This is a genomic window from Stenotrophomonas sp. AS012628 (assembly GCF_010608305.1).
Taxonomy (GTDB): domain Bacteria; phylum Pseudomonadota; class Gammaproteobacteria; order Xanthomonadales; family Xanthomonadaceae; genus Stenotrophomonas; species Stenotrophomonas geniculata.
Window position 1 is genome coordinate 1 of sequence record NZ_VMBJ01000019.1, and the last position, 55,650, is coordinate 55,650.

At 67.5% G+C, this 55,650-nt stretch carries 52 protein-coding genes, 1 pseudogene and 1 riboswitch (1 of these 54 only partly in view); of the genes and pseudogenes, 25 read left to right on the top strand and 28 right to left on the bottom strand.

What is annotated here, in order from left to right; all coding sequences use genetic code 11:
* Positions 1-48 precede the first annotated feature (48 nt).
* The 5 genes from G5A07_RS10385 to G5A07_RS10405 are packed head-to-tail and all read left to right on the top strand — an operon-like array spanning position 49 to position 3,338.
* Positions 49-543 (top strand): TPM domain-containing protein, encoded by a 495-nt coding sequence (locus tag G5A07_RS10385; RefSeq protein ID WP_191863288.1) that lies wholly within the window; start codon positions 49-51, stop codon positions 541-543.
* A 51-nt stretch (positions 544-594) separates the two neighbouring features.
* Complete coding sequence (gene lgt, locus G5A07_RS10390; RefSeq protein ID WP_109815236.1) at positions 595-1,482, top strand: prolipoprotein diacylglyceryl transferase; 888 nt, start codon at positions 595-597, stop codon at positions 1,480-1,482.
* Positions 1,479-2,273 carry a thymidylate synthase gene (locus G5A07_RS10395; RefSeq protein WP_019336331.1) on the top strand — a complete coding sequence of 265 codons (795 nt, stop codon included), beginning with the start codon at positions 1,479-1,481 and terminating at the stop codon, positions 2,271-2,273. Before lgt ends, G5A07_RS10395 begins: the two co-directional genes overlap by 4 nt.
* Positions 2,270-2,833, top strand: coding sequence for a hypothetical protein (locus G5A07_RS10400; RefSeq protein WP_237706978.1), 564 nt, complete (start codon positions 2,270-2,272; stop codon positions 2,831-2,833). The genes G5A07_RS10395 and G5A07_RS10400 overlap by 4 nt, the downstream gene beginning before the upstream one ends.
* Positions 2,834-2,846: 13 nt before the next feature.
* Positions 2,847-3,338: a dihydrofolate reductase gene (locus tag G5A07_RS10405; RefSeq protein WP_010481838.1), complete on the top strand. Its 492-nt coding sequence runs from the start codon at positions 2,847-2,849 to the stop codon at positions 3,336-3,338.
* Positions 3,339-3,426: 88 nt separating this feature from the next.
* Here G5A07_RS10405 and G5A07_RS10410 read toward each other — a convergent pair whose 3' ends face one another.
* The 10 genes and pseudogenes from G5A07_RS10410 to G5A07_RS10455 all read right to left on the bottom strand — a co-directional run bounded on the left by G5A07_RS10410 (position 3,427) and on the right by G5A07_RS10455 (position 13,316).
* Positions 3,427-4,071 (bottom strand): DUF1287 domain-containing protein, encoded by a 645-nt coding sequence (locus G5A07_RS10410; RefSeq protein WP_191863289.1) that lies wholly within the window; start codon positions 4,069-4,071, stop codon positions 3,427-3,429.
* On the bottom strand, positions 4,068-5,090 hold the full coding sequence (locus G5A07_RS10415; protein WP_191863290.1) for a symmetrical bis(5'-nucleosyl)-tetraphosphatase: 1,023 nt from the start codon (positions 5,088-5,090) through the stop codon (positions 4,068-4,070). The genes G5A07_RS10410 and G5A07_RS10415 overlap by 4 nt, the downstream gene beginning before the upstream one ends.
* 15 nt (positions 5,091-5,105) lie before the next feature.
* Positions 5,106-5,489 (bottom strand): Co2+/Mg2+ efflux protein ApaG, encoded by a 384-nt coding sequence (gene apaG, locus G5A07_RS10420; protein WP_005412297.1) that lies wholly within the window; start codon positions 5,487-5,489, stop codon positions 5,106-5,108.
* Positions 5,490-5,502: 13 nt separating this feature from the next.
* Positions 5,503-6,306 carry a 16S rRNA (adenine(1518)-N(6)/adenine(1519)-N(6))-dimethyltransferase RsmA gene (gene rsmA, locus G5A07_RS10425; RefSeq protein WP_191863291.1) on the bottom strand — a complete coding sequence of 268 codons (804 nt, stop codon included), beginning with the start codon at positions 6,304-6,306 and terminating at the stop codon, positions 5,503-5,505.
* Positions 6,303-7,283 (bottom strand): 4-hydroxythreonine-4-phosphate dehydrogenase PdxA, encoded by a 981-nt coding sequence (pdxA, locus tag G5A07_RS10430; protein WP_049453800.1) that lies wholly within the window; start codon positions 7,281-7,283, stop codon positions 6,303-6,305. Before pdxA ends, rsmA begins: the two co-directional genes overlap by 4 nt.
* Before the next feature lie 18 nt (positions 7,284-7,301).
* Positions 7,302-8,633 (bottom strand): annotated as a pseudogene (locus G5A07_RS10435) (peptidylprolyl isomerase); the annotation flags it as partial.
* Positions 8,630-11,224: an LPS-assembly protein LptD gene (gene lptD, locus G5A07_RS10440; protein ID WP_029379781.1), complete on the bottom strand. Its 2,595-nt coding sequence runs from the start codon at positions 11,222-11,224 to the stop codon at positions 8,630-8,632. The gene lptD and the pseudogene G5A07_RS10435, both read right to left, overlap by 4 nt.
* A complete protein-coding gene (locus G5A07_RS10445) occupies positions 11,221-12,159 on the bottom strand; it encodes a histone deacetylase family protein (RefSeq protein WP_010481827.1) in 939 nt (312 codons plus the stop codon). The genes lptD and G5A07_RS10445 overlap by 4 nt, the downstream gene beginning before the upstream one ends.
* A 9-nt stretch (positions 12,160-12,168) precedes the next feature.
* Positions 12,169-12,723, bottom strand: a complete 555-nt coding sequence (locus tag G5A07_RS10450; RefSeq protein WP_049411657.1) for a cob(I)yrinic acid a,c-diamide adenosyltransferase — start codon at positions 12,721-12,723, stop codon at positions 12,169-12,171.
* Between the two features lie 8 nt (positions 12,724-12,731).
* Positions 12,732-13,316 carry a hypothetical protein gene (locus tag G5A07_RS10455; protein WP_191863293.1) on the bottom strand — a complete coding sequence of 195 codons (585 nt, stop codon included), beginning with the start codon at positions 13,314-13,316 and terminating at the stop codon, positions 12,732-12,734.
* Positions 13,317-13,422: 106 nt separating this feature from the next.
* Here G5A07_RS10455 and ubiH point away from each other — a divergent pair, with 106 nt between their 5' ends.
* Positions 13,423-14,631: a 2-octaprenyl-6-methoxyphenyl hydroxylase gene (ubiH, locus tag G5A07_RS10460; protein ID WP_043398102.1), complete on the top strand. Its 1,209-nt coding sequence runs from the start codon at positions 13,423-13,425 to the stop codon at positions 14,629-14,631.
* On the top strand, positions 14,628-15,809 hold the full coding sequence (locus tag G5A07_RS10465) for a UbiH/UbiF family hydroxylase (RefSeq protein ID WP_043398105.1): 1,182 nt from the start codon (positions 14,628-14,630) through the stop codon (positions 15,807-15,809). Before ubiH ends, G5A07_RS10465 begins: the two co-directional genes overlap by 4 nt.
* 108 nt (positions 15,810-15,917) lie before the next feature.
* Here G5A07_RS10465 and G5A07_RS10470 read toward each other — a convergent pair whose 3' ends face one another.
* The 7 genes from G5A07_RS10470 to G5A07_RS10500 form a co-directional block, all read right to left on the bottom strand.
* The gene (locus G5A07_RS10470; RefSeq protein WP_019337027.1) at positions 15,918-16,313 is read right to left on the bottom strand and encodes a hypothetical protein; all 396 of its coding nucleotides are present in this window, start codon (positions 16,311-16,313) and stop codon (positions 15,918-15,920) included.
* Positions 16,314-16,362: 49 nt separating this feature from the next.
* Complete coding sequence (gene rlmM, locus G5A07_RS10475; RefSeq protein ID WP_191863294.1) at positions 16,363-17,430, bottom strand: 23S rRNA (cytidine(2498)-2'-O)-methyltransferase RlmM; 1,068 nt, start codon at positions 17,428-17,430, stop codon at positions 16,363-16,365.
* Positions 17,414-17,974: a nucleoside deaminase gene (locus G5A07_RS10480; protein ID WP_004154307.1), complete on the bottom strand. Its 561-nt coding sequence runs from the start codon at positions 17,972-17,974 to the stop codon at positions 17,414-17,416. The genes rlmM and G5A07_RS10480 overlap by 17 nt, the downstream gene beginning before the upstream one ends.
* 98 nt (positions 17,975-18,072) lie before the next feature.
* Positions 18,073-18,795, bottom strand: a complete 723-nt coding sequence (locus tag G5A07_RS10485; protein ID WP_191863295.1) for a DUF6348 family protein — start codon at positions 18,793-18,795, stop codon at positions 18,073-18,075.
* A gap of 82 nt (positions 18,796-18,877) precedes the next feature.
* Positions 18,878-19,342: a hypothetical protein gene (locus G5A07_RS10490; RefSeq protein WP_191863296.1), complete on the bottom strand. Its 465-nt coding sequence runs from the start codon at positions 19,340-19,342 to the stop codon at positions 18,878-18,880.
* Positions 19,343-19,404: 62 nt separating this feature from the next.
* Positions 19,405-20,052 carry a hypothetical protein gene (locus G5A07_RS10495; RefSeq protein ID WP_191863297.1) on the bottom strand — a complete coding sequence of 216 codons (648 nt, stop codon included), beginning with the start codon at positions 20,050-20,052 and terminating at the stop codon, positions 19,405-19,407.
* A gap of 43 nt (positions 20,053-20,095) precedes the next feature.
* On the bottom strand, positions 20,096-21,844 hold the full coding sequence (locus G5A07_RS10500; protein WP_191863298.1) for a glutamine--tRNA ligase/YqeY domain fusion protein: 1,749 nt from the start codon (positions 21,842-21,844) through the stop codon (positions 20,096-20,098).
* A 153-nt stretch (positions 21,845-21,997) separates the two neighbouring features.
* Between G5A07_RS10500 and G5A07_RS10505 the strand changes: the two genes are divergently transcribed.
* The 3 genes from G5A07_RS10505 (at position 21,998) to G5A07_RS10515 (ending at position 25,216) form a co-directional block, all read left to right on the top strand.
* Positions 21,998-22,261, top strand: coding sequence for a DUF2007 domain-containing protein (locus G5A07_RS10505; protein WP_010481810.1), 264 nt, complete (start codon positions 21,998-22,000; stop codon positions 22,259-22,261).
* Positions 22,262-22,291: 30 nt separating this feature from the next.
* Positions 22,292-22,957 carry a peptide-methionine (S)-S-oxide reductase MsrA gene (msrA, locus tag G5A07_RS10510; RefSeq protein ID WP_191863303.1) on the top strand — a complete coding sequence of 222 codons (666 nt, stop codon included), beginning with the start codon at positions 22,292-22,294 and terminating at the stop codon, positions 22,955-22,957.
* Positions 22,958-23,794: 837 nt separating this feature from the next.
* Positions 23,795-25,216, top strand: a complete 1,422-nt coding sequence (locus tag G5A07_RS10515; RefSeq protein ID WP_043398815.1) for a DEAD/DEAH box helicase — start codon at positions 23,795-23,797, stop codon at positions 25,214-25,216.
* Positions 25,217-25,771: 555 nt separating this feature from the next.
* On the opposite strand, the gene G5A07_RS10520 is transcribed toward G5A07_RS10515, so the two are convergent.
* Both G5A07_RS10520 and G5A07_RS10525 read right to left on the bottom strand, forming a co-directional pair.
* Positions 25,772-28,366, bottom strand: coding sequence for a M14 family zinc carboxypeptidase (locus tag G5A07_RS10520; protein ID WP_191863299.1), 2,595 nt, complete (start codon positions 28,364-28,366; stop codon positions 25,772-25,774).
* 74 nt (positions 28,367-28,440) lie between these two features.
* Positions 28,441-31,080: a TonB-dependent receptor gene (locus G5A07_RS10525; RefSeq protein ID WP_099560182.1), complete on the bottom strand. Its 2,640-nt coding sequence runs from the start codon at positions 31,078-31,080 to the stop codon at positions 28,441-28,443.
* A gap of 191 nt (positions 31,081-31,271) precedes the next feature.
* Between G5A07_RS10525 and queD the strand changes: the two genes are divergently transcribed.
* Both queD and G5A07_RS10535 read left to right on the top strand, forming a co-directional pair.
* Complete coding sequence (queD, locus tag G5A07_RS10530) at positions 31,272-31,634, top strand: 6-carboxytetrahydropterin synthase QueD (protein WP_010484089.1); 363 nt, start codon at positions 31,272-31,274, stop codon at positions 31,632-31,634.
* A gap of 116 nt (positions 31,635-31,750) precedes the next feature.
* A complete protein-coding gene (locus tag G5A07_RS10535) occupies positions 31,751-32,098 on the top strand; it encodes a phasin family protein (protein ID WP_099560183.1) in 348 nt (115 codons plus the stop codon).
* A gap of 460 nt (positions 32,099-32,558) precedes the next feature.
* Here the strand turns inward: G5A07_RS10535 and asnB are convergent, their stop codons facing one another.
* Positions 32,559-34,460 carry an asparagine synthase (glutamine-hydrolyzing) gene (gene asnB, locus G5A07_RS10540; RefSeq protein WP_191863300.1) on the bottom strand — a complete coding sequence of 634 codons (1,902 nt, stop codon included), beginning with the start codon at positions 34,458-34,460 and terminating at the stop codon, positions 32,559-32,561.
* 349 nt (positions 34,461-34,809) lie between these two features.
* Here asnB and G5A07_RS10545 point away from each other — a divergent pair, with 349 nt between their 5' ends.
* Both G5A07_RS10545 and G5A07_RS10550 read left to right on the top strand, forming a co-directional pair.
* Positions 34,810-35,499, top strand: a complete 690-nt coding sequence (locus G5A07_RS10545) for a winged helix-turn-helix domain-containing protein (protein ID WP_010484092.1) — start codon at positions 34,810-34,812, stop codon at positions 35,497-35,499.
* Complete coding sequence (locus G5A07_RS10550) at positions 35,496-36,842, top strand: ATP-binding protein (protein WP_191863301.1); 1,347 nt, start codon at positions 35,496-35,498, stop codon at positions 36,840-36,842. Before G5A07_RS10545 ends, G5A07_RS10550 begins: the two co-directional genes overlap by 4 nt.
* On the opposite strand, the gene G5A07_RS10555 is transcribed toward G5A07_RS10550, so the two are convergent.
* Positions 36,839-38,308, bottom strand: a complete 1,470-nt coding sequence (locus G5A07_RS10555) for a HAMP domain-containing sensor histidine kinase (protein WP_019338004.1) — start codon at positions 38,306-38,308, stop codon at positions 36,839-36,841. The genes G5A07_RS10550 and G5A07_RS10555 overlap by 4 nt on opposite strands.
* On the bottom strand, positions 38,305-39,024 hold the full coding sequence (locus tag G5A07_RS10560; protein WP_014645826.1) for a response regulator transcription factor: 720 nt from the start codon (positions 39,022-39,024) through the stop codon (positions 38,305-38,307). The genes G5A07_RS10555 and G5A07_RS10560 overlap by 4 nt, the downstream gene beginning before the upstream one ends.
* Positions 39,025-39,168: 144 nt before the next feature.
* On the opposite strand from G5A07_RS10560, the gene msrB reads away from it, so the two are divergent.
* The 4 genes from msrB (at position 39,169) to G5A07_RS10580 (ending at position 43,885) form a co-directional block, all read left to right on the top strand.
* A complete protein-coding gene (gene msrB, locus G5A07_RS10565) occupies positions 39,169-39,741 on the top strand; it encodes a peptide-methionine (R)-S-oxide reductase MsrB (protein ID WP_043398832.1) in 573 nt (190 codons plus the stop codon).
* A 2-nt stretch (positions 39,742-39,743) separates the two neighbouring features.
* Positions 39,744-41,513 (top strand): cytochrome c biogenesis protein DipZ, encoded by a 1,770-nt coding sequence (locus G5A07_RS10570; RefSeq protein ID WP_191863302.1) that lies wholly within the window; start codon positions 39,744-39,746, stop codon positions 41,511-41,513.
* 14 nt (positions 41,514-41,527) lie between these two features.
* On the top strand, positions 41,528-42,265 hold the full coding sequence (gene msrA, locus G5A07_RS10575; RefSeq protein WP_043398837.1) for a peptide-methionine (S)-S-oxide reductase MsrA: 738 nt from the start codon (positions 41,528-41,530) through the stop codon (positions 42,263-42,265).
* A gap of 174 nt (positions 42,266-42,439) precedes the next feature.
* Positions 42,440-43,885 carry a PLP-dependent aminotransferase family protein gene (locus G5A07_RS10580; protein ID WP_171953787.1) on the top strand — a complete coding sequence of 482 codons (1,446 nt, stop codon included), beginning with the start codon at positions 42,440-42,442 and terminating at the stop codon, positions 43,883-43,885.
* Positions 43,886-44,007: 122 nt separating this feature from the next.
* Here G5A07_RS10580 and bioD read toward each other — a convergent pair whose 3' ends face one another.
* Positions 44,008-44,694 (bottom strand): dethiobiotin synthase, encoded by a 687-nt coding sequence (gene bioD, locus G5A07_RS10585; protein WP_053442476.1) that lies wholly within the window; start codon positions 44,692-44,694, stop codon positions 44,008-44,010.
* Between the two features lie 68 nt (positions 44,695-44,762).
* Here bioD and G5A07_RS10590 point away from each other — a divergent pair, with 68 nt between their 5' ends.
* Positions 44,763-45,245, top strand: coding sequence for a GAF domain-containing protein (locus G5A07_RS10590; protein ID WP_004140850.1), 483 nt, complete (start codon positions 44,763-44,765; stop codon positions 45,243-45,245).
* Positions 45,242-45,604 (top strand): TfoX/Sxy family protein, encoded by a 363-nt coding sequence (locus tag G5A07_RS10595; RefSeq protein WP_049453288.1) that lies wholly within the window; start codon positions 45,242-45,244, stop codon positions 45,602-45,604. The genes G5A07_RS10590 and G5A07_RS10595 overlap by 4 nt, the downstream gene beginning before the upstream one ends.
* 89 nt (positions 45,605-45,693) lie before the next feature.
* Here G5A07_RS10595 and G5A07_RS10600 read toward each other — a convergent pair whose 3' ends face one another.
* Entirely contained in the window at positions 45,694-46,272 is a 579-nt protein-coding gene (locus G5A07_RS10600; protein WP_010484101.1) for a histidine phosphatase family protein, read from the bottom strand.
* 142 nt (positions 46,273-46,414) lie between these two features.
* Positions 46,415-46,638, top strand: a riboswitch (cobalamin riboswitch).
* 114 nt (positions 46,639-46,752) lie between these two features.
* Here G5A07_RS10600 and btuB point away from each other — a divergent pair.
* Positions 46,753-48,597, top strand: coding sequence for a TonB-dependent vitamin B12 receptor (gene btuB, locus G5A07_RS10605; RefSeq protein WP_143994752.1), 1,845 nt, complete (start codon positions 46,753-46,755; stop codon positions 48,595-48,597).
* 90 nt (positions 48,598-48,687) lie between these two features.
* On the opposite strand, the gene gph is transcribed toward btuB, so the two are convergent.
* From gph to G5A07_RS10620, 3 genes are all read right to left on the bottom strand, one after another.
* Complete coding sequence (gph, locus tag G5A07_RS10610) at positions 48,688-49,356, bottom strand: phosphoglycolate phosphatase (RefSeq protein ID WP_053442473.1); 669 nt, start codon at positions 49,354-49,356, stop codon at positions 48,688-48,690.
* A 64-nt stretch (positions 49,357-49,420) separates the two neighbouring features.
* Positions 49,421-50,212: a class I SAM-dependent methyltransferase gene (locus tag G5A07_RS10615; RefSeq protein ID WP_019338001.1), complete on the bottom strand. Its 792-nt coding sequence runs from the start codon at positions 50,210-50,212 to the stop codon at positions 49,421-49,423.
* Positions 50,209-51,138, bottom strand: coding sequence for a LysR family transcriptional regulator (locus tag G5A07_RS10620; protein ID WP_043398850.1), 930 nt, complete (start codon positions 51,136-51,138; stop codon positions 50,209-50,211). Before G5A07_RS10620 ends, G5A07_RS10615 begins: the two co-directional genes overlap by 4 nt.
* 108 nt (positions 51,139-51,246) lie before the next feature.
* On the opposite strand from G5A07_RS10620, the gene G5A07_RS10625 reads away from it, so the two are divergent.
* Positions 51,247-51,885 (top strand): NAD(P)H-binding protein, encoded by a 639-nt coding sequence (locus tag G5A07_RS10625; protein ID WP_043398852.1) that lies wholly within the window; start codon positions 51,247-51,249, stop codon positions 51,883-51,885.
* A 91-nt stretch (positions 51,886-51,976) separates the two neighbouring features.
* Entirely contained in the window at positions 51,977-52,888 is a 912-nt protein-coding gene (locus G5A07_RS10630) for an MBL fold metallo-hydrolase (protein ID WP_010484107.1), read from the top strand.
* 313 nt (positions 52,889-53,201) lie between these two features.
* Here the strand turns inward: G5A07_RS10630 and dinB are convergent, their stop codons facing one another.
* The gene (dinB, locus tag G5A07_RS10635) at positions 53,202-54,296 is read right to left on the bottom strand and encodes a DNA polymerase IV (protein ID WP_043398884.1); all 1,095 of its coding nucleotides are present in this window, start codon (positions 54,294-54,296) and stop codon (positions 53,202-53,204) included.
* A 191-nt stretch (positions 54,297-54,487) separates the two neighbouring features.
* Between dinB and fabA the strand changes: the two genes are divergently transcribed.
* Positions 54,488-55,003: a 3-hydroxyacyl-[acyl-carrier-protein] dehydratase FabA gene (fabA, locus tag G5A07_RS10640; RefSeq protein ID WP_005407930.1), complete on the top strand. Its 516-nt coding sequence runs from the start codon at positions 54,488-54,490 to the stop codon at positions 55,001-55,003.
* Positions 55,003-55,650, top strand: the 5' portion of a protein-coding gene (gene fabB, locus G5A07_RS10645) for a beta-ketoacyl-ACP synthase I (protein ID WP_014645811.1). Its footprint extends 561 nt past the window's final position; 648 of the gene's 1,209 nt are visible here — the first part of the coding sequence; the start codon lies at positions 55,003-55,005; the stop codon falls past the right edge of the window. The genes fabA and fabB overlap by 1 nt, the downstream gene beginning before the upstream one ends.

Here is a 55,650-nt window from a genome sequence, read left to right on the forward strand (position 1 = left end):
CGGTGGCGGTGGCCGCTCCGGCGGTGGCGGTGCTTCGGGGGGCTGGTGATGATCCAACGACTGTGTCGTCATGTGTTTTCGCCGTCGGTACGGCGCGCGTTCCCGCCGGACACCCTGCAGGCGATCACCGAGGCCATCGCGGCCGGTGAGCAGCGCCACGGCGGGCAGGTGATGTTCGCGGTGGAAGCGGACCTGCCGCTGGCCGCGCTGTGGCACAGGGTCACCCCACGCCAGGCCGCCGAGCATGCCTTCGCGCGCCTGCGCACCTGGGATACCACCCACAACAATGGCGTGCTGATCTACCTGCTGCTGGCCGACCACGCCATCGAGATCGTCGCCGACCGTGGCCTGCACGGCCGGGTCAGCCCGGCGCAGTGGCAGCGGGTCTGCACCCACCTGCGCGAGGGCCTGCGTGGTTCCCATCCGGTGGAAGCGCTGCAGGATGCCATCGACGAGGTCTCCAGCCTGATCGAAGGGCACTTTCCGGCCTCGACGCGGTCGAACGATGACGCGTTGCCGAACTCGCCCCAGCTCCTTGGTTGAGCCGGGGCGGCACTGGCCCGAGAATAGGCGTTCAACCGCAAGGCACCTTCCATGATCTATTTCCACGACATCGACCCCATCGCCCTCTCGTTGGGGCCGATCAAGGTGCACTGGTACGGCATCATGTACCTGCTCGGCTTCACCGCGGCCTGGCTGCTGGGCCGCAAGCGCATCGCCGCCGGTCGCCTGCCGGGCGTCGATGCCAACGGCTTCTCCGACCTGCTGTTCTACGCCATGCTCGGCGTGGTGCTGGGCGGACGCATCGGCTACATGCTGTTCTACGCGCTGGGCGATTTCCTGCACAACCCGCTGCTGCTGTTCAAGGTGTGGGACGGTGGCATGAGCTTCCACGGTGGCCTGCTGGGCGTCCTGGGTGCCTGCTGGTGGTGGTCGCGCAAGCACGCGCTGCACTTCTTCGACACCATGGATTTCATGGCGCCGCTGGTGCCGCTGGGCCTGGGCTTCGGCCGCATCGGCAACTTCATCGGCGCCGAGCTGTGGGGCAAGTACACCGACGGCACGTGGGGCGTGGTGTTCCCGTCCGGCCTGCCGGCGCCGCTGAACCAGCTGGACCACGCGACCCTGCAGACGCAGTTCGCGACCGGTGCGCTGAACCAGTTCGCACGGCATCCCTCGCAGCTGTATGAAGCGTTCCTGGAAGGCCTGGTGATGTTCGTGGTGCTGTGGGCCGTGTCGGCCAAGCCGCGCCACCGTTACCTGGTGGGTGGCCTGTTCGCGCTGCTGTACGGACTGTTCCGCTTCGCGGTGGAGTTCGTGCGCATGCCCGACAACGGTGTCTACGTGGCCTTCGACTGGCTGACCCGCGGCCAGATCCTCAGCCTGCCGCTGATCGCCTTCGGCCTGGTGCTGCTGGTGATGTCGCGCCGCGCGCCGGTACTGCAGCCGCAGCTGCCGGTGGCTGCCGAGGGCAAGGCATGAAGGCTTACCTGGACCTGCTCTCGCACGTGCTTGAGCACGGCGCCGAGAAGAGCGACCGCACCGGCACCGGTACCCGCAGCGTGTTCGGCTGGCAGATGCGTTTCAACCTGGCCGAAGGCTTCCCGCTGGTCACCACCAAGAAACTGCACCTGCGCTCGATCATCCATGAGCTGCTGTGGTTCCTGAAGGGCGACACCAACATCGGCTACCTGAAGGACAACCAGGTGCGGATCTGGGACGAGTGGGCCGATGCGAACGGCGACCTCGGCCCGGTCTACGGCAAGCAGTGGCGCAGCTGGGCCACCGCCGATGGTGGCGAGATCGACCAGATGCAGTGGCTGGTGGACGAGATCAAGCGCAACCCCGATTCGCGCCGGCTGGTGGTCAGCGCCTGGAACGTAGGCGAGCTATCGCAGATGGCGCTGATGCCGTGCCACAACCTGTTCCAGTTCTATGTGGTGGACGGCAAGCTCAGCTGCCAGCTCTACCAGCGCAGCGGCGACATCTTCCTCGGCGTGCCGTTCAACATCGCCAGCTACGCGCTGCTGACCCACATGGTGGCGCAGGCCACCGGCCTGGGCGTGGGTGATTTCGTGCATACGCTGGGCGATGCGCACCTGTATTCGAACCACTTCGAGCAGGCGCGCGAGCAGCTGTCGCGTGAACCGCGCGCGCTGCCGAAGCTGTGGTTGAACCCGGAGGTGACCGACCTGTTCGGCTTCCAGTTCGACGACATCCGCATCGACGGCTACGATCCGCACCCGGCGATCAAGGCGCCGGTAGCGGTATGAGTTCCCGATTGATTTCCGGGGGCCTGCTGGCGCTGGGCGGCATGCTGCCGCTGGCCATGGTGCAGGCCGGACCGGCCGATGCGCTGTCGTTGGCCCGGCAGGTCAATGAGCAGATCGTGCACAAACACATGCGCGAGGAAGTGCAGGCGTTCGCTGGGGCGTTCAACGGCAGCACGATGATGCCCCAGGATGTGCCGGAAGGCTGCCGGGCGCAGATGCGTGAGGCGGTAACCGGCATGTACACGGCGATGACCGAGCACCTGAAGGCGGGTGTCGAGGATCCGGCCTATCAGCGCACGCTCGAGCAGCAGCTTGCCACCGTCTATTCCAGTGACCAGTTGCAGGCGTTTCTGGCACGTCGTGCCAGCACCGACACTGCTGCGTTGTCGGCAGACATCCTGTCCGGACCGGGCCTGAAGGATATCGAAGAGGCGCAGAAGCAGAAGATCCTCGATGGCCTGGATGACCAGTCCACGTCTAGTCCTGCGCTGGCGGCGGCGCTGCAGGCCGCCAGTGCCGCCAACGCTGCCTGCGAACGCCTGCAGATCGACGCCAGCTGAGGAGGTGGTAGCAATGAAGCTGTCGATGATCGTGGCGTTGGATCGCAACCGTGGCATCGGCCAGGGCAATGCCATGCCCTGGCACCTGCCAGATGATTTCAAGCACTTCAAGGCGCTCACCCTGGGCAAGCCGATCCTGATGGGGCGCAAGACGGCCGAGTCGATCGGCCGCGTGCTGCCGGGGCGGACCAACCTGGTGCTGACCCGCAGCGGCCAGGTGCCGTTCGAGGGCATGCGCGCGGTAGCGTCGCTGGATGAGGCGAAGGCGATTGCCGAACGCGAGGGCGCCAGCGAGTTGTGCATCATCGGCGGCGGCGAGATCTTCCACCAGCTGCTGGACCAGGCCAGTGACCTGTACCTGACCTGGGTGGATGCCGAAGTCCCCGCCGATACCCATTTCCCCGAGGTGGATGCGCAGGACTGGCGGGAAGTGAGCAGCGAGCCGCACCCGGCCGACGAACGCCATGCCCACGCGTTCCGCTTCGTGCACTACGTGCGCCGCTGAAGATGGTTTCCTGTAGAGCCGAGCCATGCTCGGCTGCTGTTGCCGGACACATCCCTTAGCCGAGCATGGCTCGGCTCTACAGGATTGCCTACGGCATCCGGTAATGCCCGATGATGGCGTGCTGGAACAGCAGATTCTCTTCGCGTGTGCCGCGCGCGATGTTGTGCAGTACCAGCGGCGTGCCGTTGGCCAGCTTGCGGTCGGAGACGATGCCCACGTGCAGCAGGCCGTTGCCGTTGAGCTTCCAGGCGACGATGTCGCCGGCCGCGTAGTCGGCGGCGAGGGCCGTGATCGGCTGCTGCCAGCCCAGCCGTTCGAACCAGCGCATCAGGTTCGGTACGCGGCGATGATCGATGTTGCGATCCGGTCGTGACAGGCCCCATATCGTGGGATAGGCGCTGAAGTTGCCGCGCATGTCTTCATGCACGCGGGCCTGCAGGTCCACGTCCAGACTGCGCAGCGCGCGCACCACCACGTCGGTGCACACGCCGCGATCAACCGGGACGTCGCCGCCGGGATAGGCCAGCACCTGATAGGCAGGGTCGTAGCGGGTGGTGACGCCGATCTGCGCGCGCGCTGCAGCCACCAGCGGCGGCGAAGGCGCCTGCGGCTGCGATGGCGTGTGGCCGACGTTTCCGCCGCCGGTGGGGGCCGGGGCCGAAGTGGGCTGGCAGCCGCTGGCCAGGGCCAGCGTCAGCAGCACCATCCATGGTGCCCAGCCGCGCCGCGTCATGCCTGCGGCGGAGGACTGTTGTTGCCGGGGCCCGCGGAGCCACCACCACCGCCACCACGGCGACGACGACGGCGCGGGCCGCGATTGCCCGGGGTGGCGGCCGGAGCGTTACCGCCGCCCTGTTCCTTGCCCTGCGCCGACGCAGCCGGGCGCTCGTGCGCCGGGCGTGCTGGCGGGCGGGCGTTGGGCACGGGGGCGGGTACATCGCGGCCTGGCACCTGCACCACGCGCAGTTCATCGGTATCGAGCTGGATCGCGGTGAGCTTGCCGCCCCAGACCGCGCCGGTGTCGATGGCGTGCACGCCCTGGGTGATGGTCAGGCCCAGCGCCGACCAGTGGCCGCAGACCACCTTCAGGTCGCGCTCGACCCGGCCCGGCACTTCGAACCAAGGATACAACCCCTGTTCCTGCGTGCCCGGCGTGCCCTTGTCCTCGATGCCGATGCGCCCGCGTGGGGTGCAGTAGCGCATGCGGGTGAGCACATTGATGATCGCGCGCGAGCGGTCGTAGCCGGACAGGTTGGGGGCCCAGCTCGGCTTGTCGCCATACATGTTGCGGAACAGCTTGCGGTAGCCGGCGCCGTGCAGCTGCACCTCGACCTCGGCGGCATGCTTTTCGGCCATCTGTGTGGTCCACTTCGGCGCCAGGCCGGCATGCACCATCATCCAGCCCAGCTCGCGGTCCACGTGCACCAGCTTCTGCAGGCGCAGCCAGTCCAGCAGTTCGTCGCGGTCCTCGGCCTGCACGATGCGCAGCAGGTCCGGGTTGACCTTGCGCTGTTCCTCTTCGGTGCGCGCACCGACGGCCAGCAGCGAAAGGTCATGGTTGCCCAGCACCACCACGCTGTGATCGCGCAGCGAATGCACCAGCCGCAGCGTTTCCAGCGACTGGCCACCCCGGTTCACCAGGTCGCCGCAGAACCACAGGGTGTCCTGCGCCGGGTCGAAACGGATCCTTTCCAGCAGTCGCTGGGTGACGTCATAGCAGCCCTGCAGGTCGCCGATCGCCCACACACTCATCGTTCGGCCTCCGTGTCAGTGCAGGGTACGCGGGATGGCCAGCACGAAAGGTGCGACCGGCGCGGCAAATTCGGTGCCGTCGTCGGCGACCATGTCGTAGTGGCCCTGCATGGTCCCGTGATCGGTCCCCAGCATGACACCGGACGTGTAATGGAAGTCTTCACCGGGACGCAGGCGCGGCTGCTCGCCGATCACCCCGTCGCCGTCGACATGCTCGACGCGGCCGTTGGCATCGGTGATGCGCCAGTGGCGTGCGACCAGGCGCGCGGCAACACGTCCCTGGTTGTGGATGCGGATCGTGTAGGCGAACGCATAGCGCCCGTCTTCCGGCGCGGATTGATCGTCGAGGAAGCGCGGTGCGACTTCGACGGAGATGGCATAAACGTCAGCGTCTTCCATACCGGCAGTGTAATCAGGAGGCATTGGCCAAGGCGATGAATTCGGCCACGTCCAGCTGTTCGGCGCGGGCATCGGGACGCACGCCGGCGGCAACGAACTGTTCGGCGGACACCACCTTGTTCAGGGCGTTGCGCAGGGTCTTGCGGCGCTGCCCGAAGGCGGCCTTGACCACCTCGGCGAAACGCTTGTGGTCGTTGATGTTGATCGTGGCCGGGTCACGCGGCACCAGCCGCACCACGGCCGAATCGACCTTCGGCGGCGGCCGGAACGCGCCCGGCGGCACCACGAACAGCGAGGTCACCTCGCAGTACGCCTGCAGCATCACGCTGAGACGGCCGAATACCTTGCTGCCGGGACCGGCGGCCATGCGGTCAACCACTTCCTTCTGCAGCATGAAGTGCATGTCGCGGATGACCGCGGCATGTTCCAGTGCATGGAACAGGATCGGCGAGGAGATGTTGTAGGGCAGGTTGCCGACCAGGCGGATCGGCTGGCCGGCAGCGAGCTCGGTGAAGTCCACGCGCAGCACGTCGCGGTGGACGATGGTCAGCTCGCCCAGCGGCTCGGCGGCGGCGGTCAGCGGCGCGATCAGGTCGCGGTCGAACTCGATCACCGTCAGTTTCGGATGCACGCGCAGCAGCGGCAGGGTGATCGCGCCCTGGCCGGGACCGATCTCGACCAAGCGGTCACCGTCTTTCGGGTTGACCGCCATCACGATCTTGTCGATGTAGTGGCGGTCGGCCAGGAAATGCTGGCCAAGCTGCTTCTTGGCCGGGGCGGTGAACACCGGGCCGGAGGGGGAATGCGGGGAATTCATGCGCTCAGTGTACGTTGCCGCGCAAGCTGCGCACACAACGTCGTTGCCGCCTGCAGGCTGGAAGGATCGGCAATGCCGCGCCCGGCCATATCCAGTGCCGTGCCATGGTCCACCGCCACGCGCGGGTAGGGCAGGCCCAGGGTCAGGTTCACCGCCTGCTCGAAGCCCGAATACTTCAGCACCGGCAGGCCCTGGTCGTGGTACATCGCCAGCACGGTGTCGACGCCCGCCAGCTTGGCCGGCAGGAAGGCGGTATCGGCCGGCAGCGGCCCGATCAGGTCCATGCCCTCGGCGCGCAGGCGCTGCAGCAGCGGGATGATCAGGTCCAGCTCCTCACGACCCAGATGGCCGTCTTCGCCGGCGTGCGGATTCAGGCCGAGCACGGCGATGCGCGGCGCAGGCAGGCCGAACTCGCGGCGCAGGGCGGCATGCACGGTGCGCAGGGTGTGTTCCAGGCGGGGCGCGGTGATCGCGTCGGCCACCTTGCGCAGTGGCAGGTGGGTAGTGGCCAGGGCCACGCGGACGATGTGGTTGGCCAGCATCATCACCACCTTCACCCCGGCCTGGTCGGCCAGCAGTTCGGTGGTCCCACTGTAGGCGATGCCGCCTTCGTTGATGACCGCCTTGTGCACCGGGCCGGTGACCACGCCGTGCAGTTCGCCAGACAGGCAGGCCTGGCCAGCACCGAGCAGGGCACCGATGACGGCGCCGGCATTGGCCGGGTTGGCCTGGCCGAAGTGGCTGGGCACGGTATTGGCCACAACGCGCACACGCAGATCGCCGGGGACGCGTGCTTCGGCGTCCTCGGGCAGCAGCTGCAGCGGCAGGTTCAGCGCGGCGGCGGCCGCGCGCAGGGTATCCGGGTCGGCGAAGGCCAGCAGCCGGCAATCTTCACGCGGCTGCTGGACGAGGCGGACACACAGCTCCGGGCCGATCCCGGCGGGCTCGCCCGGTACCAGAGCGAGCTCGGGACGCATCGGTCAGGACTGCGGCGGCGTGGCGGTATTTTCCGCGCGGTCCCCGCTGCGGAAGCTGACATAGGCTTCGCCGCGCAGTTCCTGCAGGAAGCGGTTGTACTCGTCTTCCAGCTTGCGGCGGCCGATGGTCTCGCGGATCTGGGCGCGCTGGTTGTCGTTGGTCACGTCGGTCTGGCGGGTGGCCACGCGCTGCACGATGTGCCAACCGGCATCGGTGCGGAACGGCTGGCTGACGCCGCCATCCTGGATGCCGGACACCTGCTGGCCGAACGCCGGGCCGAACGCGTCGACCGGGAACCAGCCCAGATCGCCGCCCTGGCCCTTGCTGTTGTTGTCCTCGGAGGACTCCTTGGCCACGGTCTCGAAGTCCGCGCCACCGGCGATGCGGGCCCGCAGGGTATCGATCTTGGCCTTGGCGGCAGCGTCGCTCTGGTGATCGTCCACGCGCACCAGGATGTGGCGGCCGTGGTACTCGGTGACCGTGTGCTCACCACCGCTGGCGGCGCTGGCATCACGCACTTCCACCAGCTTCAGCAGCTGGAAGCCGCTGGGGCCGCGGATCGGGCCGACCACTTCGCCGGGCTTCATCTTTTCCATCATCTGCGCGAAGGCCTGCGGGATTTCATCCAGGCTGCGCCAGCCCAGGTCGCCGCCTTCCAGCGCGTTGGGGCTGTCCGAATAACGCACGGCGGCCGCGTTGAAGTCCAGCTCACCCTTGTCCAGCAGGGCCTTCACGCCCTCGGCCTTCTTCTGGCCGGTGGCGATCTGGTCGGCGTTGGAGCCGTCGGGCAGGGCGATCAGGATGTGTGCCAGGTGGTACTGGTTGCCCACCGTGGCCTGCTGCTTCAGCGCGGCGTCCACTTCACCCTCGCTGACACTGATGCGGCTCTGCGCGAAGCTCTGGCGCAGGCGCTGCACGGTGATTTCATCGCGCACCGAAGCACGGAAATCGTTGAAATCGATGCCGTCGTGGGCCAGGCGCTGGCGCAGTGCATCCAGGTTCGAGCCGTTCTGCTGGGCGATGGCATTCATCGCCTGGTTCAGCTCCTGGTCGCTGACGCGGATGCCGCTGCCCTGGGCGCGGGCCACCTGCAGCTTGACCAGCACCAGGCGCTCGAGCACCTGGCGGCTGAGCACGTCTTCCGGCGGCAGCTGGTTTTCACGGCCGGCGTACTGCGCCTTGATGTTGGCGATCGCACGCTGGAGCTCGCTCTGCAGGATCACGTCCTCGTCGACGACGGCGGCGATGCGGTCCAACGGCTGCGCCTCCTGCGCGAGCACCTGCAGGGGGGCGGACACGCTGGACACCGCCAGCAGGGAGGCGAGAAGAACGGGGAAGCGCTTGGTCATGGGATCTGATTCGGATCGTAGTCATCCCGGGTCGCCCCGGTGTTGCTGGGCGGCACGAGATAGAGGTCGTCGCGGTTGTAGCCGAGGATAGCACGGCGCAGCGTACGGTCCGTGTCCTGGCCGATGGAGCTGAGGCCCTTGAGCACGAACTCCAGCTGGAAGGAGTTGTTCATGTCGCCTTCGCGGTTGCGCACGTAGCGGCGGGCCACCGCACGGACCGCCAGGCAGCAGCTGTCCCACTGCACGCCGGCGATGATCTCCAGCGGTTCCTTGTCCTGCAGCGAGTAGTAATACCGGCCCACCAGGCTCCAGCGCGCATTCAGCGGGTACAGGAACGACAGGTCGGCCTGCTCCAGCAGGGTCCGGTCATGCTTGTTGGCGGTCGCCGGGGCGCCGGCGTTGATGCGGTAGCGGTAGCTGAGGTTGATCACGCCATCGTTGGGCATCAGATAGCGGGCGCGGACGCTGGCCAGATCCTCGCGCTTGTACTTCGGGTCCCACTGGTAGGTGGCGCCCAGGGTCCAGCGGTCGTTGATCATGTAGTTGCCGTCGGCGATCCAGGCCGACTTGCCCTTCTCCACCGGTGCGCCGCCCGGCGTGGTGCTGACCCGCGATTCGTCGAAGTACTGGATCTGGCCGATCGCGGCCGAGAAGCGTTCCTTGCCGGTGGTCTGGTCGATGAAGCGGGTGCCCAGTGCCAGGGTCAGCTGGTTGGCATCGTTCTGGCGGTCGGCGCCGGTATAGCGCGAGTCGCGGAACAGCTGGCCCCAGCTGAAGGTGAAGTCACGGGTGTCGAAGATCGGCAGCTCGTCCTGGTTGCGATAGGGCGTGCGCAGGTAGAACAGGCGCGGCTCCAGGGTCTGCAGGAATGACTTGCCACCGATCGACGTCTCGCGATCGAAGAACAGGCCGGCATCAAGGCTGCCGATCGGCAGGCTGCGGCTGGGCGAGGTATTGCCGCGCAGTTGTTCCGGGGTGGCCGTGGCCGGGTCGATGCCCTGCGAGCGCAGGATCTGGGCCTGGATGCCGTTGACGCCGTCGACCAGGCCGCGGTCCAGCTGGTAGGCCGTATAGCGGTAGGCCAGGGTCGGGGTGATGTACCAGGCCGCGCCACTGATCGGGAACGACACGTACGGCTTCACGTCCAGGCGCGAGCCACCGCTGATGCCAAGACCGGATGTCTGCTGGATGCCGTTCCGCGTGTACTGCAGATCCGTGCCCCGGTCCGGTCCGTACTTGAAGTTGACGTCGTCGTGGGTGAAGCGCACCGCTTCGGTGTAGATGCCGGTTTCCAGCCACGGCAGCACCGGCTTGTTCCAGTTGAAGAACAGGCGTGGCTCGCGGTTGTAGGGCAGGGCGCGCTCGTCGAGGGTGTAGTCGGTCAGCTGCCAGCGGTCGGCCATGATGCCGGCCGTCCAGTTCTGGCCGGTGCCGTACAGGCCGATGGTGCTCTGCAGGTTGGAGGCGGTCACGCCCACCAGGCGGTTGGCGAAGTCCTCGACATAGCGCTCGTCGCTCACCCAGGCCAGGTTGGCGCGGGCCTGCCAGTGGCTGTTCACGTTGTGGTAGCCGTCGAACATCACCCGGCCGCGGTCGCGGTCGCGCAGCTTGTCGCTGGGCATGTAGCTGGTCAGCACCTCGCCACGGCCGCCGTTGTAGAGGTAGCGGAACTCGTTGTCGAGCAGCAGGCCGCGCCGGCTCATGTAGCGCGGAGTCAGGGTGTCATCGTAGTTCGGCGCCAGATTGAAGTAGATCGGCTGCGCGTAGTCGAAACCGTTGCGGCCGGACATGCCCAGCTGCGGGAACAGCAGGCCGGTCTTGCGGCGGTCATCGATCGGGAACTTGAAGTAGGGCGCCCACAGCACCGGCACCTTGCCGATGCGCAGCACCGCGTTGCGGGCCGTGCCGAAGCCTTCGTCGTTGTCCACTTCGATCTGCGGCGCCGACAGCTTCCATACCGGCTGCGACGGGTCGCAGGTGGTGTAGGTGGACCGGTGCATCTGGCCGACCGCGCCCTGCAGGTCGACCGACTCGGCATCGCCGTTGCCCCGGCGCGACACCAGCTGGTACTTGATGTCGGAGATCTTGTGGGTGTCGCTTTCCTGGTTGCCTTCGGCGCGCTTGGCGACCATCCGGATCGACCCGTCCTGGTAGCGGACATTGCCGTCGGCGATGTAGTTGCCGGTCTCGGTGTCGAAGCTGAGCTTGTCGGTACCGACGAACTGGTCACCGCGGCGCAGCGCCACGTTGCCCTCGTACTGCGGCACGGTGGTGGTGCCCAGCAGCTGGTCGCCTTCGATGTCGGTCGGCTGGTTCTCGCGGGCGGCCGCGGCAGCAGCCTTGTCCTGGGCCGGGACCGGGGTGGGGGCGTCTGTGAACGCGGGAATGACGTCGGTGGCCGGGCACAGGCCCCAGTTGAGCGGCTTATCATCGGCCATCGCCGGCAGGCTGATGGCGATGCTCAGAGGCAGGGGAAGCAGGCGGAGGGCTCGGCGCACGCGGTTCGGATTCGGGCGAAAACGGACGGTAGCTTGCCCCATCCCTTGCATAGGGGCAATGAAGGGCGCCGGAGCCTGCCGGTTCGGGTTCATCCGGCGGAGGCACCCGCAGAGGGGGTGATCAGGGCCTGGACATGGGCCACGCTGCACTCGGCCAGGGCCTGCAGGTCGTAGCCTCCCTCCAGCATCGAGACCACCCGGCCGGCCGCGTGACGGCGTGCCAGCGCGTGCAGTTCACGGGTGATCCAGGCGAAATCGTCGGTCTCCAGCATCAGGTCCGCCTGCGGATCACGCAGGTGGGCGTCGAAGCCGGCCGAGATCAGCAGCAGCTGCGGGCGGAAGTCGTCGATGGCCGGCAGCATCTCGTCGGCCCAGACGTTGCGAAAGCGGAAGCCGCCGCTGCCCGGCGGCAGCAGGATGTTCATCAGGTTGCCGGCACCGCGGTCGCGGCGCAGGCCGGAATTGGGAAACAGCCCGGCCTGGTGGGTGCTGTAGTACGAGACCCGGGCATCGTGCTGGAAGATGTCCTGGGTGCCATTGCCGTGGTGCACGTCGAAATCGACCACCGCGATCCGCTCCAGGCCATGGCGGTCGCGGGCATAGGCGGCGGCGATGGCGATGTTGTTCAACAGGCAGAAGCCCATCGCCGTGCTGCTGGTGGCGTGGTGGCCCGGCGGGCGCACCGCGCAGAAGGCCAGCGGGTCCTCGCCCAGCATCACCGCATCGACTGCGGCCACACCGGCACCGGCGGCGTGCACGGCGGCGCTGGCCGAGCCGGGCGAGGTCCAGGTGTCCATGTCCAGCTGGCGCAGCGGCGCGGTCTGCGGCTGCAGCACGAAGTCGAGCAGGGCGCTGTCGTGGACCCGGGTCAGTTCGCCGAACTTGGCCGGCGGCGCTTCGCGCCAGTCCAGCTGGCCGGGGAAGGCCGCGTGCAGCGCGTCCAGCACATGCTGCAGGCGTTGCGGGCATTCGGGATGGCCGGGACCGGGGTCATGCAGCAGGCAGGACGGGTGGGTATAGACCAGCATCGTGCCGACTCAGCGCTGGCGCTGCTGCGGTTGCCACAGCGCTTCGCCCTCGCCATCGGCGCGGGCCAGCACCCGGGCCAGCACGAACAGCAGGTCCGACAGCCGGTTGAGGTACTGCAGCGCCTCGCTGCGCACGGCTTCGTGGCGGGCCAGGGTGACCGTTTCGCGCTCGGCGCGGCGGACGATGGTACGGGCCAGATGGCAGCGCGCGGCGGCTTCGCCGCCGGCTGGCAGGATGAATTCCTTCAGCATCGGCAGGTCGGCGTTGTAATGGTCCAGCTGCTGTTCCAGGGCCGAAACGTCGGCGGCATGGATCGCAGCGTGGCCGGGGATGCACAGTTCGGCGCCCAGGTCGAACAGCTGGTGCTGCAGATGCACCACCAGCGCGCGCACATCCTCGGGCAGGGGAGCAGCCAGCAGCAGGCCGAGCGCGGCGTTGGCCTCGTCGACGGTGCCGAAGGACGCCACGCGGGCGTCATCCTTGGCCACGCGCTGGCCGTCGCCAAGGCCGGTACTGCCGTCGTCGCCGGTGCGGGTGTAGATGCGCGAGAGGCGATGACCCATGGCGCGGCTCAGTGGCGGATGTCGCGGCGGGCCTGCTGGAGCTTCAACACCTGCTCCACGGCCAGCTGCAGGGCGGCGGCCAGCGCTACATAGATCGCCGTGGTGCGCAGGTAGGGCCCGAACCACTGCGCGTAGTTCTGCGCCCAGCCGGCCAGGGTCGGCTCGGCCACGTTGCGGCTGGACCAGTAGAAGCCGCCCTGTGCCAGCAGGTGGCAGACCGCCACCGAGGCGACCAGCAGCAGTGCGCCCTTGGCCAGTACCGGCCAGCGCGCGCCCTGGTAGTTGCGGCCCAGCAGCATGCCGCCGGCCCACAAAGAGAAGTAGGCCGGCAGCAGCAGCCAGTAGCCCGGCGACACGCAGTAGTGCTGCCAGAAATCCAGTCCGCTGCTGCGGATCACGATCCAGTCGACCAGCACGGCGAACACCATCAGCAGCGGGAACGCCCAGCGCGTCCAGCGGGCCAGGTAGAAGCCACCGATGAAGAACACGGCCCAGGAGGCATCCGGAATGGCCGCGAAGTGGTTGACCCGGGTCGCCGCCAGCAGCAGTACGAGTACGGACAGGACGAAGGCGCGGTTGGCGGTATCGGACATGGCGGGGGCCCGGAGCGGATTCAGGTTTCATTCTAGCCCGCCGCGCAGGTTGGCGCAGGTGCCGCCCGTTCGGCGTACAGTCGGGGCGAGCGCGTATCATGAACACATGAGTGAACGACATGACGTGCTGATCGTCGGTGGTGGCCTGGTCGGTGCCAGCCTGGCCATTGCCCTGGACCGCCTGGGCCGCGACGTGGGCCTGCTCGAGGCCAGCCCGGCCGGCGAGCTGCCTGCGGTGTTCGACCAGCGCAATCTCAGTTTCGCCGCTGCCACCGTCAATGCGCTGACCGCGCTGGGGGTGATGCAGAAGCTGGCGATGGCACCGGGCCCGATCCGGCGCATCCATGTCAGTCGTGCCGGCGATTTCGGCCGTGTGCAGCTCGAAGCGGCCGATTACGACCGGCCGTGGTTCGGCCAGGTGGTGGTCGCGCGCGATTTCGGCCAGGCGCTGGAAGCGCGGCTTCAGGAGCTGCCGCGCCTGCGCCGTTATCGGCCGATGCGGTTCCTGGGGCTGGGCGAGGTGGTGGACGGCTACCGCCAGGTGCGGGTGGCTGACGAGGCGGGTGAACGCGTGCTGCTGGCACGTCTGGTGGTGGGGGCCGATGGCACCACCAGCGGCGTGCGTGGCGCGCTGGGCATCGAGGTCGACCGCCATGATTTCCAGCAGACCCTGTTCGTGGCCCGCGTGCGCAGCCAGCGCGCGCCGGACGGCACGGCCTGGGAGCGGTTCACCGATACCGGCCCGACTGCCCTGCTGCCGCGTGGCGATCGTCACTTCGGCACCGTGCATGGCGTAGCGCGCGACCACGCCGATGCGGTAATGGCGCTGGACGATGCGGCGTGGCTGCAACGCCTGCAGAACGCGATCGGCTGGCGTGCCGGCCGCCTGCTCGAATCCGGTCCGCGCAGTGCTTATCCGCTCATCCAGGTACTGGCGCGCGCGCTGGCCAGTGAACGCACGGTACTGCTGGGCAATGCCGCGCAGACCATTCATCCGCTGGGTGCACAGGGCTTCAACCTGGGCCTGCGCGATGCGCTGACCCTGGCCGAGCTGCTGGAGGATGCGCATGAGGATGCCGGCAGTGATGCACTGCTGCAGGCCTATGTCGCGCGCCGCGAGGAAGATCGCCGGCAGACGGTGGCGTTCTCCGGCGGCCTGGCGCGCCTGACCAGCAACCCGGCGCCGCTGATGCGGCCGCTGCGCAGCCTCGGCCTGGTGGCCGCGCAACGCGCGTCGGTGCAGTCGATGCTGGTCGGTGGCGCGATGGGCTTCCGTGGCGACGTGCCGCGCCTGTGCCGTGGAGAAGCCGCATGAGCCGGCGCACGCGTCTTGATGTGGCCATCGTCGGTGGTGGCGTGGTCGGTGCCGCGTGTGCGCTGGCGCTGGCCGATGCCGGCCTGTCGGTTGCGCTGGTGGAAGGCCGTGAACCGGCGCCGTGGCAGGCCGCACAGCCTGACCTGCGCGTGTTCGCCTTTGCCGCCGACAACGTGCAGCTGTTGAACCGCCTGGGCGTGTGGCCGGCGATCGCGCAGGCCCGCGCCTGGCCCTACCGACGCATGCAGGTGTGGGACGCGGCCGGTGGCGAGGATCTGCTGTTCGACGCTGATCGTTTCGGCCGGCGCGAACTGGGCTACATCGTCGAGAACGGCCTGCTGCAGGACCGCCTGTGGGCGGCGCTGCCGGCGGCGGGCGTGCAGCTGCACTGCCCGGCACGGGTGGAAGCACTGGAGCAGGACGAGGATGGCGTGCGCCTGCGCCTGGATGACGGTCGCCGCCTGGAAGCGGCGTTGGCGGTGGCCGCCGACGGTGCCGAATCGACCCTGCGCCAGCTGGCCGGGATCGAGGTTGAAAAGCATGACTACCACCAGCGTGGCGTGGTGGCCTACGTGGACAGCGATCTTCCCAACCAGGCCACGGCCTGGCAGCGTTTCCTGCCGAGCGGTCCACTGGCGCTGCTGCCGGTGGCCGAGCGCCGCAGCTCCATCGTCTGGACCCTGCCCGAGGATGAAGCGGCTCGCGTGCTGGCGTTGGACGAGGACAGCTTCAACCGCGAACTGACCCGCGCCTTCGCTGCACGCCTGGGCGAACTGCGTCTGGCCTCGCCGCGTGCGGCGTTCCCGCTGCGCCGCCAGCTGGCCCGTCACTATGTGGCCGGCCGCGTGCTGGCGCTGGGCGATGCCGCACATGTGGTGCATCCGCTGGCCGGGCAGGGCGTGAACCTGGGGCTGCGCGATGTCGCCGCCCTGCAGCAGTGGCTGGCGCCGTCCGCCGAGCGTCGGGGCCAGCCGCGGCTGTCGCCGCAGCGCCTGCAGCGCTGGGCGCGCGAACGGCGCAGCGACAACCACATCGCCGCCTACAGCTTCGATGCGATCAACCGCCTGTTCTCCAACGACGAAATGCACCTGACCCTGGCCCGCGGTCGTGCGCTGGGCTGTGTCGGCAAATGGCCGCCGCTGGTGCAGGCGTTCTGGAAGCGCGCCGCTGGGGTGTAAGCGGAATACATGCCGCACGACGCTTCCGGCATCAGTGAACAAAAAAAGGGGACGGAGGGGATCAAGTCGTTTGTGCCACAAACGACTTGATCCCCTCCGTCCCTTTTTTCAGTCGACCAGCCAACCGGCCAGGTCTGCACGATCCAGCTTGCCGCGACGCTTCACGTCCAATGCATTGAACTCATCGGCCAGTGCCGGATTTGCCTGCGCTTCCTCGCGGCTGATGAAACCATCGCCGTTCACATCCAGCGCGGCGAAGTGGATGCGGTACTGGCCAACCACGCTGCTGGGCTCCAGCGAACGCACCGTCACCTGTGCCTCGCCGGCCGGCTGTGCAATCTCGACGCTGCCGCTGACCCGACCGGCATCCAGTGGCTGCTGGCGGATCGCGCCGCCGGTGGGGCCCAGCGGCTGGCTCTGCGCCGGGGTGTGCGGCAGGTGCTGGGCCATGGCCGGTGCGGCTGACAGCAAAGTGATCAGCAGGGTGAGCGAGTGGTAGCGCATGGTTCCCTTCCCCGGTAGCGCCGGGCCATGCCCGGCGGATGCAATGGGTTCAGCGCAGCGGCGAGGCCAGCACCGTGATTTCTTCCCGATCGTGATACAGCTGCTTGGCGCGCACCACCAGCGGCTTGCCGGCCTGGTCCTGGAACAGGTCCAGGCACAAGCGGGTTTCGTCCCAGCGCTTCTTCATCGGCAGCTTCAGGTTGAAGATCGCGTGCCGGCACCAGCCTTCGCGGAACCAGGTGGCCATGCGCTCGGCCACGCGCCGCGGCTGCTCGACCATGTCGCAGACCATCCAGTCCAGCGACTGCTCCGGGTGCCAATGGAAGCCATCGGCACGCAGGTGCTCGACCAGGCCGGTGTCCAGTACGTGCTGGCGCAGCGGGCCGTTGTCGATGCTCAGCACATGCATGTGCTGGCGGGTCAGCACCCAGGTCCAGCCGCCCGGTGCGGCGCCCAGGTCGGCCGCACGCATGCCGGGCTTGGCCAGCGCTTCGCGCTCTTCCGGCGTCAGCAGGGTCAGCAGCGCTTCGTCCAGCTTCAGCGCCGAACGCGAAGGCGCTTCGGGCAGCAGCTTCAGGCGCGGGATGCCCAGTGCCCACGGCGCGCTGTCGGCCGGGTCGGCCACGCAGACGAAGGCATGGGTGCCGTCGACGAACACCACGTGCAGGCGCGGCAGGCGGTTGTTCGGCTTGTCAGTCAGTTTGCCAGCCTTGCGCAGCGCCGGGCGCAGCGCATTGCCAAAGGCGCGGGCAAGCCCGGACAGCGGCTTGCCGGCATCCGAGTCCGGGTGTTCCACCCACAGGTCGCCGAAGCGCGGCGCATCGGCCAGCACTTCCAGCATCGGGGTGATCCGGTCCGCCGGGTCCAGCTGCGGCAGCTCGGCCAGCACCACCAGCTTCTGCCGCGCGAAGATCAGCTCGCGCCAGCGCAGGCGCGGTGCCAGCGCCGCAGCTTCGTCGCACATGAAAAGCACGTAGCCATCATTGCGCTGGGTGCGCGCATAACCGGCGAAACCGGCTTCACCGGCGCGGAACTGCAGCTCGCCGGCCAGCTCGGGCTCGAAGCCCTGCCGGCACAGGCACAGCAGGCCGATGCCGGTTTCAGTAACGGGCGCCATCGCTTTCCCCATAGGCACGCAGCACGCTGCGCGCAGCGTCGCGGTTCAAGCCCTGCACGACTTCGATGCCGCGCTTGTTGAGTTCGCCCACCCAGTCGGCCGGCAGCGGGCCTTCGTCGAACGGGGTCAGTTCCTCGACGTCGGCCGAGTTGGCGCCGATCAGCAGGCGGTCGATGCCGGCCCATACGGTGGCGCCGTAGCACTGGCAGCACGGCTGCGAGCTGGTGGCCAGGGTGACCGGCGACAGCACCGCGTTCAGGCGCGGGGTCTGCAGGCGCTGCTGGGCCAGCATGTAGGCCATGTTCTCGGCGTGCGCCAGCGAGGTCGCGTGCGGCATCACCCGGTTCACGCCGGCGGCGATGACCTTGTCATCCGGGCCGAACACCACGGCACCGAACGGGCCGCCACTGGCGTGTTCGACGTTCAGCCGCGACAGCTCGATCGCCAGCGCGACCTTGGCTTCATCGCCCGGATATCGACGATCCAGGTCGATCTGGTCGTGGATCCAGGCGGGAAGGGTCAGGTGGACTTGCGCGTACAGCATCGCGGGGGTGCCTCGTAGTGGGATGGAGGAAAGTGCGGTTGCTTGGGAAACCGGCGCGCAGTGTAGCTGCACCGGCCTGTATCGGGTGTGGCGGCGGATCAGCCCGGTGAACCGGTACGGATCACCACGTACTGCTTGCGGAATTCCAGCCCGGCCGGCGGCCAGCTGGCCGCGTAGGCGCGCAGCAGGGGAAGGGCGCCGGCGAAGTCGTGGCCGTTGACCCGGCAATCGGCCTCGCACAGGCCATCGGCGTCGCGCGAGGCGAACAGGCGGATGGCAAGGAACTGGCGCGCCTTCAGCAGGTCGTCGAAGGCGTCCATGCTGCGGGTGAACAGGCAGCAGGGGCAGGAACCATGATCGTCTTCGCTGCAGGTGGAGGCATCCACTTCCTGTGCACGGTAGTGCGCCAACGGCCCCAGCACCACGGTGCGCTGGTGTTCCTCGCCATTGTCACCGGCCGGATAGGTCAGGCCCATCATCGGCAGGCCCTGTGCGTCTTGGGCGCCGATCGCGGTCTGCAGGGTCACCAGGTCCACTCGGGCCCAGGCCTGGAAGCCGGACAACAGCGATGCCTGCTCATCGGCACCATTTGCGTGCTGGTACTCGAACAGGCCATCGGCGAACAACTGCGGATGCTGGCTTTCGATGACGGTGGAGGTCTGCCAGCCACCGTTGTCGCGCGCGTGTGCGGCCATTGCATGCGGGGTCAGGCGCAGGCCGCTGTCCAGCAGCAGCGCGTTGCCGTCGACGCGGCTGGCGGTGTCGGCGTCCTGCAGGACCTGCTGCAGCAGCGGGAGGAGTGGAGAAGCACTGTCGGTCATAAAGGCAGGTTGGTAAGAGGAATGCCGCCAATAGGCATGGCCTGGTGTCTCAAAAATGCATGAAGTGCCGGTCCAGCCCGAACTAACCAAGGTAGCTTGTTCCGGGAGTCGCTTTGTCTTGCTTGAGAAGCTTCACCTTCAGCTCCCAGCCCCCGTCGCACGGTTGTCTGCCGCTGAACAGATAAAGAACCTCACCTGCCGAAGCGTTGTTCCTCATTGTCGCGTTGTCTTCAAGATCTATCTGGCTGACAAAGACCATGGGGTTGTCATCAATGAAGCGCCAGCTGGGTTCACGTACCCAACGAGGTGCTTTGTCCATCGAGAGGAAGTACCTGTCGATCGTTTCGATCATCCATGCTTGGATTGCGCCAGGGACAGAGTCGATCCACTTGATGTCGGGTTTTGGATGTGAAGTCGAGAGATATTCGCTGTACACCTTCAGCATGAAGGGCTCCGACTCGCTTCCTTGTATGCCGACACACTTCTTTCCTTCAGCGATCCCTGAGAACGCGGCGCAGAAAATCATGAAATCGCGATCAATCTTCATGCGTGATTCCTCTCAACCGACCTGTCAATCGGATTCTCGTAACGTAAGAAGCAACCCCAGCTTCACAGGGCGTCGAGTTCGGCGCGATATCGCCGCGCGTCGGGCTGCTGCTGCGGATCGTTGCCGTGGTCGCGCAGCCAGGTTTCCAGCTCGCGGCGATAGTCCGCGCGGAAATCGGCATTGCCCGGGCTGAAGTGCAGCTTGCGTGCCGCCACCTCCACGCGCTCGCGCGCACTGGCACGGGCCTGGGCGATGCCGTGCGGGGATTCGTTGGTGAGGATGACAAAGTTGCGCGGGAAACCCGGCGTGTACTTCACCACGAACGGCTGGTCGGGCGCCGGGATGCGGATGGCATTCTCCAGCGGCCACAGCGAGGCGGTGTTGGTGTGGAACACCACTTCCACATCGCGGCCTTCGGCAGTGCGCAGTACCGCTTCGTAGCGCCAGATGTACTGCTCGTTCATCGTCGAGCTGGTCCGCTCGGCCTTGACGATCACCGCTTCACCACGCTCGCCCACTACGTTGAGGAAGGCGGCGTTGAGAAAGTGGCCGAGGAAGATGTTGAGCATCGCCAGCGGGAACACCACGATGGCGTAGCCCGGAAAGCGCCGCCACCACGAGACCAGCCCGGCCAGCACCATCGCCGAAAAGAACGTCAGCAGCGGATGCTGCGAGATGAACCAGAGCAGGGCGGACAGGGCGGTGATCATCGTCGGGTTCGTGCGGGCGCCTTCCCGGCGCCCGCGCAGGTCCTCAGGCCGACCAGGTGTCGCGCAGGGTCACGCTGCGGTTGAACACCGGCTTGGCCTCGGTGTGGTCGCGGCGGTCGGCCACGAAGTAGCCGGTACGCTCGAACTGGAACGACTGCTCCGGCGCGGCGCTGGCCGCGGCCGGCTCGACATAGCCGGTGACGGTGCGGCGCGATTCCGGGTTGAGGTAGTCGCGGTAGGTCTTGCCTTCCGATTCGTCGTCCGGATTGGCCACCGAGAACAGGCGGTCATACAGGCGGATCTCGGCCGGTACGCCGTGCACGGCGCTGACCCAGTGGATGGTGCCCTTGACCTTGCGGTTGGCGCCTTCCATGCCCGGACGCGATTCGGGATCCAGCCAGCCGCGCAGCTCGGTGATGGCGCCGTCGGCATCCTTGATCACTTCATCGCAGCGGATGATGCCGGCGCCGCGCAGGCGCACTTCGCCACCCGGGACCAGGCGCTTCCAGCCCTTCGGCGGTACTTCGGCGAAGTCCTCGCGGTCGATCCACACTTCGCGTGCGAACGGTACTTCGCGGCTGCCGAAGCTCTCGTCCTTCGGGTGGTTGCTGAAGGTCAGCTGTTCTTCGTGGCCTTCCGGCAGGTTGGTCAGCACCAGCTTGACCGGATCGATCACCGCCATGCGGCGCGGCGCGGCACTGTCCAGGTCTTCGCGCAGCGCGCCTTCCAGCACGCTGAAGTCGATCAGCGAGTTCTGCTTGCTGATGCCCACGCGTTCGGCGAACAGGCGCATCGCCGCAGGGGTATAGCCACGGCGACGCAGGCCCTGCAGGGTCGGCATGCGCGGGTCTTCCCAGCCGTCCACCAGCTGTTCGGTGACCAGCGCCATCAGCTTGCGCTTGCTCATCACCGTGTAGTTGATGTTCAGGCGCGAGAACTCGATCTGGCGCGGCTTGGCTGCTTCGCGCGGCAGGCCGGCGTCGACCAGCGGTTGGGTCAGTGCATCGTCATGGGCGAAATCGACGTTGTCCACGCACCAGTCGTACAGCGGGCGGTGGTCTTCGAATTCCAGCGTGCACAGCGAGTGGGTGATGCCCTCGATCGAATCACCCAGCGCATGGGCGAAGTCGTACATCGGGTAGATCGGCCAAGCGTTGCCGGTGTTCTGGTGCTCGACGTGCTTGATGCGGTACAGCGCCGGATCGCGCAGGTTGATGTTGCCGCTGGCCATGTCGATCTTGGCGCGCAGGGTACGCGCGCCATCCGGGAATTCACCGGCCCGCATGCGGCGGAACAGGTCGAGGTTTTCCTCGACGCTGCGGTCGCGCCACGGCGACGGGCGGCCCGGCTCAGTCAGGGTGCCGCGGTAAGCGCGCACTTCCTCGGCCGACAGGTCGCAGACATAGGCCTTGCCCTGTTCGATCAGCTTCTCGGCGGCCAGGTAATAAGTCTGGAAGTAGTCCGAGGCGTGGCGCAGCTCGTTCCAGCTGAAGCCCAGCCAGCGCACGTCGTCCTGGATCGCGGCCACGTATTCCGGATCTTCCTTGGCCGGGTTGGTGTCGTCGAAACGCAGGTTGCAGACGCCGCTGAATTCACCGGCGATGCCGAAGTTCAGGCAGATCGACTTGGCGTGGCCGATGTGCAGGTAGCCGTTCGGCTCCGGCGGGAAGCGGGTCTTGATCGCCTGGTGCTTTCCGCTGGCCAGGTCCTCGCGCACGATCTGGCGGATGAAATCGCGCTTTTCGTGGCTGTCGGCGGGGGTCTCGGGGCTGGCGGGGGTGTGCTCGGACATGAGTCGGCGAAAAGAAAGGCAGAAAGACCAACAGTCTAGCGCGTACGGGGCAGGGCTGCCCGGTAGGGCTGGCCGGCGGAATGGTCACGCGCCGTCACCACCACCATTCAGCCCCCGGGCGTATGCTGGACCCATGTCCCATGGAGCCGCCGCATGCACATCGTGTACAAGGCCGACAACCTGTTCGACGCCCACCTGGTCAAGCACGCGCTGGAAGATGCCGGCATCCCGGCCTTCGTGTTCGGCGAGTCGCTGCTGGGTGGCATGGGCGAGCTGCCGCTGTTCGGCGTGCTGCGGGTGGGCATCCCCGACGCGGCGCGGCCGCAGGCCGAGGACATCGTGGCGGCGCTGGACTTGGGCCACGCACCGGACGCCCCCATCTCAGATGCAGACGACATAGCCGGACTTCCGGCGTAGGAGCGCATCATGTTGGGAATTGGCCAGGGCATCCTCGGCATCGGCGCCTTCAAGCAGCGCCTGCCGCGCCCGGAAGAAGCACTACCGGGGCGTGACCAACCGCTGCCGCTGCACAGCAACCAGCACTTCGTGAACAGCCATCCGCTGAAGGACCGTTTCGCCGGCCTGCAGCAGATCCGTTTCGCGCTGGGCTGCTTCTGGGGCGCTGAGCGCAAGTTCTGGACCGAACCGGGCGTGTACAGCACCTCGGTCGGCTATGCCGGCGGCATTACCCCGAACCCGACCTATGAAGAGGTCTGCTCGGGCCTGACCGGCCACACCGAAGTGGTGCAGGTGGTGTTCGACCCGGCGGTGGTGAGCCTGGCGCGGCTGCTTCAGCTGTTCTGGGAGAGCCACGACCCGACCCAGGGCATGCGCCAGGGCAACGACACCGGCACCCAGTACCGCTCGGCGATCCACGCCACCGACGAGGCGCAGTACAAGGCAGCGCTGGCCAGCCGCGAGGCCTACCAGGCGCAGCTGGACGCGGCTGGCTACGGCCCGATCACCACCGAGATCGTGTATCCGGCGCCTGAGTATTACTACGCCGAGGATTACCACCAGCAGTACCTGGCGAAGAACCCGAACGGTTACTGCGGTATCGGCGGCACCGGCGTGAGCTGCCCGATCGGGTTGGATGTGGAGGCGCCGCGCTGACGCGCGGTGGTCCGCCTGCGGCGGGCAACGTCAACGGCTGAAAGCCAAAGCCAAAGCCAAAGCGGCTCTGGGTTGCTGTGGGTTTGGCGGGACGGGTACAGATGGCGGGACACGCCGTGAACCCATCCCTGGGGGCTCGGCCACGGCATCCATGCCGTGGACGGTCCCGCCATCTGCACCCGTCCCGCCTTCGACAGTTTCCCGGTGACGGTGGGCAACAGCATTGGGTTACTGACGAACTAATGGAAAACAAAAAGGACGCGGCGTTCGCCGCGTCCTTTTTGTTTGTGAGCACGCGTAGCGCGCGACCCGCTTTTGCTCTTCTTTTCTTTCTTCCGTGGCGGACCGCCGCAGGAAACTGTCGAAGGCAGGGCGGGTGGGTCGTGCAGGGGCGTGAGCCGCATGGATGCGGCGACCGAGCTTACATGGACGTACTTGCAGCGTCCCCTGCCACCGGACCCACCCCGCCTACCCGCAGGAACCCGGCTTCTGACGTTGCTCTGGCCTTGGCTCGGGCGTCTGCGGGTGCAGGGCGCAGCCCTGCAGAGAGCCCCTTACCTGAACAGGCCTTTTTGCGTGAAGTCTCAAACATCGTTTAGACTTGCGGGGTCTGCAGCGGCCGTCCGTTTCCCTCCGGGATCGCCGGCGACCAGGGTCCGCCCTCTTCGCCCGCCCCCACTCCGACGCCGTTCGTCACGCATTCCAGCCTGCGCTTCGTGCCGGCTGCACCCAATTCTCGCAGCGCGGTTCACGGGAACGCTCCGAGTCAGCCGATCAGTTTGATCTGCCCCCGTCTGTCCGTTTGGACAGGCGTTTCTTGTACTTGGAGCAATCTCAATGTCTTTTGAATCGCTGGGCCTGGCGCCCTTCCTGCTGCGTGCGCTTGCCGAGCAGGGCTACGAAAACCCGACCCCGATCCAGCAGCAGGCGATCCCGCTGGCGCTGGCCGGTCGCGACCTGCTGGCCGGCGCACAGACCGGCACCGGCAAGACCGCCGCCTTCGGCCTGCCGCTGCTGCAGCACCTGGGCACCGCCTCGCAGGAAGTGCGCAGTGGCCCGCGCAAGCCGCGCGCGCTGATCCTGGCCCCGACCCGCGAGCTGGCCACCCAGGTGCACGACAGCCTGCGCGGCTACAGCAAGTACCTGCGCATCCCCAGCGCCTGCATCTACGGCGGCGTCGGCATGGGCAACCAGCTGGACATCCTGCGCCGTGGCGTGGACCTGCTGGTGGCCTGCCCGGGCCGCCTGATCGACCACCTGGAGCGTCGCAGCATCGACCTGTCCGGCATTGAACTGCTGGTGCTGGACGAAGCCGACCGCATGCTCGACATGGGCTTCCTGCCGTCGATCAAGCGCATCCTGGCCAAGCTGCCGAAGCAGAACCGCCAGACCCTGCTGTTCTCGGCCACCTTCGAGGACAACATCCGCCAGCTGGCGCTGGAGTTCATGCGCAACCCGGAACAGATCCAGGTGACGCCGAAGAACACCGTGGCCGAGACCATCACCCACCGCGTGCACCCGGTCGACGGCAGCCGCAAGCGTGACCTGCTGCTGCACCTGCTGGCGCAGGACAGCCGCGAGCAGACCCTGGTCTTCGCCCGTACCAAGCACGGCAGCGACAAGCTGGCCACGTTCCTGGAAAAGTCCGGCATCAAGACCGCGGCGATCCACGGCAACAAGAGCCAGGGCCAGCGCCTGCGTGCACTGGGTGACTTCAAGGCCGGCCGCGTGACCGTGCTGGTGGCCACCGACATCGCCGCGCGTGGCATCGACATCAACGAGCTGCCGAAGGTGATCAACTTCGATCTGCCGATGGTGGCCGAGGACTACGTGCACCGCATCGGCCGTACCGGCCGTAACGGTGCCACCGGCCAGGCGATCTCGCTGGTGGCGCAGGACGAAGTGAAGCTGCTGCGTGCGATCACTCGCCTGCTGGGCCGCGACATGGACATCCGTGATGTGCCGGGCTTCGAGCTGCAGACGCCGATCCGCTGGGGCAACAGTGCGCCGGGCAAGGCCGAGCACGATACCGGCGAGCGCGCACCGCGCAAGAGCCACGCACGCCGTCCGCACGGCGATGCGCCGCGCCATGCGCATGCCGGCCCGAAGAAGGCCGGAGGCGGCCGTCGCGAGGGCGGTGGCCATGGCCAGCAGCGTGCCGGTGCGGGCGCGGGTCAGGGCCAGCGCCGTGGCGGTGGTGGCAATGGTGGCGGCCGTGGTCGTGGCCAGGGTGGCAACGGCGGCGGTCGCGCCGGCTGATCCCAGCTGAAATGGATGACGTCTCCCGCTGCGCGGGGGCTTATCGAGGGACGGCGCTGACGCGCCGTCCTTTTTTGTTGCTGGCTACCGTGAGTAGAAGCCGGCGGTGTGCTGCGCTGAGGGCGGATGGGCGTGGGGCCAGCGCAAAACACGCCGTAAACCCATCCATGGGGGCTCGGTCGGCGCATCCATGCGCCTCACGGTTTTGCGCTGGCCCCACGCCCATCCGCTTCAAGCATTGCCCGCGCCTTCTTCTCCCGCCGGGTAGCCGGGAGAAGAAAGATCAAATTCAAATTCAAATTCAAATTCAAATTCAAAGTCAAAAGCCGAAGCCGCAATTCCTGGCTTTGCCTTTGCCTTTGCTTTTGCCCTTGCTCCCGCCTTGGGGTCTGATGCGTCCGCGCCCGCAGGAAACTGTCATGGGAGGCAGGGGGCCTCAGCCAGGACCGTTGGCGCCAAGGATGGCGCCATCGAGCCCCCATGGATGGGTTCACGGCGTGTCCTGGCTGAGGCCCCCTGCCTCCCAAGCACAACAACGACTCGGCGCCAAACGCCTCAACCCCGCGCTTTACTCGGATTCACCAGATTCCCGAAGAAGATCGCGTTGATCAGCAGCCGGTCCGTCCCGTGCCAGTACTTGCGGTGCGCCGGATCATCGGCAAACAGCACAACGTTACCCTGCCCCTGCGCCGACACCAGCAACCATGCACTGCCCGCCACCCGCGTACGGTTGCGCTCGGACAGGTAACCATTCACCCGCGGTGGCGTATCAATGCGCACCACCGTCGAGAACGGATTCGTGCTCGGCTGCAGCGTCACCGTGTTCTCCTTGTTGATCGCCAGCTGCCGGCGCGGCACGCCGAACGCCAGCGGATGGCTGGTATCAACATCGGCACTGAGGATGTTGCCGCTCACCCGCTCGATCGCAGCGATGTCGCGCTGGTCGCCAAACGCGCGGCGGCTTGCATCAGCAGCCTCTTCTTCCTTGCCGAGCTTTTCGCCGTCGGCGAGCTTCTGCTCGATCGCCCACTTCGAGGCACTGCCGTAGGTCACCAGCGAACCACCGGCCTGCACCCAGCGCTTCAGTGCAGCCACTGCCGTGGCATCGACGCCCGTATAGGTACCGCCGGACAACACAATCGTGGTGTAGCGGTCCAGCGGCACCTTGCCCAGCTGCTGCGGATCCAGCTTGCTGGCCGGCAGGTGCAGCTGCTGGTCGAGCAGGAACCAGGCCGAGCCGATCTCGGTGGCGGCCACGCCCTCGCCCATCACCAGTGCCACCGCTGGCTTGCGCAGCGCCTTGACGCCATCACTGCCGAGGTCGATGCCTTCGCGGCTGCGGCCGCTGGACAACGCATGTACGCGTACGCCGGCATCGCGTGCAGCAGCACTCACCGCATCCAGCAGCGCCGCGCCCTGCAGCGGTTGCCCGGCCACCGGAACAACGATGCTGCCAGCGGCGAAATCGGCCTCGTCCTGTGCAGTCGAAGCGGTAAATGGCTGGAACGTTGCGCGTGTGCTCAAACCTTTGGCCTGCAGCACCGCCAGCGCACGCCCGGCGTTGTAGTCGCGCCAGTCGATGACATAGGCGAAGCCGGCCTGGCCACCCAAGACCGCGCCCTGCTCCTCCGGCAGCGCGGCCACGCGGGCGCCACCTTCGATACGACTGCGGCTGCCGGCGAAGGCCACACCGTAGGCCGGTGCGATCGCATAGCTGGTGCTGCCGTAGAACACATCCCCCTTGATCGGCGGCGTTTCGGCAAAGATCGAATGCACCAGGCGGAACTGCGCCTGCTGCACCGGCACCACGTAGGCGCTGCCGGCATCGAAGCGCTGCCCATCGACAGTAACTGCACGATCCAGCGCGCGCACCTCGATGCGATGCAACAGCAACAGCTCCAGCAGGCGACGGGTCAGTGCCGGGTCATGCGCGTCGCCGAACACGAAGCTCTTCACCGGCTGCTGCGCAGCCTGCTTCAACGCGCTCTGGAAGAACTGCTTCTGCAGGTCGAACAGGCCGTTGCGTTCGGTCACCGCGCCGCGCACCGTGCCCAGACCGGTGGCGACCTGGTTGCGGATGGTGAACGGGAAGGTCAGCAGGCCATTCACCGATTCCTGCACGCGACCGCGCGAGCTGGCCTGCTCGACGGTAACGCCGACAGCGCCATGGAAGTCCGGGTAGGTGGAGCCGTACACCGGCGAGAAATTGTCGAAATTCTCGCCGGTGTAGTACAGCGAACCCAAGGCATCCAGCGCCTGAGCGTGGTACTTGGCCAGGGTCTTGTTGAATTCATACGATGCCGCCGGAATCAGCGGGCTGTGCATGCTCTTCGGCGAAGGCTCGAAGTAGTAGGTGCTGTCCTTGCCCATTTCGTGGAAGTCGATCTGCACGTTCGGGTACCACTGGTGGAACACCTCCAACTTCGGCCGCGAGTCCTGCTGGGTCAGGGCCAGCCAGTCGCGGTTGAGATCGGTGAAGTAGTGATTGGTGCGGCCCTGCGGGAACGGCTCGACGTGCTCCTTGTCGGCCGGGTCGGCCGAGGCCGGGTCGGAGGCCCAGGCGTTGTGCCAGTTGGCGGCACGATCACGGCCGTCCGGGTTCTGCGCCGGGTCGAACAGCACCACCGCCTGCTGCAGCCACTGCTGGATTTCCGCGCTGCGGTTGGCCACCAGGTAGTAAGCGGTCAGCATCGCCGCTTCGGCACTGGAGGTCTCATTGCCGTGCACGCTGTAGCCCAGCCATACCACCACCGGGCTGTCACCGGCGGCGCTGCGCGGCTGCGCCGGATCGGCCAGGGTCGCGTGCTGCTGGCGGATCTGCTCCAGCCGCGCATGATTGCCTGCAGCAGTGACGGTGGCGATCAGCAGCGGGCGGCCCTCATAGCTGCGACCGATCTCGCGCACGCTGATTTTGTCGGAACGCTTCGCCAGTTCCTGGAAGTACGCCACCAGCTGGTCGTGCCGGGTGTAACGGCTGCCGATCGGGTAGCCGAGGAACTGCTCCGGCGTGGGCACCGCTGCATCGAACGCCGCTGCGTCGGTGACCTGCGGAAAGAAGTACGCGCTCTGTGCCTGCACCGGCTGCGGCGAGGACAGTGCGGTGGCGGCGGCAAGCAGCAACGGAAGAACGGCACGGCGATGCAAGGACACGGTGACTCCCCTGGAACACAACGGCAGACAGTCGCGCGGCCGGTCCCTTCAGGTGACCGGCCGCGGCGGATGGATCAGAAGCGGTAATCGAAGCCCAGCGTGAAGTAGCGGCCACGCAGGTCGTACTGGCTGAAGTCGTACGGCGCGCGGATGCCCGGGAACGAGGCGTCGTACGGCGGCGTCTTGTCGGCCAGGTTCTGCACTTTTGCGTACACGGTCAGCTTGTCGATGCCGGTGTAGGCCAGGTACAGGTCGTACTGGCTGTAGCTGCCGACGCGCTGCTGCACGGCCTTGGCGGCGGTGCTGGCTTCCTGGCGGTAGCTGCTGGTGTAGTACCAGGTCACGGCGGCGTTGAAATCACCGTACTTCCAGTCCAGCGTGGTGGTGGCCTTGTCCTTGGGCAGGGTCGCGCCCAGGTTGCTGCCGGCGTAATCCACCAGCGGTCCGCCGACCACGGTCGGGCGGCGGTAGTCGCGCACGTGGGTGTAGGCCGAGGACACGGTGAAGTCACCCAGTGCTGCGGTCGGGATGCGCTGGCGCAGCTCGACGTCGATGCCCGAGGTCTTCAGCTCGCTCAGGTTCTGGTAGCGGTTGTAGACCGCCTGCAGCTTGCCACGCTCATCGCGCTGCACCGCGCCGGCCACGTTGTCGTTGACCAGGGTCTGGGTGTTGTTGGTGCCGACCAGGTTGTCCAGCTGGATGCGGTAGTAGTCCACGCTCAGGTTGGTGTTGGCCCACGGCGACAGCACCACGCCGAAGTTCACGCTCCTGGTGCGCTCGGGCTTCAGCGCGTTGTTGCCAACGGTGAAGAAGGTCGGGTTCTGCCGCGAGCCCGGCACGTCCGGATCACGCGGGTCGACCACGCTGCCGTAGGCGATGCTGGTGCTGTTGGAGTTCTCCGACAGCGACGGCGCGCGGAAGCCCTTCGAGGCCGATGCACGTACCAGCAGGAAGTCCAGCGGCTGCCAGCGCAGGCCGATCTTCGGCGAGAAGGCATCGCCGAAATCATCGTAATGGTCGGCACGCGCGGCGGCGGACAGCTCCAGCGTCGAGGCCAGCGGCACGTTCACTTCGGCATAGGCCGCACTGACCTGACGCTTGCCGTGCACTTCGGCGATGGCCGGGCGCACCTGCAGGCCGGCATCGATCTGCCATGGGTTGTTGGAATCAAGCTTCTCGCGGCGCCACTCGGCACCGGCAGCGAAGCCGATCTCGCCGGCCCAGGTGTGGCCCAGGCTGCCGGAAATCTTCGCATCGATGCCCTGCAGCTTGGATTCGGCCGGACGCAGCGTGGCGATGTTGATCGAGTCGCGCACCGACTGCGGCGTCGCCGCCGGGTTGAGCAGGTTGTAGCTGCCCGTGGCCAGCGCATCGGCCAGCGCCCAGCGGTTGGCGAAGCCGCCGGACACGCTCTCGCGTTCGCTGCTGCGCGCACCGAATGCAGCCACTTCCCAGTCCCAGTTGGCGGTGGTGCCGCGCAGGCCGAACACGCCGCGATAGGCCGTGGATCGGTTGGTCTTGATGGTGCCGCCAAGGTCGAAGAACGTGTACTCGATCGGGATCGCACGGCCGTACGGGTTGTACGGATTGTTGGCCGGCAGCAGCGACGACACCGGCTCGGCCAGGCCGCTGTTGGCGTTCAGTGCGAAGCGGCCGCTCTCCAGGGTGAAGAACGGGCTGCTGCCGAACCACGCGGCGCTCTTGATCTGGCTGTACAGCACTTCGCCGAAGGCCTCGACGTTGTCGTTCAGGCGGAAGGTGCCGTTGGCATAGGCCTGGTAACGCTTGGTCGAGGGGATCAGCGTGGTGAACGGCGCCTGGTTGAAGCCGCAGGTGTCACCGGACAGGCCATCAATCGGCGCGCTGGCAACGCGGGTGGTGCCGGCCGGGCAGTTGCCGTTGGCGTCGAGCATCGGTACCGACACGCCGTTGACCAGGTAGCGCGCACCCTTGGCCGACCAGCCGTTCCAGCGGCCACCCGGCTTGTCGGTGTAGATGCCGCTCCTGGTCAGGTTGCGTTCGTCCTGGTCCAGGCGCTCACGGTTGTACCCCTGCAGGCTGAAGAGGATGTTGTAGCCATCGGTGTCGAGATCACCCAGGCCGCCGACGAACTTCAGGTTCTGCTCGTGCAGGCCGCCCTGGTCGGCACCGCCGAAGCTGCCGCCGATCTCGGCGCCTTCGAAGTTCTGCCGGGTGATGATGTTGACCACGCCGGCCACGGCATCGGAGCCGTACACCGCCGAGGCGCCGTCCTTGAGCACTTCGATGCGCTCGACGGCCACCAGCGGCAGCGCGTTGAGATCGACGAAGGTGTCGGACAGGCCGCCGGCCGGGAAGCCATAGTTGGCCAGGCGGCGGCCGTTGAGCAGCACCAGCGTGTTCTTCTGCGACAGGCCGCGCAGGCCGATGCCGGCCGAGCCGGAGGCCCAGCCGTTGTTGGTGGTTTCGTTGCTGGCGTTGCCGGTGTTGGCCGAGATCGAACGCAGCACATCGGCCACGGTGGCCTTGCCGGTCTGTTCCAGCTGCTGCCGGCCGATCACCTGCACCGGGTTGGAGGCTTCGGTATCGGTACGCTTGATGTTGGAGCCGGTGACGCGCACGGCGGCCAGGGTGCTGGCTTCGCCACTGGCGTCGGCGGAGGTTTCGGCGGCGGCAGGCAAAGGCGCGGCCAGAGCGACGGCCAGGGCCGCCACGAGCAGGGTGTGCTTGGGCATGACGATGTGGGGAGGTGGTAAGGACGACGAAGTTCCGCAGTAGTCCATGCCTGGCCGGGGTCCGGCCAATAACATCTCTTCATACGGATATAAGAGAAACTATCATCTCTTCATCCGGATGGAAAGAGTTACTTCACGGAAGCCCAACATCCGCTCAGGCTGCCGAACCGCCCACGGCGTACAATCGCGCCATGGAAATCTTCAAAGTCTTCATGCTCGAGGCGGCGCACCGCCTCCCCAACGTGCCGCCGGGGCACAAGTGCGCGCGCCTGCACGGCCACTCGTTCCGGGTGGAACTGAAGGTCGAGGGCGAGCCAGGTGCGCAGACCGGCTGGATCATGGACTTCGGCGACGTGAAGGCGGCCTTCCAGCCGATCTACGACCGCCTGGACCATCACTACCTCAATGACATCCCCGGCCTGGAGAATCCGACCAGCGAGAACCTGGCGGTGTGGATCTGGAACGAGCTCAAGCCCAGCCTGCCAGCGCTGAGCGAGATCACCGTGCACGAAACCTGCACGTCGGGCTGCCGCTACCGCGGCCCCGAGATCTGATCAACCCATTGATCTGAAAGGTTTTTCAAAGGCGCCTTGGGCGCCTTTGTTATTTTTGTTGCAATGCGGCATCAAGGGCGTATGCTGCAATGCATCAAGCCACTTCCTGATGCCCCATGGCCGCCGCCTCCAGCGATCGCTTCAGTGATGCCACCCGCCAGCTCGCCGCCGCGGCAACGCGCGCGAACCGGTTGGCGTTGGAGAACGCGGAAAGCATGTTCGGCGTGCAGCTGAAGGTGATGGAGCGCAACCTGACCGCGACCAGCGGCTGGCTGGGCGAACTGGCCCGCAGTGAAGACGCGGCCGGTACGCTCTCCAAGGGCGCGCAACTGTGGCAGGACAACCTGCAGCGGCTGGGTCAGGCCCAGCAGGACATGGTCGGGCTCGGCCTGCAGGCCAGCAAGGCCTGGTCCGAACTGGCACAGGGCTACAACGAATCAACGGCGGACGCGAACAACCACTGACGCGACGCAACGCTCATTGCGTGGGTCCCTCCCCCCACGCAATCCGGACCCGGCAGATCCCTCCCTCTGCCGGGTCTTTTTTTTGCCTGGCGTCCGGATTGCAGAGCACTTCTTCGTCTCACTTTTCTGCGAACTGATTGGCCCCGCCGGGACAGGCAGGGGCCTGGGCAAATGTCCCCGGCGCCGGCCGTTGGCCGTCACCTCCTCCTTTACTTTGCCCAAACCCCTGCCCGCCCCGACGAGGCTCGGCGTGCGGTGAGGAGAGCGCAGCGCGCGCGGCAGCCTTTCAAGGAGGCGCCGACGAACTCCGAACGCAGGGCGGAGGCCCTTGCGTACGAAGTAAAGGGGGAGGTGACGGCCAACGGCCGGCGCCGGAGGACATTCGTACGCAAGGGTCTCCGCCCTGCGCCACGCAGAACGAATCCGCCACACGCCACGCAGAACACACCGCAAAGGAACCTCAGCGCCCGCGACCACCGTGCCAGTGCTGGTGCCACGCCTGGAACATCAGCACGTTCCACAGGTGCGTGTGCCACTTGCGCTCGCCGCGCAGGAACGCTTCCCAGATACCGCGCACGCGCGCCGCATCGAAGCAGCCCTGGTTGCGCAGCAGCTGCGGATCCAGCAACGCCTCCGCCCAATCGCGCAGCGGGCCTGCTAACCAACGTGCCATCGGCGGACCGAAACCGCGCTTGGGGCGGTACACCAGCGGCTCGGGCAGGTAGCGTGCCAGCAGGTGCTTGAGAATCCGCTTGTGCTCGCCGTCGTGGTACTTCAGATGCTGCGGCAGGCGCCAGGCCAAGCGCACCACCTCCATGTCCAGCAGCGGCGCACGCGTTTCAACGCCCGCTGCCATGCCGGCACGATCGACCTTGGCGAGAATGCCCTCGGCCAGGTCCATGCGGAAATCCAGCAGCTGGATACGCGCCTCTGCCGGCAGCGCAGTGTCCTGCTGCTGGAAGATCGTGATCGGTTCGCGCGCGCCCAGCACCACCTGCGCCGGCTGGCGCCAGCGGGTGACCCGCTGCAGGTAATGCCCTTCCACATCGTTGGCAGCGACCTCGGCCACCAGCGCACGCCAACCGCCGAGGCGGCCACGCTCCACGTTCATGCGGTTGCCGCTGCGCCGTGCCAGGTCGCGCACCCAGTCCGGCAGGCCACCGCACAGGCGTGCATTGCGCAGCGCGCGGCCATAGCTCGGGTGACCGAAGAACAGCTCATCGCCGCCGTCACCGGTCAGCGCCACCGGCTTGCGCGCACCCAGCAGTTCACTGGCCAGCAGGGTCGGCAGCTGCGAGGCATCAGCGAACGGCTCGCACCAGACCTGCGGCAGCCGCTGCAGCAGGTCCAGGCCCTGCCGCGCATCCATCCGGTGCAGATGATGCTGCACGCCCAGATGGCGCGCGACCTGCGAGGCCCAATCGCTTTCGTCATGGCCGGGATCGTCGAAACCGACCGTCCACGCCTCGATCGGCAAGGTCGATTGGGCCTGCATCATCGCGGTCACCAGCGACGAGTCGGTGCCGCCGGACAGGAACGCGCCACACGCCAATGGCGAATGCATGCGTGCGGCAATGGCCTTCTGCAGTACGGCTTCCAGCTGGTCGGTGGCCTGTTCCAGGCTCGGCGTCGGCTGCAGGGGCTCCTGCAGCGCACGCTGCATCGCATCGCGTGCACACCAGTAGCGCGTCCCCCCTTCCGTCGCCTGGCTGGAACCGCCGGCAGCGTGGTCATCCAGATCGACGCGCAGCACCGCGCCGGCCACCAGCTTGTGGATGCCCCGGTAGATGGTGTGCGGCGCCGGCACATAGTCGTGGCGCAGCAGCAGGCTCAGCGCATCCTGGTCGATGCTCGGCGCGAAGCCGGCGAAGGCCTGCAGCGCCTTCATTTCCGAGGCGAACAGGAACTGGCCCTGGAACCAGCCGTAGTACAGCGGCCGCTCACCAACCGGATCACGCGCCAGCCACAACGCGCGCGACTCACGGTCCCATACGCTGAAACCGAAGGCGCCTTCGACACGCGACAGCGCGCGCTCCACGCCCCATTCAACGATCGCCTGCAGCAGCAGCCGGGCATCACTGCAGCTGCGCGGCAGATCGCGCAGCTGCGCCTGCAGGTCGCCACGGTTGTACAGCCGGCCGTCCAGGCACAGCACGTAACGGCCGCAGTCCGAGCTCAGCGGCTGCAACGGCGTATCGGTGGGTGCGCGGCAGTGGCCCAGCGCGAGGCCGGCCTCGGCGTCGGTCCAGTAGCCGATGCGGCCCCGGCCGCGCTGCTGCAGGGCGCGCAGCATCGGCGCCAGCTGCTGCAGCAGCTGTTCGTCCTCGGCGGCAGGCAGCCAGGCGCCGACCACGCCGCTCATCGGGCACCTCCGCAGCGGCAGCGGCGGGACGGGTTCAGCAGGCAGGGGGCGGCGGGCGACATGGGAACGGCACGCGGAGCGGAGGAGACTCCATGCTCGGCGCCGCACCTGCCCCGCGTCAGTCGCTTTGCTGTCAGCGATGGTCACCAGACGTATCACGAAGGTAACGTTTTGTAACGGCAACAAGCTATGCTGGACGCCAAGTTGTTGCCAGGCCTGAGGCCCGGCCCGCGCGCCAGCAACCCCGGCTGAATGGCGCCCGCCCCCTGGACCCGGGTGGCCCGAAGGCTGGGATAGCATCGCCGCGCTCGTGCCGTGGCGGTACGTATGCCCCACGGAGGCCTTGAAAATGCTGGATATCGTACTGGTCGAAGACGATGCCCGCCTGGGTACGATGGTCAGCGACTATCTGCAGCGGCATGGCTACCAGGTGGCCCATGAGCGCAGTGGTGAGCGCGCGGTGGCCCGGATCCTGGCCGAGAAGCCGGCCCTGGTCCTGCTCGATGTCGGCCTGCCCGACCAGGATGGTTTCGAAGTGTGTCGGCAGATCCGGCCCCACTATGACGGCATCATCTGTGTGCTGACCGCCCGCACCGATAACATCGACCAGGTGCTGGGACTGGAGCTGGGGGCCGACGACTACATCGGCAAACCCATCGAACCGCGGGTGCTGCTGGCCCGCCTGCGTGCGCACCTGCGCCGCCATCGCCGGGTCGAACCGCGCGACGGCAGCCTGCGCTTCGGCGAGCTGAACATCGACCCGTCCACCCGCAATGTGCACCTGCAGGGCGGCCTGCTGGAGCTGACCACGGCCGAGTTCGACCTGCTGTTCCTGCTGGCAAGCAACGCCGGCCAGATCCTGGACCGCGATGCACTGCTGCGCGGCCTGCGTGGCATCGCCTTTGATGGCCTGGACCGTTCGATCGATGCACGCATCTCGCGCCTGCGCCGCAAGCTGGGCGACAACCCTGAACAACCGGAGCGGATCAAGACCGTGCGTGGACGCGGCTACCTGTTCAGCCGCTCGGCATGGGGATGAAGCGCACGCCTTCGGCGATGCGCGGCCACGCCTTCCACTTCCTGCGCTACGGCATCGGCTTCCTGGTCGCCCATCTGCTGCTGATCGTGCTGGGCCTGTGGGCCTGGGATGCGCTGCTGGAAGACCGCACCGAAGCCAGCCTGCTGGCCGAGATGCGTGGCACCCATGCGCTGCTGCAGCAACGCTTCGCGGAAACACCGCGCGAGCAATGGCCGGCGCTGGCACGCGGGCTCGACGCCGACTTCGCCTATGCCCTGCGGATGGTGCCGCTGGCCGAGGCGGAAAAGGAGCTGTCGGCCAGCCAGCGACCGCCGCTCAACAACGGCCGGGTGCAGATCGACCTCGAACACATGCGCAGCCTGCAGCGGATCGGTGACAGCGACTATGCCGTGATGCTGGGGCCACTGGACGAAGCACTGCCCGATGAGGGGTGGCAGGACAGCGAAGTGTCCGGCGTGGCGATCCTGCTGCTGATCCTGATGGTGGCCGTGGCGCTGCCGATGTACGTGATGGTCTACCGCCTGTGGCGCGACGTCTCGCAGCTGGCCCAGGCCGCCCGGCAGATGCGCGACGGCCAGCTGGACACGCGCGCGCCACGCGCCGGCACCGCGCTGGTGCGGCCGCTGGCCAATGCCTTCAATCACATGGCCGAGCAGCTGCAGCAGCTGCTGGAAAGCCAGCGCGTGCTGGCCCAGGCGGTGGCACACGAGGTCCGCACGCCGCTGGCACGGATGCGCTTCGGCCTGGCCGACCTGGAGGACACTGCGCTGGACGAGATACAGCGCGATGCGCTGGGCGGCCTGCGCACCGATGTCGATCGGCTGCAGCACCTCACCGACGCCGGCGTCGAGTACGCCGCACTCGGTCGCTGTCACCAGCTGACCCGCCAGCGCCTGCAGCTGGCGGCACTGGTGCGCGGCGTGGTGGCCCAGTTCGCGCCGCTGCCGATGCCCGTGCAGCAGGCGCTGTCGCCGGCAGGGCTGGTCAACGTCAACCGGCACATGCTGGAACTGGCGTTGCGCAACCTGCTCGGCAATGCCCTGCGCTACGCGCGGCGGCAGATCCGCATCGCCAGCACCGTCAACAATGGCTGGCTGTGCCTGCAGGTGGAGGACGACGGCCCCGGCATCGCGCCCGAACTGCGCGGCCAGGTGCTGCAACCCTATGTGCGGTTGGATCCGGGCAGCCCCGGTTTCGGCCTCGGCCTGGCGCTGGTGCAGGTGGTGGCCGACAAGCATGGCGGCCACGTTGAAGTGATCGACTCCGAACTGGGCGGTGCCTGTATCCGCCTGCACCTGCCACTGGAAAGCGGCGGTGCCGTGGAGGGCGAGACGACCTGCTAGACCGCCGGTTCCGCGCGCGGCAAGGCAAACACAAACAGCGCACCCCGCTCGCTGTCGCGCAGTTCGATCCGGCGCCCATGCAGCTGCACGATGCGCTGCACGATCAGCAAGCCGAGGCCACCGTTGTCACCGCGTCGTGCGCCCAGCGCGGCCGGCGCCTGGAACAGCTGCGCACGCAGCGCGGGGGCTACGCCGGGGCCGTCGTCGGCAACACTCACCTCCACGCTGTCCGGCGTCGCGCGCAGGCACACCTCGATCCGGCCACCCTCCGGCGCATGCCGCAACGCGTTGTCGAGCAGGTTGGTCAGCACCCGCTCGACCAGGCCCAGATCGGCACGCACCAGCGGCAGGCCCGGCGGGAACCCGGCGTGCAGGCGCTGGTTGCGCGCCTGCGCGGCCAGCTCGAACTTCTGCAGTACGTCCTGCAGCAGTTCCGGCAGCGCGAACACTTCCCACTCCAGGCGCACTTCGCCATGTTCCAGCCGCGCCAGCTCGAACAGTGCACGCGCAAGCCGACCTACCTTGGCACTCTGCGCCAGCGCGATACCGAGGTAGCGGCGGCGCTCATCCGGCGACAGCGTGGCGTCCTTCAATGCCAGCGTTTCCAGATAGCCGTGCAGTGACGACAACGGCGTACGCAGGTCATGGGAGATGTTGGCGACCAGCTCGCGGCGCTGCAGGTCCTGCTGGCGCAGCTGCTGCCATTGCTCTCCCAGCCGCTGCGCCATCTGTGCGTGCGCGTGTTCGAGGATCACCAGTTCGTCGCGCTCGCCGGGGCGCAGCGGCTCCGGCGGCGGCAATGGCGTGGGTGCGTCGATGTCGAACGCCTGAATGCGCCGGGTCAGCCGTCGCAGCGGGCGGGTCACCCAGTAGAACGCCACCAGCCCGGCCAGCAGGCCCAGGCTGCCGACCAGCACCACCGACCACCAGGTGGTGTTCCACTGGCTGCCGGCGGCAAGATCGTCGGCCAGCATCTGCCGGTGCTCGCCGACCAGCACCACGTACACATAGCCGGCCTGCCGGCCCTGCACGATCAGCGGTGCTGCACTGAACACCTTGCGCCCATCCGCACTGCGCGGGTCATCGCCCAGGATCGGCAACGGCGCACCGGCCAGCAGGCGGCGCAGTGGCGCCACGTCCACCCGGTTGCGCACCAGGTGCCCACTGGGCGCATCGTGGCCGAGGATGCGGCCCTGGTCGTCCAGCAGGTAGACCTCGACGCTGGGGTTGACCGCCATCAACTGGCCGAACAGCGCGCGCACCGCGGCGTCGCGCATGCCGCTGGTATCCATCAGCTCGCTGCGCTGGGCGATGTGCTCGGCCAGGCCCAGCGACAGCCGCTGCACCACCTCCTGCTCGTGGCGGGTATTGGCACGCATCTGCAGTGCCAGCAGCGCCATGCAGCACATCAGCATCAGCGCGGCGATCACCGCCGCCAGCTTCTGCCACAGGTTCGGCTTGATCATGCCGCCGCCCCGGCCGGGTCGACCAGCTTGTAGCCACGGCCCCACACCGTCAGCAGCCGCCGTGGATTGGCCGGGTCCGGCTCGATCTTGCTGCGCAGGCGGTTGATGTGGGTGTTGACCGTGTGTTCGTAGCCATCGTGCTGGTAGCCCCAGACCTGGTTGAGCAGCTCCATGCGGGCGAACACCTGGTCCGGATGACGGGCGAAGAACAACAGCAGGTCAAACTCGCGCGGCGTCAGCTCCAGCGTGTTGCCATCCACCGAGGCGGTACGCGCAACCGGATCCAGCTGCAGCCCACCCAGCTCGATCGCGCCGGCATCGATGCGTGCGCTCTGCGCCATCGCCTCGGCGCGGCGCAGCAATGCGCGCACCCGTGCCACCAGTTCCGGCATCGAGAAGGGCTTGGCCAAGTAGTCGTCCGCGCCCAGTTCCAGGCCAACGATGCGCTGCGTTTCGCTGCCGCGCGCGCTGATGATGATGATCGGCACATAGCGCGCCATCGCGCGTGCACGCTGGCAGACCTGCAGGCCGTCCACGCCGGGCAGCATCACGTCCAGCACCAGCGCATCCCACGGACCATCCTGCTCAAGCAGGCGCAGGCCGGCATCGCCACTGGCGGCATGGGCGACGTCGTAACCCTCATCGCCCAGATGCATGCGCAGCAGGTCGGCGATGTGGGCATCGTCTTCAACGATCAGCACGCGTTTGGTCGACATCGGCAGCTCGGGGCCAGTGGGGAGGCTGGCTGCATTGTGGCGCGGGACGGCCGCCGATACCTCACGAAAAATTGAATCCTGCGTGAGGATTCGTTGACCCGGGCGGGCGCAGCATGGCCCCGTCGCCCCTTCCCGGAGTACGCCATGTCCCTGTCCCGCCGCCATCTGCTGGGCCTGGGCGGTGTTGCCACCGCCGCCGGCCTGTTCGGCCTGGGGGCCTGCAGCCGCGCCGCCCCGGCGGCCGCCGAAGCGCGCCCGTCGCGACAGTTCGAGGTCATGCACAGCGATGCACAGTGGCGCCAGCAGCTGACCCCGGCGCAGTACGCCGTACTGCGCCAGCAGGCCACCGAGCGCCCCTACAGCAGCCCGCTCAACAAGGAACACCGCCAGGGCACCTTCGCCTGCGCCGGTTGTGCGCTGCCGCTGTTCTCCTCGTCCACCAAGTTCGAGAGCGGTACCGGCTGGCCCAGCTTCTGGGCGCCGCTGCACAACGCCATCGGCGAAGACCGGGACGTCACCTTCGGGATGCTGCGGGTGGAGGTGCACTGCCGCCGCTGTGGCGGCCACCTCGGCCATGTGTTCAACGATGGTCCGCGCCCGACCGGGCTGCGCTACTGCATGAACGGTGCGGCGATGGTGTTCGTTCCCGGCGCCACGGATGGCACCGCCGACGGCTGGCGGGTGCCGGTCGGTTCTTCCCCTGCTTCCGGAGCCTGACGATGCTGCTGTTGCTGCTTGCCTACCTCGGGGGCGCGCTGACCCTGCTCAGCCCCTGCATCCTGCCGGTGCTGCCGTTCGTGTTCGCGCGTGCCGACCGCCCGTTCCTGCGCAGCACGCTGCCGTTGCTGCTGGGCATGGCACTGACCTTCACCGTGGTCGCCAGCCTCGCCGCCGTGGGCAGCCAATGGGTGGCGCAGGCCAACCAGGTTGGACGCTGGATCGCCCTGCTGCTGATGGCGTTGTTCGCAGTCGCCCTGCTGTGGCCACGACTGGCCGACCATCTGCTGGCACCGTTCCAGCGGGTGGGCGCACGGCTGAGTGCGCGCGCCGATGCGGCCGATGCCGCCGGGCGTGGCGGCGCGTGGACCTCGCTGCTGATCGGCATCGCCACTGGCCTGCTGTGGGCACCGTGCGCCGGGCCGATCCTCGGCCTGGTGCTGACCGGCGCCGCCCTGCACGGTGCCAGCGTCGGCACCAGCACCCTGCTGCTGGCGTATGCGCTGGGCGCGATCACCGCGCTGGCACTGGCGGTGTGGGTGGGCGGCCGCGTGTTCCGTGCACTGCAGGCGCGGCTTGGCCTCGGCGACGCACTGCGCAAGGTGCTGGGCGTAGCCGCGCTGCTGGCAGTGGTAGCGATTGGTCTGGGCTGGGATACCGGCCTGCTCACCCGTCTTTCGACGGTCAGCACCGCACGCATCGAGCAGGGCCTGCTGGATGCGGTACCCGGCGCGCAGCCGGCGGCACCGCCGATGATGATGATGGCCGGTGCCAACGCCGCAGCCGATGCACCGCTGCCGGTGGAAGGCACCCTGCCCGCGCTGGACGGCGCCACCGGCTGGCTCAACAGCCCACCGCTGACGGCCCAGCAGCTGCGCGGCAAAGTGGTACTGGTCGATTTCTGGACGTACTCCTGCATCAACTGCCTGCGCGCGATGCCGTTCGTGCACGAATGGGAACGCCGCTACCGTGACCACGGCCTGGTGGTGGTCGGCGTGCACACGCCGGAGTTCGCCTTCGAACGTGACCCGCGCAATGTGATGAAGGCCGTGCAGCAACTCAAGGTCGAGTACCCGGTAGCGCTCGACAACCAGTACACGATCTGGCGTGCGTTCAACAACCGCTACTGGCCGGCGCAGTACTTCGTCGACGCGCAGGGCAACATCCGCGGCCACCAGTTCGGCGAAGGCAACTACGCGCGCTCGGAACAGATGATCCGTCGACTGCTGACCGAAGCCGGACAGACGAATCTGCCACCACCGGCCGATCCCGCTGCCGCCGACCTGAAGGGCGTGGCCGCGCAGGCCGACATGGGCAATCTGCGCTCACCGGAAACCTATCTGGGCCACGCCCGCGCCGAGCAGTTCGCCTCGCCCGGCGGGCAGCGCAACGATGCGGCATTCGACTACACCTTGCCGGCCACCCTGGCGTTGAACCAGTGGGGACTGTCGGGGCGCTGGACCGTCACCGACGAGGCTGCGCAGTTGCAGCAGGCCGGTGGCCGCATCGCCTTCCAGTTCCATGCGCGCGACCTGCACCTGGTGCTGGCGCCGACCCAGGAAGGAAAGCCGGTGCGCTTCCGCGTGTTGTTGGACGGCAAGCCACTGCCTGCCGCCGATGCCGGCAGCGATGTCGGTGCCGATGGCAGCGGTGTGGTCAACGAGCACCGCCTGTACCAGCTGGTGCGCCAACGCGGCACGGTCGGCCCGCACCGCTTCGAGATCGAGTTCCTCGACGCGGGCGTGCAGGCCTATGCCTTCACCTTCGGTTGAACCGGGAGAACATGATGAAACTCTCCTTTGAACAGGGCATCGCCGCCGGTGTTGCAGGTCTGGTGGCCACGGCATTGATCGCCGGTGTGCTACTCGTTGACCACGGCGCCATCGCGGCACCGCTCGAAGCCAGCGCGCAGACCCAGGCACTACCGGCACCCACGGGCGACGCCGCGTTCCGCGATGACGCCACCCACGCCAGCGTGGTGTTCGCCGGTGGTTGCTTCTGGGGCGTGCAGGGTGTGTTCCAGCACGTCAAAGGCGTGAGCAATGCGGTGTCCGGCTACATCGGTGGCAGCGGCGCCGATGCACGCTACGAGCGCGTCAGTAGCGGACGTACCGGTCACGCAGAAGCGGTGAAAATCGACTACGACCCGCGCCAGGTCAGCTACGGGCAGCTGATGCAGGTGTTCTTCTCGGTAGTGCACGACCCGACCCAGCTCAACCGCCAGGGGCCGGACCACGGCAGCCAGTACCGATCGGCGATTTTCACTGACGACGCACGCCAGCAGGCTGCCAGCCGCGCCTACATTGCCCAGCTCGGCCAGACCGGCAGCTACCGTGCGCCGATCGTCACCCAGCTGGTCAGCGGCCAGCACTTCTACCCGGCCGAGAGCTACCACCAGAACTACATGACGAACTACCCGCAGGCGGCCTACATCCGCTACTACGACGCACCGAAGCTGGCCGCGCTGGGCAAGCAGTTCCCGGCGTTGTACCGGCGCGATGCGGCGCTGGTGCCGATGCGCTGACGGCATTTCCCCTAGGGCTGATCGATGCTCGGCTCTACACACAAAAAAAAAAGACGCACGGCCATCCAGCCGTGCGCTTGGGAAGTATCGGCCGCGCCCCGATCAGGCCCGGCCGACAACGACATGCTAGTCTCGCCATCATCATGGGTACAGCACCAGATGGCGGGAAATTCGATGGATACAGATGACCAGAGCGCGATGATCCCACCCCGCTACCAACGGCTGTCCGACGAACTGGCCGAGGCCATCCACGGCGGCCGGCTTCCAGTAGGCAGCCGCCTGCCCTCGCTGCGACAGATGGCCCTGCAGCGCAGGCTCAGCCTGAACACGGTGATTGCCGCCTATCGCCAGCTGGAGGACGCCGGCCTGGTGATTCCGCGGCCCAAGGCCGGTTTCGAGGTGGCGCCACGACTGTCGGTGCCGGAACGTTCGCTGCGTGACACCCCGTCCGCGCCCACCGCACCACTGCAGCAGGTACTGATGGCCCGCGTGCTGGAAGCACAGCGCCGCCCGGGCGTGATCGACCTGGCCTTCGCCGGCCCGCGCGGTCGCCAGTTCTACCCCGGCGCGCAGTTGGCCAGGCACACCGCGCAGGTACTGCGCCATGGCCAGCAGACGGTGGAGACCTACGCACGCCCGAATGGTTCGCCGCGGCTGCTGGCGCAGATCGTGCGCCGTGGTCCGCGCATGGGCCTGCACACCCACGCCGAGCGCCTGCTGCTGACCCACGGTGCAATGGAAGCGCTGCAGCTGGCGTTGCGTGCAGTCACCCAGCCAGGTGATGCGGTGGGCATCGAGGCGCCGTCCTACTTCAACCTCTACCCGTTGTTGGCCAACCTGGGCCTGCAGGCCATCGAACTGCCCACACACCCGCAGCACGGGCTCGACGTGGATGCGCTGGATGCGCTGCTCGAGCACACGCCGCTGGCCGCACTGGTGGTGATGCCGACCGTGCACAACCCGCTGGGCTGCACCATGCCGACAGTGGCCAAGCAACGCCTGGCAGAACTGGTCAACGCGCGCCAGCTGCCACTGATCGAAGATGCGGTGTATGCCGAGCTGCAGTTCTGCGAACCGCCGGCACCCTTGCTGAAGGCCTTTGATCGCGACGGCTGGGTGATGGTGGTCGGTGGTTTCTCCAAGACGCTGGCGCCGGATTACCGCATCGGCTGGCTGGATGGCGGCCGCTTCGCCGAGCGCATCGCGCTGCTGAAATTCCAGTCCACCGGCGGCGAGCCGCAGCTGCTCGGCGATGCAGTGGCCGCGTACCTGGAAGCGGGCAGCTACGAGCACCACCTGCATCGCATGCGTCGTCTGTATCGCGAACAGGTTGGGCGGCTGCGCCAGCTGGTGGCCGAACATTTCCCGCCCGGTACCCGCGCCACCGAACCACAGGGCGGGTTCCTGCTGTGGCTGGAACTGCCGGGCGTGGATACGCGCGAGCTGTTCGAGCGTGCACTGCAGGAGGATATCGTGTTCATGCCCGGCCAGGTGTATTCGCGCGGCGCGCGCTACCGGCATTGCCTGCGGCTGTCGTGCTGCCAGACGCTGGATGCGCGCTTCATCGGCGCGGTGGAGCGGCTGGGTGCGATTGCGCGGGAGCTGGCGCGGGCTGATTGATAGGTAGAGTCGACTGTTAGTCGACTGCTCTTCACCGGATGCCCGAAAATCCCGCGCTGCGCGCGCGAGTCGACTGACAGTCGACTCTACCCTCTCCGGCATCGATTTCGCGTTTCAGCAATTCAGGCGTCGAGCAGGTGCGCGCTCAGCGCTTCGCCATCCGCCCCCGGAAGATGCGGCAGCCGCCCCCAGCACGGCATCGGCAGGCGCTGCCGCAGCGTGGCGAAGTTTTCATCCTGCCGCTGCATCGCCGGGTCGATGTGGTTGCCGATCCAGCCCAGGCACTCCACGCCGCTGGCCTGCAGCGACTGCGCGGTCAATCGCGCGTGGTTGACGCAGCCCAGCCGCATGCCCACCACCAGCAGCACCGGCAACTTCAGCGCGCGCACCAGGTCGAGCTGATCCAGCGTGGCCGAGACCGGCGCCAGCCAACCGCCCACGCCCTCCACCACGACGATATCGGCCTTCGCGCGCAGGCGTTCGAACGCGGCCACGATCGGCGCCAGCGCCACCTGCACGCCGTCCTCGGCAGCGGCCAGCTCCGGTGCCAGCGGCTGCCGCAGCGCATAGGGATTCAGGTCGGCATAGTCCGGCACCGGCCAGCTGGCCTCCTGCAGCGCCAGCGCGTCCTCGTTGCGCAGGCCCTGCCCCAGATCCTCGCTGCCGCTGGCCACGGGCTTCATGCCCACCGCGCGCAGGCCACGCTGGCGCAGTGCATGCAGCAGCGCGGTGCTGGCCGCGGTCTTGCCGATTTCGGTGTCGGTGCCGGTAACGAACAGGGCGGGCGGCAGCGTAGCGGGCAACGGCATCGATGGGCTCCAACAGGGCAACAGTGCGTGCATTATCGCCGGCCCGGTGCACTTGCTAGACTGCAGGCATGTTCGCCAATGCCTCGCTCACCGGCAGCAAGCCGGAACAATACGCCCAGCTGCTGGAACAGGCCCGTGGCCTGGTCTACGCCGAGTCCGACCGCATCGCCAACGCGGCCAACCTCTCCGCACTGGTCTATCACGCCCTGCCCGACCTGAACTGGGTGGGCTTCTACCTGTACGACGGCAAGGAACTGGTGGTCGGCCCGTTCCAGGGCCTGCCGGCCTGCGTGCGCATTCCGCTGGACAAGGGCGTGTGTGGTGCCGCCGCCAGCCAGCGCGTGACCCAGCGCGTGGACGACGTCGATGCCTTCCCAGGCCACATCGCCTGCGATTCTGCCTCGCGTTCGGAGCTGGTGGTGCCGCTGCTGCGCGGTGATGAACTGATCGGCGTGTTCGATATCGACAGCCCGAAGGTCGGACGTTTCGATGCCGACGACCAGGCCGGCCTGGAAGCCATCGCCCGCGTGTTCGTCGAGGCGCTGGGATGAGCGCACCGAAGCTGCGCAACATCGGCCCGAAAAGTGCGGCGTGGCTGCGCCAGGTCGGCCTGCGCAGCCGCGAAGACCTGGTTGCGATCGGTGCCGTGGGCGCCTTCGTCAAGGTCAAGCGCGCGGGCTTCAAGCCCAGCCTGAACCTGCTGTATTCCCTGGAAGGCGCGCTGCTGGACTGCCACTGGCAGGAACTGAGCGAGCCGCAGCGCGATGCGCTGGTGCAGGATTACGAAGCACGCATCGCCGCGCATCCGCTGAAGGCGGCCGGCCCGGCGTCGGGCCCGGTACATGAGCAGCGCTTCGATGCCGACGATGACGCTGAAGACAGCGTTGCCGAGGGCGCGGACGAGGATTGAGCCGCGCCCTTCTGTAGCGCCGAGCCCACGCTAGGCTGGCTGTTCTGATCGAAGTGCAGCCGAGCATGGCTCGGCTCTACAAGAGCAGATCAGGGCTGCTGCAGCTCCAGCAGCTCGCCCACCAGCCCGACCTCACCGCGTTCCAGCCACACCCGCAGGCGCGTGCCGTGGTCGATGCGCAGGGCCCAGCACAACGACATTGGCAGGCCGCAGACCTGCGACAGCACCATGCGCAGCGGGCCACCATGGCTGACCACCAGCGTCGGCACCGGATCGTCCTCATCGAGCAGGCGATCGAGCGCGCGCGCGATGCGCCGTTCAAAGTGGCCCCAGCTTTCGCCGTTCGGCGGCGGGAATGCATGCGGATCGGCGTGGAAGGCCGCCAGTGCATCCTCCGGCAGGTCGAACAGCGACTGCCCGTCCCAATCGCCGAAATCCAGCTCTTCCCATTCCTCGTCCGCTTCCACGTCCAGCCCACGCGGGGTGGCCAGGGCCATCGCCGTGTGCAGCGAGCGCAGCCGTGGCGAACTGATCACCCGCTCCCAGGGCTGCGCGGCGTAGGCGTCGACCAGTTCCTGCGGCAGGCGGGCCAGCTGCGGTGGATCGTTGCGGCCATCGAGGAACTCATCGCGACCGTTGCCGGCATGGCGGACCAGGTCGAGGATCATGCGCGCGTCCTGTACAGGCGACGCGGGAACAGCGGAAAACAGGCGGACATCGGCAACGGCACCACGGGATCAAGGGGCCATTCTAAAGGCACGGCAAAGGCAGTCGAGCACGCGCGGCGCTACGGGCCGCCTGCGATGCCGTAGACTGCGCGCACTTCCAGGTGACCTGCGGCCGTGGCCGGCAGGTTGAAACGGGAAGCCGGTGACGCGTGATTCCACGCCAGGCCGGCGCTGCCCCCGCAACGGTAAGCACGTCAGTTCCAGGCTACACCGCCACTGTGCCGCAGGCATGGGAAGGCGCCTGGACGGTGGCCCCAGGCCACCCGGCGGCAAGCCCGGAGACCGGCCCGGAAGCCTCAGGTCGCGATGCGGTGGGCATGGCGCTGGATGACCGCAGCCTGCGCTGCGGCGTCGGCGCATGCCTGCCTTCGCGGCTCCTCCCCTTCGCCACGCGGGCGTGCGTGGCACCTGGAGTCCCCCATGAAGCTGCAGTCCCGAATGCTGTCCCTGGCCGTGCTGGCCACCCTGCCCGCGCTGGCCCAGGCCGCCGATGACACCACTGCGCTCGACCAGATCCTGGTCACCGCCACCCGCACCCCGATCGCGCTGCAGGACAGTATCGCGCCGGCGCAGGTGATCGACCGCGCGCAGATCGAATCCAGCCAGGCCACCTCGCTGCAGGAGCTGCTGCGCGGCCGCGCCGGCATCAACCTGACCAATGCCGGCGGCCTCGGCAAGCAGAGCTCGCTGTTCCTGCGCGGCACCAACTCGGGCCACACCGTGGTGCTGGTCGACGGCGTGCGCATCAACAGTGCCGACCTCGGCCTGGCCATGTACCAGGACCTGCCGCTGGCGCAGATCGAGCGCGTCGAAATCGTTCGCGGCCCGCAGTCCAGTCTGTACGGTGCCGACGCCATCGGTGGCGTGATCCAGATCTTCACCCGCCGCAACCAGGGCGATTTCGCTCCGCACTTCCAGCTCGGCGGCGGCAGCAACGGGCTGCGCGAAGCCAGCGGCGGCATTGGTGGCGGCACCGAGCGCGGCTGGTTCGGTGCCGACATCGCCTACCAGCATTCCGACGGCATCGATGCCTGCCGCGGTTCTTCCTCGGTGTTCACCGCGGGCTGCTTTGCCGACGAGCACGACCGCGACGGCTACCGCAACCTGTCCAAGAGCCTGCGCGGCGGTTACAGCTTCAACGACCAGTGGAACGTGGAAGGCAGCGCACTGCGCGCCGATGGCAAGAACCATTACGACGGCTACTACAACTACTCCGAGACCCGCCAGCAGGTGCTGGCCGGCAAGGTGCGCTACACCCCGTCGGAGCGCCTGGCGTTCACCGCCAACGTCGGCCGCAGCGACAATGAGTCCGACAACTTCGGCGCACCGGGGGTGTTTGGCAGCGCGCAGACCCATCGTGACAGCGCCTCGCTGCAGGGTGACTTCGGTGTGGCCGAGGGCCAGCTGCTGAGTGCCGGCGTGGACTGGAGCGAAGACAATCTGGACGGCAGCAGCGCCGGGTATCTCGTCGACAGCCGCCGCAACACCGGCGTGTTCGTGCAGTACCAGGGCCGCTTCGGCCGCCACCAACTGCAGGCCAGCGCCCGCAACGACGACAACCAGCAGTTCGGCAACCACGCCACCGGCAGCGTTGGCTGGGCGATGGAACTGGGCCACGGCCTGCGCGTCAACGCCAGCTACGGCACCGCGTTCAAGGCACCGACCTTCAGCGACCTGTACGACCCGTGGAGCGGCGTGCCGACGTTGAATCCGGAGAAGTCCAAGAGCGCCAACCTCGGCGTTTCGCAGCAGGGCCAGGGCTGGCACTGGGGCATGGATGTGTACGAAACCCGCATCGATGACCTGATCACCTACGATGCGTCCACGATGAAAATGCAGCAGGTGGAGAAGGCGCGCATCCGTGGTGCCGAGCTGACCGGTGGCGTGCTGCTGGCCGGCTTCGACATCAACGCGCAGCTGAGCTACACCGACCCGCGCAACCGCACCTACGGCAGCACCCAGTTTGACAACTGGCTGCCGCGCCGTGCACAGCAGACCGCGCGCCTGGACATCGACCGTCGCTTCGGCGATTTCCGCGCCGGCCTGACCGTACAGGGCGCGGGCAAGCGCTTTGACAACGCCAGCAACTCGGTGAAGGTTGGCGGCTACGGCACGCTGGACCTGCGCGCCGAGTACGCGCTGACGCCGTCGTGGTCGCTGCTGGCGCGTGCCGCCAACGTGTTCGACCGCAACTACGAGACCGTGGCGTGGTTCAACCAGCCCGGCCGTGAGTACCAGTTGAGCGTGCGTTACCAGCCGAAATGAGGAAACGCGCCGGGCATTCCCGGCGCTTTCTCTGTAGAGCCGAGCCCATGCTCGGCTCAGGCAGCAAAGCAGCCGAGCATGGGCTCGGCTCTACACCGGGACGCCGGCGGCCAACCCCGGCAATTCACGCAGATCGTCGATCACCGCCACCGCATGCGCGGTGGCCATGTCCAGGCCGCGCGGGTAGCCGTAACGCACCAGCGCGATCGGCATGCCTGCCTCTTCGGCGGCGCGGTAGTCGGTCAACGAATCACCCACCATCAGGCAGGCGTCCACCGGCAGCCCGAAGTGCGCAGCGATGTGCCGCAACGGTTCGCCACTGGGCTTGCGCTGCGGCAGCGAATCGCCGCCCAGTATCAGCGCGAACGCATCACCGATGCCCAGGTGCTGCAGCAGCGGTGGCACCAGCGCTTCGGGCTTGTTGGTGCAGATCGCCAGCGGCACGTTGCGTGCACGCAGTTGCGCCAGCGCTTCACCCACGCCATCGAACAGGCGCGGGCTGCGCAGCAGGCATTCGCGGTAGTGCACCATGAAGACCGGCATGACCTCGGCCAGGTCGACCTCACGACCCGCGGCATGCACGGCCTGCTCGACCAGGCGGCGCACACCGTCGCCGATCCAGCCCAGCACCGTGGCTTCCGGTACGCGTGCCACACCGATGTCCTCCAGCGTGCGGTTCAGCGCTTCGGCGATATCAGCTGCGCTGTCGACCAGCGTGCCATCAAGGTCGAACACGACCAGTGGATAGGGATACGACAAGGGACGGCACCTGCATGACGTGGGGCCGTCCATTGTACGCCGCTGGTTTTTGCACCGATCCGCCTCAGCCGATCCGGCGCGCGCGGGTAGCCAGGAACGTGGGCAGGTAACGGTCGATCAGGAAACGCGGCTGCGGCTGCCAGTCCTCCATGAAGCGATCGATGATGAAGCCGGCATCCAGCTGGCCACCGATCAGTTCGGTCAGGCTGTGGCCGAAGGTCAGTGCATCGCCCCGTGCCAGCTTCGCCTCGCGCTCGGCTGGCGGCAGGTCTTCCAGGTCCGAATAGGGAATGGCGTACTGCGGCCGGATCAGGCCCTGTGCGTCCAGCTGCGGATCGCGCGCACCGACGAACAGCACCGGGTTGTAGAAGCTGGCCATCAGCATGCCATCGCGTGCCAGCACACGGCGGCATTCGGTCCACACCGGGCGCACGTCAGGCACGTACAGGTTCGAGATCGGGTGGAACACCACGTCGAAACTGTCGTTGGCGAACACGTGCAGATCGCGCATGTCACCCTGCACGGTGCGCAGCTGCAGGCCATCGCGCGCAGCGACCCTGCGGTCCTGTTCCAGCTGCCCGTCGGACAGGTCGAACACGGTGACGTCAGCGCCCGCAGCGGCCAGCACCGGTGCCTGCTGGCCACCGCCCGAGGCCAGGCACAGGATGCGACGGCCGCGCACATCACCCATCCAGTCCAGCGGCAGCGCGCGGGGCGTCAGGTGCACCTGCCAGCGGCCTTCGCGCGCGGCGGCGATCGTTGAACTTTCCACCGGGCGCGACCATTCGCGCACTTCGCTGGCCTGGCGGTCCCAGGCAGCACGGTTGTGGTCGATCAAGGCCTGTCCATGGTTCATGTGTTCTCCTTGCCCGGTGGGCGCCAATCCAGATCCTGGAAGGCCGGGCTGGCGAAACACTCGCCCAGGAAATCCAGGAATCGCCGCATGATAGCGGGCTGCTGGCGCCGTGACGCGTACACGGCATGAATGCCGAGTTCGTCCAGGCTGAATTCGGGCAGCAGTTCGATCAGCTCGCCACTGCGCAGCAGCGGCGCCACCTGGTAGGTCGGCAGCATGGCGATACCGGCACCGGCCCGCACCGCCTCCAGCAGCAGCGAGGCCTCGTTCGCGCTGATGTTGCCGCCCACCGCCACCGACAGCGAACGTCCATCGCGGTGCAGCTGCCACAGGCTTTTACCGACGTAATGGTGGGTCAGGCAGTTGTGCGCGGCCAGGTGCTCGGGGGCGGTCGGCGTGCCACGCACCTGCAGGTAGGACGGCGTCGCGCACAACACCGAGCGGCAGGTGGCCAGGCGCCGTGCGATCAGGCTGGGGTCGATCTGGCGCGCGATGCGCACGGCCAGGTCCACCCGCTCTTCCACCAGGTTCACCGTGCGGTCGACCAGCAGCAGCTCGATGCGTGCCGCCGGATGGCGCGCAACGAAGCCGGCCACGGCCCGTGCCAGGTGGCTCTGCCCGAACGACACGCTGGCGGTCACCCGCAGCGTGCCGTGCGGCTCGGGATCATCACTGGCCAGCTCGCCCTGCAGTTCTTCGCCGATCGCCAGCATCTGCCGGAAGCGCGCCAGCGCCGCCTCGCCGGGGCCGGTCAGGCTGATCCGGCGCGTGGTCCGGTGCAGCAGGCGCGCACCCAGCCACCCTTCAACCTCGGCCAGGTAGCGGGAGACCATCGCCCGCGACATGTCCAGCACCTCGGCGGCGGCGGTGAGGCTGCCGCGCTCGGCCACCTCGACGAACACGGTCATGGCGGTCAGTCGGTCCATCTGCTCGATTCCTGCAACAAACAAACGCGTTATACGCTGTTTTTCGATCAACTGCAGCAGCCTAGAGTGACCCCATTCCCACCCCACACCGCCCCACGGAGTCCTGCCATGAAGATCGCCCTCGTTGGTTCCACCGGCAACATCGGCCGCCAGATCGCCCGCCACGCGCTGGCCCGCGGCCACGAACTCACTGTCATCGTGCGCAGCGCGCAGGACCTTCCGGCTGAACTGGCCGGTGCGCATCCGGTGGTCGCCTCGTTGGACGACCTGGATGCGCTGGTCGCCGCCATTGCCGGCCACGACGTGCTGGCCAGTGCCTACGGCCCGCGCCCCGGCGATGACATCGGCCGTGTGGGCGAGGTCGCCGCGCAGTTGGCCGCCGCCGCACGCAAGGCCGGCGTACCGCGCCTGGTGGTGGTCGGTGGTGCCGGCAGCCTGGAAGTCGCGCCCGGCGTGCAGCTGGTCGATACCCCCGACTTCCCGGAGGCCTACAAGCCGTACGCGCTGGCCCATCGCGAGGCGTTCAACCGCCTGCAGGCAGTGGACGACCTGGACTGGACCTTCTTCTCGCCGGCCGCAGAAATCGGCCCGGGCGAAGAGCGCGGCCAGTACCGCGTGCAGCCCAAGGCCTTCCTGGCCGATGCCAGCGGCCACAGCCGCATCAGCTACGCCGACTACGGTGCAGCGTTCGTCGCCGAGCTGGAAGCGCACCAGTACCCGAAGCAGATCATCACCGCAGCGTATTGATCCACGCACGTCCCATGTAGAGCCAAGCCCGCGCTCGGCTCTACGCGAACATGCAGCCGGGCATTGGCCCGGCTCTACACAAGGAATTCCCATGCGTACCGCTGCCCTGCTGCTTCCCCTCGCCCTGGCCGCCAGCTTCACCAGTGCGCCGCTGCTGGCCGCCCCGGCCACCACGGCGCCGACGGCGGCGACGAAATCCCAGCTGCACCTGCAGACCTTCCATCCCGGCCCGCAGGCGATGTTCTCGGTGTCCTCGGTACTGATCGAAGGCCGCCACGATGCGATCCTGGTCAATGCGCAGTTTGGCGCCAGCGACGCGCGCAAGCTGGTCGAGCTGATCCGCGCCAGCGGCAAGCAGCTGACCACGATCTACATCAGCCACGGCGATCCGGACTACTACTTCGGCCTGGCCACGCTGCAGGATGCGTTCCCGAAGGCGCGCATCGTCGCTACCGCACAGACCGTTGCCCACATCCAGCAGACACAGGCCGGCAAGCTGGCCTACTGGGGCCCGAAGATGGGTGCCGACGTGCCGGCCCGCATCGTGGTGCCGCAGGTGCTGGATGGCGATGCCCTGCAACTGGAAGGCCAGCGCCTGCCGCTGATCGGCCTGGACGGACCGACCCCGGACCGCACGGTGCTGTGGGTGCCGTCGCTGCGTGCGATCGTCGGTGGCATTCCGGTGGTGGCCGGTGAGCACGTGTGGATGGCCGACACGCAGACGCCGAAGTCGCACACCGACTGGCTGCAGACCCTGCAGCGGTTGCAGGCGTTGAAGCCGAAAGTAGTGGTACCGGGGCATTACGCACCGGGTGCCGCACTGGATTCGAGTGCGCTGCGCTTCACCGCAGATTACATCCGCGCGTTCGATGCCGAGGCGGCCAAGGCCAAGGACAGTGCGGCACTGGTGAAAGCAATGCAGTCGCGCTACCCGAAGCTGGATGGCGTCGCATCGCTGGAGCTGAGTGCGAAGGTGGCCAAGGGCGAGATGCAGTGGCCGTGAGGTAGGAAGTTTTCTTTTGCAGGGCTGCGCCCTGCACCTGCTCAATGCAACGGCAACAGCCGAAGCAACAGCAAAAGCTGGTCTCCTGAGGGTTGGCGGGGTGGGTCCGGTTGCGGGGGGCGCTGCAAGTACGTCCATGTAAGCTCGGTCGCCGCATCCATGCGGCTCACGCCCCCGCAACCGGACCCACCCCGCCTTCGACAGTTTCCCGCTATCTGTCGGAACCTGCTGCTGATGGTGGGTGCCGACCGTTGGTCGGCACGGGGTCAGAGCCCGTTGCTGCGCAACGGGCTCTGACCCCACTGTTTGATGATTAGGTATCTGTGGGTTTGTTCATGTCGTGCTCGAACAATTCCCCCTGCACCACCGGCTCCTTCTCGCGGAAGCCGCCGAGCCCGACGCCGACCAAACGGTAACGGGTCTCCGCCGGCAGGTCGACGCGGGCGCGCAGGGCCAGTGCGATGTCGCGCAGTTCTTCCATCGATTCCGGCGGGCGCTCCGGGGTGAAGCTGCGGGTGAGGATGCGGAACTGCGCGGTCTTCAGTTTCAGCACCACGGTGTGGCCGACGCGTTCGGTCTTGCGCGTGGCCTTCCAGGTCTTCTCCGCCAGCTGCACGATCGCTTCGCCCAGGTCTTCCAGCGGCAGGTCTTCGGCGAAGGTGTCCTCCGAGGAAATCGACTGCACCTGCTGGTCCGGTTCCACCGGCCGCTCGTCGATGCCGCGTGCACGGTTGTACAGGCTGCGGCCGAAGCTGCCGAATGCTTCTTCCAGGTCGATCAACGCCCACTGCCGCAGATCGCCGCAGGTGACGATGCCGCGCGCGGCAAGTTTTCCTTCCATCACCTTGCCGACGCCGGGCACCCGGTTCACTGGCAACGGCTGCAGGAACGCGTCCACCCGCTGCGGGGGGATCACGAACTGGCCATCAGGTTTGCGCCAGTCCGAGGCGATCTTGGCCAGGAACTTGTTTGGCGCGATGCCAGCTGAAGCAGTCAGGTTCGTTTCCTCGCGGATCTGCGCGCGGATGGTGCGGGCGATGTCGGTGGCCAGTTCGATGCCGCTCTTCGGCTCGGTCACATCGAGGTAGGCCTCGTCCAGCGACAACGGCTCGACCAGGTCGGTATGCCGCAGGAAGATCGCGCGCACCTGCTGTGACACCGCCTTGTAACGTGCGAAGTCCGGCGGCACGAAGATCGCATCCGGGCACAGGCGCTCGGCACGCACGGCGGGCATCGCCGAACGCACGCCGAACACGCGTGCCTCGTACGAGGCCGCGCACACCACCGAACGCGCGCCACGCCATGCCACAACCACCGGCTTGCCGCGCAGTGACGGATCGTCGCGCTGCTCCACCGACGCGTAGAACGCGTCCATGTCGACGTGGATGATCTTGCGCAGTCGGGTCATGTCAGGCGGAAAGGGCGGGGGCGTGCCGGACGGGCCACACGCCGAAGTATGGTCGTTGCACATCAACAGGATGCGCGTATTCCATTGAAAACACTACGGTTGCGTACGGTTGAAATGTTTGATCGGCGCAGTTTCCACGGGCATCCTCGAGCGCTTGTTTCCCTGTTTCCCCGCTTCCAGGATTGTGCTTCATGACCCGTCTCCACGCGTTCAACCGCGAACAGCTGCTGGCCAGCGCACGCGGTGAACTGTTCGGCACCGCCGCCGGCCGTTTGCCCAACGATCCGATGCTGATGTTCGACCGCATCACCGACATCCGCGAGGACGGCGGACCGCATGGCAAAGGCATGGTACGCGCCGAACTGGATATCCGCCCGGACCTGTGGTTCTTCGGCTGCCACTTCATCGGCGACCCGGTGATGCCCGGCTGCCTGGGCCTGGATGCCATGTGGCAGCTGACCGGCTTCTTCCTGACCTGGCTGGGCGCCCCCGGCAAGGGCCGCGCGCTGGGCTGTGGCGAAGTGAAGTTCACCGGCCAGGTGCTGCCGGAGGCCAAGCTGGTGCGCTACGAGATCGATATCAGCCGTGTCATCAACCGCAAGCTGGTGATGGCCCAGTCGGACGCGCGCATGTACGTGGATGACCGCGAAATCTACAGCGCGCGCGACCTGCGCGTCGGCCTGTTCACTGAAACCGGGAGCTTCTGATGCGTCGCGTCGTCATCACTGGCATGGGCATCACGTCCTGCCTCGGCAATGATCTGGATACCGTTTCGGCCGCGCTGCGCGAAGGGCGCTCGGGTATCACCGCCCTGGCCGACCACGCCGAAGCGGGCCTGCGCAGCCAGGTTGGCGGTCGTGTCGACCTCGATCTGGAGGCGCTGATCGACCGCAAGCAGAAGCGCTTCATGAGCGATGCGGCGGCCTTCGCCTACCTGTCCATGCGCGATGCCATCGCCGATGCCGGGCTCAGCCCCGAGCAGGTCAGCAACCTGCGCACCGGCCTGATCGCCGGTTCCGGCGGCGGCTCCAGCGAATGGCAGATCGGCGCGGTCGACCTGCTGCGCGAACGTGGTGTGCGCAAGGTCGGGCCGTACATGGTGCCGCGCACGATGTGCTCGACGGTCTCGGCCTGCCTGGCCACGGCCTACCAGATCAAGGGCGTCAGCTATTCGCTGTCGGCCGCCTGCGCGACCTCGGCGCACTGCATCGGTGCCGCCGCGGACATGATCCGCCATGGCGCGCAGGACATCATGTTCGCCGGTGGCGGTGAAGACCTGCACTGGTCGATGAGCGTGATGTTCGATGCGATGGGCGCGCTGTCGACCAGCTTCAACGAGACCCCGGCCAGCGCC

Coding starts and splice junctions, on each gene's coding strand:
- G5A07_RS10385 (WP_191863288.1), top strand. CDS start 49: ATGATCCAACGACTGTGTCGTCATGTGTTTTCGCCGTCGGTACGGCGC.
- lgt (WP_109815236.1), top strand. CDS start 595: ATGATCTATTTCCACGACATCGACCCCATCGCCCTCTCGTTGGGGCCG.
- G5A07_RS10395 (WP_019336331.1), top strand. CDS start 1,479: ATGAAGGCTTACCTGGACCTGCTCTCGCACGTGCTTGAGCACGGCGCC.
- G5A07_RS10400 (WP_237706978.1), top strand. CDS start 2,270: ATGAGTTCCCGATTGATTTCCGGGGGCCTGCTGGCGCTGGGCGGCATG.
- G5A07_RS10405 (WP_010481838.1), top strand. CDS start 2,847: ATGAAGCTGTCGATGATCGTGGCGTTGGATCGCAACCGTGGCATCGGC.
- G5A07_RS10410 (WP_191863289.1), bottom strand. CDS start 4,071: ATGACGCGGCGCGGCTGGGCACCATGGATGGTGCTGCTGACGCTGGCC.
- G5A07_RS10415 (WP_191863290.1), bottom strand. CDS start 5,090: ATGAGTGTGTGGGCGATCGGCGACCTGCAGGGCTGCTATGACGTCACC.
- apaG (WP_005412297.1), bottom strand. CDS start 5,489: ATGGAAGACGCTGACGTTTATGCCATCTCCGTCGAAGTCGCACCGCGC.
- rsmA (WP_191863291.1), bottom strand. CDS start 6,306: ATGAATTCCCCGCATTCCCCCTCCGGCCCGGTGTTCACCGCCCCGGCC.
- pdxA (WP_049453800.1), bottom strand. CDS start 7,283: ATGCGTCCCGAGCTCGCTCTGGTACCGGGCGAGCCCGCCGGGATCGGC.
- lptD (WP_029379781.1), bottom strand. CDS start 11,224: ATGAACCCGAACCGGCAGGCTCCGGCGCCCTTCATTGCCCCTATGCAA.
- G5A07_RS10445 (WP_010481827.1), bottom strand. CDS start 12,159: ATGCTGGTCTATACCCACCCGTCCTGCCTGCTGCATGACCCCGGTCCC.
- G5A07_RS10450 (WP_049411657.1), bottom strand. CDS start 12,723: ATGGGTCATCGCCTCTCGCGCATCTACACCCGCACCGGCGACGACGGC.
- G5A07_RS10455 (WP_191863293.1), bottom strand. CDS start 13,316: ATGTCCGATACCGCCAACCGCGCCTTCGTCCTGTCCGTACTCGTACTG.
- ubiH (WP_043398102.1), top strand. CDS start 13,423: ATGAGTGAACGACATGACGTGCTGATCGTCGGTGGTGGCCTGGTCGGT.
- G5A07_RS10465 (WP_043398105.1), top strand. CDS start 14,628: ATGAGCCGGCGCACGCGTCTTGATGTGGCCATCGTCGGTGGTGGCGTG.
- G5A07_RS10470 (WP_019337027.1), bottom strand. CDS start 16,313: ATGCGCTACCACTCGCTCACCCTGCTGATCACTTTGCTGTCAGCCGCA.
- rlmM (WP_191863294.1), bottom strand. CDS start 17,430: ATGGCGCCCGTTACTGAAACCGGCATCGGCCTGCTGTGCCTGTGCCGG.
- G5A07_RS10480 (WP_004154307.1), bottom strand. CDS start 17,974: ATGCTGTACGCGCAAGTCCACCTGACCCTTCCCGCCTGGATCCACGAC.
- G5A07_RS10485 (WP_191863295.1), bottom strand. CDS start 18,795: ATGACCGACAGTGCTTCTCCACTCCTCCCGCTGCTGCAGCAGGTCCTG.
- G5A07_RS10490 (WP_191863296.1), bottom strand. CDS start 19,342: ATGAAGATTGATCGCGATTTCATGATTTTCTGCGCCGCGTTCTCAGGG.
- G5A07_RS10495 (WP_191863297.1), bottom strand. CDS start 20,052: ATGATCACCGCCCTGTCCGCCCTGCTCTGGTTCATCTCGCAGCATCCG.
- G5A07_RS10500 (WP_191863298.1), bottom strand. CDS start 21,844: ATGTCCGAGCACACCCCCGCCAGCCCCGAGACCCCCGCCGACAGCCAC.
- G5A07_RS10505 (WP_010481810.1), top strand. CDS start 21,998: ATGCACATCGTGTACAAGGCCGACAACCTGTTCGACGCCCACCTGGTC.
- G5A07_RS10515 (WP_043398815.1), top strand. CDS start 23,795: ATGTCTTTTGAATCGCTGGGCCTGGCGCCCTTCCTGCTGCGTGCGCTT.
- G5A07_RS10525 (WP_099560182.1), bottom strand. CDS start 31,080: ATGCCCAAGCACACCCTGCTCGTGGCGGCCCTGGCCGTCGCTCTGGCC.
- queD (WP_010484089.1), top strand. CDS start 31,272: ATGGAAATCTTCAAAGTCTTCATGCTCGAGGCGGCGCACCGCCTCCCC.
- G5A07_RS10535 (WP_099560183.1), top strand. CDS start 31,751: ATGGCCGCCGCCTCCAGCGATCGCTTCAGTGATGCCACCCGCCAGCTC.
- asnB (WP_191863300.1), bottom strand. CDS start 34,460: ATGAGCGGCGTGGTCGGCGCCTGGCTGCCTGCCGCCGAGGACGAACAG.
- G5A07_RS10545 (WP_010484092.1), top strand. CDS start 34,810: ATGCTGGATATCGTACTGGTCGAAGACGATGCCCGCCTGGGTACGATG.
- G5A07_RS10550 (WP_191863301.1), top strand. CDS start 35,496: ATGAAGCGCACGCCTTCGGCGATGCGCGGCCACGCCTTCCACTTCCTG.
- G5A07_RS10555 (WP_019338004.1), bottom strand. CDS start 38,308: ATGATCAAGCCGAACCTGTGGCAGAAGCTGGCGGCGGTGATCGCCGCG.
- G5A07_RS10560 (WP_014645826.1), bottom strand. CDS start 39,024: ATGTCGACCAAACGCGTGCTGATCGTTGAAGACGATGCCCACATCGCC.
- msrB (WP_043398832.1), top strand. CDS start 39,169: ATGTCCCTGTCCCGCCGCCATCTGCTGGGCCTGGGCGGTGTTGCCACC.
- G5A07_RS10570 (WP_191863302.1), top strand. CDS start 39,744: ATGCTGCTGTTGCTGCTTGCCTACCTCGGGGGCGCGCTGACCCTGCTC.
- msrA (WP_043398837.1), top strand. CDS start 41,528: ATGAAACTCTCCTTTGAACAGGGCATCGCCGCCGGTGTTGCAGGTCTG.
- G5A07_RS10580 (WP_171953787.1), top strand. CDS start 42,440: ATGGATACAGATGACCAGAGCGCGATGATCCCACCCCGCTACCAACGG.
- bioD (WP_053442476.1), bottom strand. CDS start 44,694: ATGCCGTTGCCCGCTACGCTGCCGCCCGCCCTGTTCGTTACCGGCACC.
- G5A07_RS10590 (WP_004140850.1), top strand. CDS start 44,763: ATGTTCGCCAATGCCTCGCTCACCGGCAGCAAGCCGGAACAATACGCC.
- G5A07_RS10595 (WP_049453288.1), top strand. CDS start 45,242: ATGAGCGCACCGAAGCTGCGCAACATCGGCCCGAAAAGTGCGGCGTGG.
- G5A07_RS10600 (WP_010484101.1), bottom strand. CDS start 46,272: ATGATCCTCGACCTGGTCCGCCATGCCGGCAACGGTCGCGATGAGTTC.
- btuB (WP_143994752.1), top strand. CDS start 46,753: ATGAAGCTGCAGTCCCGAATGCTGTCCCTGGCCGTGCTGGCCACCCTG.
- G5A07_RS10615 (WP_019338001.1), bottom strand. CDS start 50,212: ATGAACCATGGACAGGCCTTGATCGACCACAACCGTGCTGCCTGGGAC.
- G5A07_RS10620 (WP_043398850.1), bottom strand. CDS start 51,138: ATGGACCGACTGACCGCCATGACCGTGTTCGTCGAGGTGGCCGAGCGC.
- G5A07_RS10625 (WP_043398852.1), top strand. CDS start 51,247: ATGAAGATCGCCCTCGTTGGTTCCACCGGCAACATCGGCCGCCAGATC.
- G5A07_RS10630 (WP_010484107.1), top strand. CDS start 51,977: ATGCGTACCGCTGCCCTGCTGCTTCCCCTCGCCCTGGCCGCCAGCTTC.
- dinB (WP_043398884.1), bottom strand. CDS start 54,296: ATGACCCGACTGCGCAAGATCATCCACGTCGACATGGACGCGTTCTAC.
- fabA (WP_005407930.1), top strand. CDS start 54,488: ATGACCCGTCTCCACGCGTTCAACCGCGAACAGCTGCTGGCCAGCGCA.